The organism is Novosphingobium sp., from assembly GCF_027486195.1.
Classification (GTDB): Bacteria; Pseudomonadota; Alphaproteobacteria; order Sphingomonadales; family Sphingomonadaceae; genus Novosphingobium.
The window spans coordinates 1-55,310 of the sequence record NZ_JAIXPP010000016.1; the positions used below are offsets into that span (position 1 = coordinate 1).

The 55,310-nt window shown below is 65.7% G+C and carries 54 protein-coding genes (1 of these 54 running past the window's edge); 28 read left to right on the top strand and 26 right to left on the bottom strand.

The features are described from left to right. The first annotated feature begins 63 nt into the window (after positions 1-63). Positions 64-831: an SDR family NAD(P)-dependent oxidoreductase gene (locus Q0071_RS03115; RefSeq protein WP_298165454.1), complete on the top strand. Its 768-nt coding sequence runs from the start codon at positions 64-66 to the stop codon at positions 829-831. A 70-nt stretch (positions 832-901) separates the two neighbouring features. On the opposite strand, the gene Q0071_RS03120 is transcribed toward Q0071_RS03115, so the two are convergent. Then, the gene (locus Q0071_RS03120; RefSeq protein ID WP_298165466.1) at positions 902-1,141 is read right to left on the bottom strand and encodes a hypothetical protein; all 240 of its coding nucleotides are present in this window, start codon (positions 1,139-1,141) and stop codon (positions 902-904) included. Between Q0071_RS03120 and Q0071_RS03125 the strand changes: the two genes are divergently transcribed. Continuing rightward, positions 1,109-1,300, top strand: coding sequence for an excalibur calcium-binding domain-containing protein (locus tag Q0071_RS03125; protein WP_298165456.1), 192 nt, complete (start codon positions 1,109-1,111; stop codon positions 1,298-1,300). The genes Q0071_RS03120 and Q0071_RS03125 overlap by 33 nt on opposite strands. A 3-nt stretch (positions 1,301-1,303) precedes the next feature. On the opposite strand, the gene Q0071_RS03130 is transcribed toward Q0071_RS03125, so the two are convergent. After that, complete coding sequence (locus Q0071_RS03130) at positions 1,304-3,385, bottom strand: protein-disulfide reductase DsbD domain-containing protein (protein ID WP_298165188.1); 2,082 nt, start codon at positions 3,383-3,385, stop codon at positions 1,304-1,306. Positions 3,386-3,573: 188 nt separating this feature from the next. On the opposite strand from Q0071_RS03130, the gene Q0071_RS03135 reads away from it, so the two are divergent. Next, positions 3,574-5,283: an alkaline phosphatase family protein gene (locus Q0071_RS03135; protein WP_298165190.1), complete on the top strand. Its 1,710-nt coding sequence runs from the start codon at positions 3,574-3,576 to the stop codon at positions 5,281-5,283. Then, the gene (locus tag Q0071_RS03140) at positions 5,280-6,518 is read left to right on the top strand and encodes a UbiH/UbiF/VisC/COQ6 family ubiquinone biosynthesis hydroxylase (RefSeq protein ID WP_298165192.1); all 1,239 of its coding nucleotides are present in this window, start codon (positions 5,280-5,282) and stop codon (positions 6,516-6,518) included. Before Q0071_RS03135 ends, Q0071_RS03140 begins: the two co-directional genes overlap by 4 nt. Before the next feature lie 177 nt (positions 6,519-6,695). On the opposite strand, the gene Q0071_RS03145 is transcribed toward Q0071_RS03140, so the two are convergent. Genes Q0071_RS03145 through hemC form a run of 3 tightly spaced genes read right to left on the bottom strand, consistent with a single transcriptional unit; the run spans position 6,696 to position 9,260 of the window. After that, the gene (locus Q0071_RS03145) at positions 6,696-7,583 is read right to left on the bottom strand and encodes a hypothetical protein (RefSeq protein WP_298165194.1); all 888 of its coding nucleotides are present in this window, start codon (positions 7,581-7,583) and stop codon (positions 6,696-6,698) included. 27 nt (positions 7,584-7,610) lie between these two features. Continuing rightward, positions 7,611-8,303 (bottom strand): uroporphyrinogen-III synthase, encoded by a 693-nt coding sequence (locus tag Q0071_RS03150; protein ID WP_298165196.1) that lies wholly within the window; start codon positions 8,301-8,303, stop codon positions 7,611-7,613. Positions 8,304-8,315: 12 nt separating this feature from the next. After that, on the bottom strand, positions 8,316-9,260 hold the full coding sequence (gene hemC, locus Q0071_RS03155; RefSeq protein ID WP_298165198.1) for a hydroxymethylbilane synthase: 945 nt from the start codon (positions 9,258-9,260) through the stop codon (positions 8,316-8,318). A 45-nt stretch (positions 9,261-9,305) separates the two neighbouring features. Here hemC and tsaD point away from each other — a divergent pair, with 45 nt between their 5' ends. From tsaD to Q0071_RS03175, 4 genes are all read left to right on the top strand, one after another. After that, the gene (gene tsaD / locus Q0071_RS03160; RefSeq protein WP_298165200.1) at positions 9,306-10,355 is read left to right on the top strand and encodes a tRNA (adenosine(37)-N6)-threonylcarbamoyltransferase complex transferase subunit TsaD; all 1,050 of its coding nucleotides are present in this window, start codon (positions 9,306-9,308) and stop codon (positions 10,353-10,355) included. Further along, positions 10,352-11,365 (top strand): NAD(P)H-dependent glycerol-3-phosphate dehydrogenase, encoded by a 1,014-nt coding sequence (locus Q0071_RS03165; protein WP_298165201.1) that lies wholly within the window; start codon positions 10,352-10,354, stop codon positions 11,363-11,365. The genes tsaD and Q0071_RS03165 overlap by 4 nt, the downstream gene beginning before the upstream one ends. Then, on the top strand, positions 11,358-12,866 hold the full coding sequence (locus tag Q0071_RS03170) for a lipopolysaccharide biosynthesis protein (RefSeq protein ID WP_298165203.1): 1,509 nt from the start codon (positions 11,358-11,360) through the stop codon (positions 12,864-12,866). Before Q0071_RS03165 ends, Q0071_RS03170 begins: the two co-directional genes overlap by 8 nt. A 73-nt stretch (positions 12,867-12,939) precedes the next feature. Continuing rightward, positions 12,940-13,419 (top strand): hypothetical protein, encoded by a 480-nt coding sequence (locus Q0071_RS03175; RefSeq protein WP_298165205.1) that lies wholly within the window; start codon positions 12,940-12,942, stop codon positions 13,417-13,419. A 4-nt stretch (positions 13,420-13,423) separates the two neighbouring features. Here the strand turns inward: Q0071_RS03175 and Q0071_RS03180 are convergent, their stop codons facing one another. From Q0071_RS03180 to uvrB, 4 genes are all read right to left on the bottom strand, one after another. Continuing rightward, positions 13,424-13,951 carry a hypothetical protein gene (locus tag Q0071_RS03180; RefSeq protein ID WP_298165207.1) on the bottom strand — a complete coding sequence of 176 codons (528 nt, stop codon included), beginning with the start codon at positions 13,949-13,951 and terminating at the stop codon, positions 13,424-13,426. Between the two features lie 170 nt (positions 13,952-14,121). After that, positions 14,122-14,409, bottom strand: a complete 288-nt coding sequence (locus tag Q0071_RS03185; protein ID WP_298165209.1) for an addiction module antidote protein — start codon at positions 14,407-14,409, stop codon at positions 14,122-14,124. Next, positions 14,390-14,746, bottom strand: a complete 357-nt coding sequence (locus Q0071_RS03190; protein WP_366885974.1) for a type II toxin-antitoxin system RelE/ParE family toxin — start codon at positions 14,744-14,746, stop codon at positions 14,390-14,392. Before Q0071_RS03190 ends, Q0071_RS03185 begins: the two co-directional genes overlap by 20 nt. A gap of 316 nt (positions 14,747-15,062) precedes the next feature. Continuing rightward, complete coding sequence (gene uvrB, locus Q0071_RS03195) at positions 15,063-17,252, bottom strand: excinuclease ABC subunit UvrB (protein ID WP_298165211.1); 2,190 nt, start codon at positions 17,250-17,252, stop codon at positions 15,063-15,065. A gap of 275 nt (positions 17,253-17,527) precedes the next feature. Between uvrB and Q0071_RS03200 the strand changes: the two genes are divergently transcribed. Further along, positions 17,528-18,448, top strand: coding sequence for a YdiY family protein (locus tag Q0071_RS03200; protein ID WP_298165213.1), 921 nt, complete (start codon positions 17,528-17,530; stop codon positions 18,446-18,448). A 77-nt stretch (positions 18,449-18,525) separates the two neighbouring features. Next, positions 18,526-19,074, top strand: coding sequence for a DUF3617 domain-containing protein (locus tag Q0071_RS03205; RefSeq protein ID WP_298165216.1), 549 nt, complete (start codon positions 18,526-18,528; stop codon positions 19,072-19,074). Positions 19,075-19,078: 4 nt separating this feature from the next. Here Q0071_RS03205 and Q0071_RS03210 read toward each other — a convergent pair whose 3' ends face one another. Further along, positions 19,079-21,166, bottom strand: coding sequence for a molybdopterin oxidoreductase family protein (locus Q0071_RS03210; protein ID WP_298165219.1), 2,088 nt, complete (start codon positions 21,164-21,166; stop codon positions 19,079-19,081). Between the two features lie 182 nt (positions 21,167-21,348). Here Q0071_RS03210 and Q0071_RS03215 point away from each other — a divergent pair, with 182 nt between their 5' ends. From Q0071_RS03215 to Q0071_RS03235, 5 genes are all read left to right on the top strand, one after another. Next, complete coding sequence (locus tag Q0071_RS03215) at positions 21,349-22,782, top strand: circularly permuted type 2 ATP-grasp protein (protein WP_298165222.1); 1,434 nt, start codon at positions 21,349-21,351, stop codon at positions 22,780-22,782. A 15-nt stretch (positions 22,783-22,797) separates the two neighbouring features. After that, entirely contained in the window at positions 22,798-23,745 is a 948-nt protein-coding gene (locus Q0071_RS03220; RefSeq protein ID WP_298165224.1) for an alpha-E domain-containing protein, read from the top strand. 30 nt (positions 23,746-23,775) lie between these two features. Further along, the gene (locus Q0071_RS03225) at positions 23,776-24,588 is read left to right on the top strand and encodes a transglutaminase family protein (RefSeq protein WP_298165226.1); all 813 of its coding nucleotides are present in this window, start codon (positions 23,776-23,778) and stop codon (positions 24,586-24,588) included. A gap of 47 nt (positions 24,589-24,635) precedes the next feature. Beyond that, a complete protein-coding gene (locus tag Q0071_RS03230; RefSeq protein WP_298165229.1) occupies positions 24,636-25,388 on the top strand; it encodes a proteasome-type protease in 753 nt (250 codons plus the stop codon). Positions 25,389-25,627: 239 nt separating this feature from the next. Beyond that, on the top strand, positions 25,628-26,248 hold the full coding sequence (locus Q0071_RS03235) for a LuxR C-terminal-related transcriptional regulator (RefSeq protein WP_298165231.1): 621 nt from the start codon (positions 25,628-25,630) through the stop codon (positions 26,246-26,248). A gap of 29 nt (positions 26,249-26,277) precedes the next feature. Here Q0071_RS03235 and Q0071_RS03240 read toward each other — a convergent pair whose 3' ends face one another. The 4 genes from Q0071_RS03240 to Q0071_RS03255 all read right to left on the bottom strand — a co-directional run bounded on the left by Q0071_RS03240 (position 26,278) and on the right by Q0071_RS03255 (position 30,021). Continuing rightward, complete coding sequence (locus Q0071_RS03240; protein ID WP_298165233.1) at positions 26,278-27,387, bottom strand: energy transducer TonB; 1,110 nt, start codon at positions 27,385-27,387, stop codon at positions 26,278-26,280. A 53-nt stretch (positions 27,388-27,440) separates the two neighbouring features. Then, the gene (locus Q0071_RS03245; RefSeq protein WP_298165235.1) at positions 27,441-28,256 is read right to left on the bottom strand and encodes a PhnD/SsuA/transferrin family substrate-binding protein; all 816 of its coding nucleotides are present in this window, start codon (positions 28,254-28,256) and stop codon (positions 27,441-27,443) included. Beyond that, the gene (locus tag Q0071_RS03250; protein WP_298165238.1) at positions 28,253-29,152 is read right to left on the bottom strand and encodes a fatty acid desaturase; all 900 of its coding nucleotides are present in this window, start codon (positions 29,150-29,152) and stop codon (positions 28,253-28,255) included. Before Q0071_RS03250 ends, Q0071_RS03245 begins: the two co-directional genes overlap by 4 nt. Before the next feature lie 197 nt (positions 29,153-29,349). Continuing rightward, positions 29,350-30,021, bottom strand: a complete 672-nt coding sequence (locus Q0071_RS03255) for an extensin family protein (RefSeq protein WP_298165240.1) — start codon at positions 30,019-30,021, stop codon at positions 29,350-29,352. Between the two features lie 159 nt (positions 30,022-30,180). On the opposite strand from Q0071_RS03255, the gene Q0071_RS03260 reads away from it, so the two are divergent. The 4 genes from Q0071_RS03260 to Q0071_RS03275 all read left to right on the top strand — a co-directional run bounded on the left by Q0071_RS03260 (position 30,181) and on the right by Q0071_RS03275 (position 35,009). Then, on the top strand, positions 30,181-31,311 hold the full coding sequence (locus Q0071_RS03260) for a phosphoserine transaminase (RefSeq protein WP_298165243.1): 1,131 nt from the start codon (positions 30,181-30,183) through the stop codon (positions 31,309-31,311). 148 nt (positions 31,312-31,459) lie between these two features. Then, positions 31,460-33,043 carry a phosphoglycerate dehydrogenase gene (gene serA / locus Q0071_RS03265; protein WP_298165245.1) on the top strand — a complete coding sequence of 528 codons (1,584 nt, stop codon included), beginning with the start codon at positions 31,460-31,462 and terminating at the stop codon, positions 33,041-33,043. Positions 33,044-33,222: 179 nt separating this feature from the next. Continuing rightward, the gene (locus Q0071_RS03270) at positions 33,223-33,639 is read left to right on the top strand and encodes a nuclear transport factor 2 family protein (protein WP_298165247.1); all 417 of its coding nucleotides are present in this window, start codon (positions 33,223-33,225) and stop codon (positions 33,637-33,639) included. A gap of 59 nt (positions 33,640-33,698) precedes the next feature. Then, positions 33,699-35,009, top strand: a complete 1,311-nt coding sequence (locus tag Q0071_RS03275) for an FAD-dependent oxidoreductase (RefSeq protein ID WP_298165250.1) — start codon at positions 33,699-33,701, stop codon at positions 35,007-35,009. 52 nt (positions 35,010-35,061) lie between these two features. Here Q0071_RS03275 and Q0071_RS03280 read toward each other — a convergent pair whose 3' ends face one another. Further along, positions 35,062-36,135 (bottom strand): tyrosine-protein phosphatase, encoded by a 1,074-nt coding sequence (locus Q0071_RS03280; RefSeq protein WP_298165252.1) that lies wholly within the window; start codon positions 36,133-36,135, stop codon positions 35,062-35,064. A 115-nt stretch (positions 36,136-36,250) separates the two neighbouring features. On the opposite strand from Q0071_RS03280, the gene Q0071_RS03285 reads away from it, so the two are divergent. Together Q0071_RS03285 and Q0071_RS03290 are read left to right on the top strand one after the other, a co-directional pair. Next, positions 36,251-38,860: a TonB-dependent receptor gene (locus Q0071_RS03285; protein WP_298165254.1), complete on the top strand. Its 2,610-nt coding sequence runs from the start codon at positions 36,251-36,253 to the stop codon at positions 38,858-38,860. 430 nt (positions 38,861-39,290) lie between these two features. Then, on the top strand, positions 39,291-40,409 hold the full coding sequence (locus Q0071_RS03290; RefSeq protein ID WP_298165257.1) for an ATP phosphoribosyltransferase regulatory subunit: 1,119 nt from the start codon (positions 39,291-39,293) through the stop codon (positions 40,407-40,409). On the opposite strand, the gene arsC is transcribed toward Q0071_RS03290, so the two are convergent. From arsC to Q0071_RS03305, 3 genes are read right to left on the bottom strand one after another with little or no spacing between them, the layout of a single operon-like run. Then, positions 40,406-40,816 carry an arsenate reductase (glutaredoxin) gene (gene arsC / locus Q0071_RS03295; protein WP_298165259.1) on the bottom strand — a complete coding sequence of 137 codons (411 nt, stop codon included), beginning with the start codon at positions 40,814-40,816 and terminating at the stop codon, positions 40,406-40,408. The two genes, Q0071_RS03290 and arsC, sit on opposite strands and share 4 nt — an antisense overlap. Further along, entirely contained in the window at positions 40,813-41,475 is a 663-nt protein-coding gene (locus Q0071_RS03300; protein WP_366885980.1) for an MIP/aquaporin family protein, read from the bottom strand. Before Q0071_RS03300 ends, arsC begins: the two co-directional genes overlap by 4 nt. Continuing rightward, positions 41,472-41,825: a metalloregulator ArsR/SmtB family transcription factor gene (locus Q0071_RS03305; RefSeq protein WP_298165261.1), complete on the bottom strand. Its 354-nt coding sequence runs from the start codon at positions 41,823-41,825 to the stop codon at positions 41,472-41,474. Before Q0071_RS03305 ends, Q0071_RS03300 begins: the two co-directional genes overlap by 4 nt. Positions 41,826-41,980: 155 nt before the next feature. Between Q0071_RS03305 and Q0071_RS03310 the strand changes: the two genes are divergently transcribed. Continuing rightward, complete coding sequence (locus tag Q0071_RS03310; RefSeq protein WP_298165263.1) at positions 41,981-43,270, top strand: adenylosuccinate synthase; 1,290 nt, start codon at positions 41,981-41,983, stop codon at positions 43,268-43,270. Positions 43,271-43,537: 267 nt separating this feature from the next. Next, positions 43,538-44,587, top strand: coding sequence for a winged helix DNA-binding protein (locus tag Q0071_RS03315; protein ID WP_298165265.1), 1,050 nt, complete (start codon positions 43,538-43,540; stop codon positions 44,585-44,587). 236 nt (positions 44,588-44,823) lie between these two features. Here Q0071_RS03315 and Q0071_RS03320 read toward each other — a convergent pair whose 3' ends face one another. Both Q0071_RS03320 and folE read right to left on the bottom strand, forming a co-directional pair. Beyond that, positions 44,824-45,777, bottom strand: coding sequence for an FAD-dependent oxidoreductase (locus Q0071_RS03320; protein ID WP_298165267.1), 954 nt, complete (start codon positions 45,775-45,777; stop codon positions 44,824-44,826). Between the two features lie 14 nt (positions 45,778-45,791). Then, positions 45,792-46,406, bottom strand: a complete 615-nt coding sequence (folE, locus tag Q0071_RS03325; RefSeq protein WP_292943672.1) for a GTP cyclohydrolase I FolE — start codon at positions 46,404-46,406, stop codon at positions 45,792-45,794. A gap of 219 nt (positions 46,407-46,625) precedes the next feature. Here folE and Q0071_RS03330 point away from each other — a divergent pair, with 219 nt between their 5' ends. Next, complete coding sequence (locus Q0071_RS03330) at positions 46,626-47,216, top strand: LuxR C-terminal-related transcriptional regulator (RefSeq protein ID WP_147160301.1); 591 nt, start codon at positions 46,626-46,628, stop codon at positions 47,214-47,216. A 410-nt stretch (positions 47,217-47,626) separates the two neighbouring features. Here Q0071_RS03330 and Q0071_RS03335 read toward each other — a convergent pair whose 3' ends face one another. The 5 genes from Q0071_RS03335 to Q0071_RS03355 form a co-directional block, all read right to left on the bottom strand. Then, positions 47,627-48,478 (bottom strand): TorF family putative porin, encoded by an 852-nt coding sequence (locus Q0071_RS03335; protein WP_298165270.1) that lies wholly within the window; start codon positions 48,476-48,478, stop codon positions 47,627-47,629. 254 nt (positions 48,479-48,732) lie between these two features. Further along, positions 48,733-49,887 carry an outer membrane beta-barrel protein gene (locus tag Q0071_RS03340; RefSeq protein ID WP_298165272.1) on the bottom strand — a complete coding sequence of 385 codons (1,155 nt, stop codon included), beginning with the start codon at positions 49,885-49,887 and terminating at the stop codon, positions 48,733-48,735. Positions 49,888-50,108: 221 nt separating this feature from the next. Then, positions 50,109-51,464 carry an ATP-binding protein gene (locus tag Q0071_RS03345; protein WP_298165273.1) on the bottom strand — a complete coding sequence of 452 codons (1,356 nt, stop codon included), beginning with the start codon at positions 51,462-51,464 and terminating at the stop codon, positions 50,109-50,111. Continuing rightward, positions 51,461-52,174, bottom strand: coding sequence for a response regulator transcription factor (locus tag Q0071_RS03350; RefSeq protein WP_298165275.1), 714 nt, complete (start codon positions 52,172-52,174; stop codon positions 51,461-51,463). Before Q0071_RS03350 ends, Q0071_RS03345 begins: the two co-directional genes overlap by 4 nt. A 59-nt stretch (positions 52,175-52,233) precedes the next feature. Continuing rightward, complete coding sequence (locus tag Q0071_RS03355; protein WP_298165278.1) at positions 52,234-52,533, bottom strand: hypothetical protein; 300 nt, start codon at positions 52,531-52,533, stop codon at positions 52,234-52,236. 456 nt (positions 52,534-52,989) lie between these two features. Between Q0071_RS03355 and Q0071_RS03360 the strand changes: the two genes are divergently transcribed. Genes Q0071_RS03360 through Q0071_RS03375 form a run of 4 tightly spaced genes read left to right on the top strand, consistent with a single transcriptional unit; the run spans position 52,990 to position 54,249 of the window. Further along, positions 52,990-53,280, top strand: coding sequence for a hypothetical protein (locus tag Q0071_RS03360; RefSeq protein ID WP_298165280.1), 291 nt, complete (start codon positions 52,990-52,992; stop codon positions 53,278-53,280). Next, positions 53,277-53,456 carry a Flp family type IVb pilin gene (locus Q0071_RS03365; protein ID WP_298165282.1) on the top strand — a complete coding sequence of 60 codons (180 nt, stop codon included), beginning with the start codon at positions 53,277-53,279 and terminating at the stop codon, positions 53,454-53,456. The genes Q0071_RS03360 and Q0071_RS03365 overlap by 4 nt, the downstream gene beginning before the upstream one ends. Positions 53,457-53,474: 18 nt before the next feature. After that, entirely contained in the window at positions 53,475-53,858 is a 384-nt protein-coding gene (locus tag Q0071_RS03370) for a hypothetical protein (RefSeq protein ID WP_298165284.1), read from the top strand. A gap of 43 nt (positions 53,859-53,901) precedes the next feature. Beyond that, the gene (locus Q0071_RS03375; RefSeq protein WP_298165286.1) at positions 53,902-54,249 is read left to right on the top strand and encodes a PilZ domain-containing protein; all 348 of its coding nucleotides are present in this window, start codon (positions 53,902-53,904) and stop codon (positions 54,247-54,249) included. Positions 54,250-54,382: 133 nt separating this feature from the next. Here Q0071_RS03375 and Q0071_RS03380 read toward each other — a convergent pair whose 3' ends face one another. Beyond that, positions 54,383-55,310, bottom strand: partial view of a site-specific integrase gene (locus Q0071_RS03380; RefSeq protein WP_298165288.1) — the 3' portion only. 116 nt of this gene lie beyond the right edge of the window; 928 of the gene's 1,044 nt are visible here — the last part of the coding sequence; its start codon lies beyond the right edge, outside the window — the gene reads right to left on this strand; it ends in the stop codon at positions 54,383-54,385.

Below are 55,310 nucleotides of genomic sequence, written 5' to 3' on the forward strand. Positions count from 1 at the left end.
GGTCGCGCGCGGCGCGGCTGGGCGGCTGCCGCCCACCGGCTTTCCGAGGGACAACAAGTTCACATGACGGGTAACAGACTGGCAGGACGCATCGCGCTGATCACCGGCGCTTCTTCGGGTCTCGGCGCGCATTTCGCGCGGCTCTATGCGGGCGAGGGCGCTGCCGTCGTCATCGGCGCGCGGCGCGTGGAGCGCATTGCGGCCTTGGCGGATGAGATCAACGCGGGCGGCGGCAGGGCGCTGGCTGTCGCGCTCGATGTGAACGACGAGGCCTCGATCATCGCGGCCTTCGATGCGGCTGAGGCTGAGATCGGCGTTCCCGATGTGGTCGTCGCCAATGCCGGGATCGTCGTGCCGGGCCGCGCGATCGACGTGCCGGCAGAGGGGATCCGCAGCGTGGTCGAAACCAATTTCACCGGCGTCTACCTCACCGCGCGCGAGGGCGCCCGGCGGATGATCAAGGCGGGATCGAAGCAGAGCGAAAAGGGCCGCGTCATCCTGATCGGCTCGATCACCTCGCACATGACCGGGCAGGGCGATGCCTCCTACGCCTCCACCAAGCTCGCCGTGCAGCACCTCGGCCGCCAGTTCGCGCAGGAATGGGCGCGGCTGGGGATCAGCGTCAACACGATCCAGCCCGGCTACATCAGCACCGAAATCGCTGGCGACTGGTTCGATACCGAAGGCGGCAAGGCCCAGATCAACACCTGGCCCCGCCGCCGCCTGACCGAGATCACCGCGCTCGATGAACCGATGGTGTTCTTCGCCAGCGATGCTGCGCGGCAGGTAACGGGCTCGCACATCACGGTGGACGACGGGCAGAGTTTGTAGGGGGCGGCGGCAGCAGGCATCGGGGCAAACGGAGATTTTACCATAGCCTGCTAAACCGCATGTCATGCGATCACGGGGTAACCTGCGTCTTGTAGCGGCACGGCCAGAACGGCGTGCGCGTGCAGGCTTGCTTGGCAAGCATCGGAAGAGCCTCGGCGTGCTCACCTTGGCGGCAATTGTAGGAATCGGAACCGGAACTGCGAGCTTGGCGATCAACGATGGTGCGCTGGCGACCGCGAGAAACTGGGTAGGTTCGGCTGCGGTAAATCTCGGGTTGATGCGAAAGCGCGCGCCGCAGACGGGCGATCATTGGATCAGTTGCGATCAGGCGCGAGCCGCAGGCACCGTGCCACTGTACATCGGGGAACCCGGCTATCGTGTCAGCCTTGATGCGGATGCAGACGGGGTGGCTTGCGAGCCATACCGCTGGAGTGCGCTCTGGATGCACACGCGGCCAATCAAACCCTGAATGCTAGCTTGAGCCCCCCGGCAGCCCCGCCATGAAGTCCGCGCTCAGCACTTGCGGCAGCTTTTGCGGCTCGGCGGCCTTGGCCGGATACCACAGGTAAAGCGGCACGCCCGCTGCGCCCTGTTGCGCAAGGAAGCTGGTGATCTTGGGATCACGCCGCGTCCAATCGCCCACCAGCACGACGACGCCGGCCTTGCGGAAGGCACCGCGCGTGGTCTCGCGCTCGATCGCGGCGGCTTCGTTGACTTTGCAGGATAGGCACCAGTCTGCGGTGAAATAGGCGAACACCGGCTTGCCCTCAGCCCGCGCCGCAGCCAGCGCGGCCTCGCTGAAGGGCTTGGCATCGAGGAGGCCCGCTTCCACCGCGCCGCCGGGGCCTGCCGTGGCGAGGCGCGGCGTGGCGGCGAGGGCGAGAGCGGCCAGCGCGACGCTGCCGGGCAGGGCCCACTTCATCGTGCCGAGGCCCTGCCGCTGTGCGCGGCCGATCATGATCAGCAGCGCCACGACCAGCACGGCAAGCGCGATGGCACCTGCCGCATAAGCCGGTCCGCCCAGCCGCCACGCCAGCCAGCACAGCGCCAGCACCGTCAGCCCCATCGGCACGGCCATCGCGCGGCGAAAGCGCTCCATCCATGCGCCGGGTTTGGGCAGCAGTCGGCGCAGCGCAGGCACGAAGCCCAGCAGCAGGAACGGCAGCGCGAGGCCGAAACCGAGCGCGGCGAAGACCGCCATCGCAGCCCATGCCGGCAAGACCAGCGCGGCGCCGACCGCAGCGGCCATGAACGGGCCGGTGCAGGGCGTGGCGACGAAAGCAGCCAGCAGACCGGTGCCGAACGCGCCGACCCAGCCACCCTTGCCTGTGCCGCCGCCGCTTTCGATGGAAAGGCCGGGCAGCTCATAAAGCCCCATGAAGTTCGCCGTGATCGCGACCGCGAGGAGCAGCAGGAGCGCGACGACGCCCGGGTCCTGCAACTGGAATGCCCAGCCGACTTGCGTGCCCGCCGCGCGCAATGCCAGCATCGCCGCGCCGAGGCCCATGCACGCCAGCATCACGCCGGCGGTGTAGGCCAGGCCTTCGACATGCGCGTTATGACTGCCTGCGCGGGCCAGCGCCATCGCCTTGAGGCTGAGGATCGGGAAGACGCAGGGCATGACGTTGAGGATGAGCCCGCCCACGAGCGCGCCAAGGATGGCGAGCACCAGCGTGGCGGCGGAGAACGGTGCGGGCGCACTCCCCTTGCCGAGCGGTGTGCCGCCCGTCGGCACCGCGCCGGGTGCGGCGGTGAAGGCAATTCCGCCGAGCGATTCGCCCTTCGCGCCGGTGCCCAGCGACAGCACGCCGGAGAGCGTGGCGGGCGGCTCTGGCGAGGGGAAGGCAGCCTTGGCGAGCTCGATCACGAGAGTATCGCCCACGCGGCTGAACGCTTGCGGTTTTGCGTAGCTCGCCACGCCCTGCGCATCGATGAAGAAGTGCGGTTCGCCAATGGCGGCGCCCGCCGGGAAGGGCAGCGCAATGCGCCAGCCGGTGGGGGATGCTGCGAAGGTGCCTTGCCGGTCGAGCGGGGCAGGCAGCGCGGCGCGCCAGCCATCGAAGCGCGCATCCGCAGCACCGCTGCCCACGGTGACGGTGCCCTGCAACGTCGCGCTTTCGGGCACGCAGATCGCGTCGGTGCAGGCGAGCCAATTGGCCTTGGCGCTGATCGGCAGCGTGGTGCCGGGGGCAGCATCTTTAGGTACGGTGAAGGGCACGAGCACGGCGTAGTCATGCTCGTAGACATGGTTCATCAAGCCCTGCAGCAGCAGCGTCTGCGGCACGGGGAATTCGAGCGCGCCGGTGCCAGCGCCCGGCGGCAGGGTCCATTCGAGCGTGATCGGCAGGCCGGCATCGCCGGGATTGGTCCAATAGCCGTGCCAGCCCTTGTCCGGCTGCATCAGCACCGCGAGGGTGATCGTCTCGCCGGGCTTTGCGGGCCGCTCGGCGAGCAGCGAGGCGCGGATGTGTGGCCCTTGCGCCGCAGCGGGCGGGCCAGCCAGCGCTAGCCAGCAGGCCGCGAGCAGAAGGGCGATGTTTCGCAGGAATGCCATATGCCTCGTCTATCGCACCGCAATCGCTTTGGCCACCTGCCCGCCCGGCTCCGGCGCCCCCGGTGCCTTTGCGGGCAAGCAGCTACGCGAGGCCTCTTGCGCGCATGCGCCGCCGGGGCCATCACGCAGCGGCCCGGCCCGGAGCAGGCGACTCCGGTTCGGCCAAGTACCGAGAAAGGTTACCTCCTATGGCGCTTCGCACGTTCCGGTCCGTCACTCTGGGCGCGGCTGCGCTCGCCGCCGTGATCGTCCTGCCGCACTGCGGGCTGGCACGTCCGGCCGCGAAACGGGCACCGGCACCGGCGGCTGCTCCTGCGGTCCTGCCGGCCGCGAATGCGCCCAAGCTCATCGTCGCGATCTCCATCGACCAGTTCTCGGCAGACCTTTTCGCGCAGTACCGCTCGCACTTTACCGGCGGCCTGGCGCGGCTCGCCACAGGCGCGGTGTTTCCGGCGGGCTATCAGAGCCATGCCGCGACCGAGACCTGCCCGGGCCACTCCACGATCCTGACCGGGGTGCACCCCGCGCGCAGCGGGATCATCGCCAACACCTGGATCGACCAGTCAGTCGCGCGCGGCAAGAAGGCCGTCTACTGCGCCGAGGACGAGACTCAGGCGGCGGCGGACCCAAAGGACTATGTCGCCTCGGTCGGTCACCTCCTCGTCCCCACGCTGGGTGAGCGGGTCAAGGCGCTCTGGCCGACCAGCCGCAATGTCGCCGTTTCAGGCAAGGACCGCGCCGCGCTGATGATGGGCGGCCATGTGATCGACAGCGTCTACTGGTGGAAGGGCGCAGGCTTCACCTCGCTCGACGGGCGCGCGCTGACCCCGGCGGCGGTGAACGAGAACAAGGCGCTTGGCGAAGTGCTGAGCGCGGGCGCGCCGGAGTTTTCGCTGCCTGACTGGTGCAAGGCCAAGGACCGTGCCGTGCCGCTGAGCAGCACGTTTGCGGTTGGCACCGGCCGCTTTGCGCTGGCCCCGGGCGACAAGAACGGCTTCCGCGCCTCGCCGCGGCTCGACCGCGCGACGATCGATCTCGCGACCGAACTGGTGGACGAGAACAAGCTTGGCAAGGGCGCGACGCCCGATGTGCTGTCAGTCAGCCTTTCCGCAACGGATTATGTCGGCCACGGCTATGGCACCGAAGGCAGCGAGATGTGCATCCAGATGCAGCAGCTCGATCTGGCACTGGGCGATTTCTTCGTGGCGCTGGACCAGCGCGGGATCGACTATGCCGTGGTGCTGACGGCCGATCACGGCGGGTTCGATATGCCCGAGCGGCTGGGCGAGCAGGCGCTGCCCGCCTCACACCGGGTGAGCAAATCGCTCCTGCCCGAAGCGCTGAGCGCGGCGGTGGCGGCCAAGACCGGGCTCGATCCGAGCGGCCTCATCCTCTCCGATGGTGCTTCGGGCGATATCTGGCTGCGGCGCGAACTGGCGCCAGCAGACAAGGCCCGCGCCCTCGCAGCGCTGAAAGCCGTGCTGGTGTCCGATCCTGACGTGGCTGCGGCCTTCACGGCCGATGAAATCGAGGCAGCGCCTGCCGGAACCGGTTCGCCCGAGAACTGGCCGCTGATCGCGCGCGCCAAGGCCTCGTTCTATCGCCCGCGCTCGGGCGATCTCGTGCTGATGCTGAAGCGCGGAGTGGTGCCGATTCCGGTGCCGGGGCCGGGCTATGTCGCGACGCATGGCTCGCCATGGGATTATGATCGGCGCGTGCCGATGCTGTTCTGGCGCAAGGGGATGGCCTCCTTCGAACAGCCCAGCCCGGTCGAAACGGTGGACATCGCCCCCACGCTTGCGGCACTGATCGGCCTGCCGGTTCCGGCCGGCGCGTTCGACGGGCGCTGCCTCGATCTCGATGCGGGCACTGGCGATACTTGCGGAGCACGGCCATGAGCGAGACACCCAGAAACCAGACGATGACCTCTGACATCGTGATCATCGGCGGCGGGCTCGTCGGGATGACGCTCGCCATCGGTCTCGCCAAGGCGGGCATCCCCAGCGTGGTGATCGACAGCTCCGACCCCTCGGCGCAGACCGCCGAAGGCTTCGATGGCCGCGCCTCGGCGATTTCGACCGCGAGCTGGAATCTCTACAGCCATCTCGGCCTTGCCGAGGTGCTCGAGCCGCTGGGCTGCCCGATCGATTCGATCGCTGTGACGGACGGGATGAAGCCCGGGCGGATCGATTTCCAGCCCGCCCCCGGAGACGGCTCGCTGGGCCGCATGTTCGCCAACCGCGATCTGCGCGTGGCGATGTACGATGCGGCGGCGAAGGAGGACCTCATCACCTTCCTGCCCAATGCGCGAGTGGCGGAGCGGGAGCGCGATGCGCATGGCGTGGCGGTGACGCTCGCCGATGGCCGCGTGATCAAGGGGCGCCTCATGGTGGGCGCCGAAGGCCGCGCATCGCCAACGCGTGACGAGGCAGGCTTCACCGCTGCGCGCTGGAGCTATGGCCACCGCGCGATGATCGTGGGGCTGGCGCATGCGAAGCCGCACGGCAACGTGGCGTGGGAAATCTTCTATCCGGCGGGGCCTTTCGCGCTGCTGCCGCTGCTCGACGATGCTGACGGCAATCACCGCTCCGCGCTGGTGTGGACGGTGAGCGAGAAGGATGCGCCCGGCGCGATGGCGCTGCCCGATGGCGCATTCCAGAGCGCGGTGCAGGAACGTATGGGCGATGTGCTGGGGCAAGTGCGGCTGATGGGGCCGCGCTCTTCCTGGCCGCTCAATTTCCACCACACCGCGCGGATGGTGTCAGACCGGCTCGCGCTCGTCGGCGATGCTGCGCACGGGATGCACCCGATTGCCGGGCAGGGGCTGAACCTTGGCCTGCGCGATGTGGCGGCGCTGGTGGAAGTGCTGACCGACGGCATGCGGCTGGGGCTCGATCCGGGCGATGCGCAGCTGCTGGCGCGCTACGAACGCTGGCGCGCGGCGGATACCTTCATGGTCTCGGCGGCGACCGATGTGTTGACGCGGCTGTTTGGCGTTCCGGGGCGCTTGCCTTCGGCGATCCGGCGGCTGGGCATGGCGGGCGTGCAGCGCATTCCGGCGCTCAAGCGCTTCTTCATGGACGAGGCACGCGGCATGAGCGGCGCGCTGCCGAGCCTGCTGCAGCAAGCCTGATTGCGCGGTTTTTTACCGATTTCTCGCAGAGACGCGGAGGGAAAGAAGAGCGCAGAGATGTCGCGAACTTGGCGAAGCCGCTTTCCTGACTGAGGTTGTTCACCGCGCGGTGCGTTTACGGCGCAGGACTTCCTCCTTTGCGGTCCTCTTTTCCTCCGCGTCTCTGCGAGAAACGGCTTACTCTGTTTGCGTTGCCGCTGCGGAGGGTGCGTCGACTGGAGCCACAGCATCTGGCTTAGCCACAACCGGCGGTGTCGGCGGGAAGGAGAGCGCGGCGGTTTCGAGCTGATCAAGTGCGTGCTGCGCAGCCGCGAAATCGCGGGCGTGGGCGAGCCATTCGGTCGCGGCATCCTTGCCTGGCATCCGCTCGACTTCGGCGATGGCGACATCGATGCGGCCCCCGGCCAGCGCCTCGTGCACGCGCATCGCGCGGCTTTCGGCGGTGGGGGAGGGGCTGTCGGCATGGCGGATGACAAAGAGTTCGCTCATTTGGCGCGTCAGCCAGTCCCACGTGCCTTCGCTCTGCGCGCCGCCGGTTAGCTGCGGGCTGATCTTCTCGAAGGTTTCGTTCAGCATGGCGAGCGTCATCGGCTTCTGGGCGGCGGCGATCACGCGGTCCACGGCGGATTGCTGGGTGCTGCCGAAGCGCACGCGCAACTGGGCTTCAAGGTAACCAAGCGGCTGTCCGCGCTCGATCGCGCGGCGGGCGGCGAAGGCGACCAGCAGGGCTTCGGCCTGCGTGGCCTGACCGGCTGCGGCGACGGCCTGCTGGTTGAGTTCGGCAAGGCGCTGCTCGAGCACGGAGACCTTGGCAGCGGCGGCGGTGAGCGCGGCATCGGTCGCTGCGAGGTTGGCGGTGGTCTGCGCTGCGGCCTGCGACATCGAGGCCGAGGGCGCGGGGATTGGCGAGGCAGCAAGGCCCGAGACGTGGACTTCGAGCCAGCCGGTCTTCCAGCCGTACCAAGCGCCGCCAGCGAGCGCTGCGAGGATGAAGAGGACAGCCAGCACCGCCCGCCCGCGACCAGTCCGGTTGCGTTGCAGAGCTAGGGGCGAACCAAAGGTCATGTCCTGCATAGGATCATTTTTCAGTTGTTAGTGTCCTCTTGGTGACACTTTCTCGCACATTTGCACGGCGAGTGCCAGCACTGCTTGATCGGTACGTGTCTCTGCGATTTCAATGTGTTGCCAGCCGAGCCCCGCCATGGACCCGATTCGTGAGGCAAGGCAGGCCAGCGCGATCTGCCCGCGAGCCACGCCGATCCGGTCCGATTCTGCGGCGAAATGAGCGGCGGCTTCTCCGGAATGCAGCAGCACAACGGCGGGTTTCGCCAGCATGTGGATGAGCGCAGGCGGCATCGGCAGGCCGGCAGCGGCATAGACCACCACATCGTCGACCTCGACGCTTTCGGGCATGGCGAGCGGCACGCGCTTTTCGCCGGCAAGGCGCAGATAGCGGCCCGGCGGCAGGGCGGAAACCATCGGCTGCAGGCCGCCTTCGCCAATCGATGCCACGGTGAAACCGGCCGCGCGCCCGGCCTCTGCGGTGGCCGCGCCGACAGCGTGGACGGGCAGGCCCCTCAGCCGCGCAAGGCCCTCGCCGCCGAGGCGGAACACGTTGGCGCTGCCGACGAGCAGCGCGCGGTAAGGCTCGGGATCGGGGGCGGTCCACTGCGCGGGAGCCATGTCGAACAGCGGAAACGGCTGCGCATCAAGGCCGAGCGTCCGCGCGGCAGCCACGGTGGCGGCGTTGCCCGGTTCGGGGCGGATCACGATCACCGGGATCATCCCCGGGTGGCCTCAGCTGCCGGTGAAGTGGCGGCGAATGGCCTCGGGCGCGCTGGCCAGCAGGGTGCGGGCGAGCGCGGCGGGGCCATCGCTGTCGCCCGCCGGGAAGGTGGCGCTCGCCTCGATCCGCTCCGCTCCATCGGGGCTGAACAGCGCGGCGCGCAGCGTCAGGTCCGTGCCCTCGGCGGTGGTGAGCAGCGCGATCGGGCTGTGGCAGGTGCCGCCAAGGCCGCGCAGCAGGGCGCGTTCGGCCATCACGGCGGCGTGGCTCGGCTTGTGATCGATGGCATCGAGCAGCGCGACGAGATCGGCGCGGGCGGCGAGGCATTCGACGCCGATAGCGCCCTGCGCAGGGGCGGGGAGCCAGGTGTCGGACGGGAGCGGGCTGCCAACCGCGCTTTGGCCCAGCCGGTTGAGCCCGGCAGCGGCGAGCAGCGTGACGTCCGCCTCACCCGCTTCGAGTTTGCCGAGGCGAGTCGCGACATTGCCGCGGAAGCCGACCACGGTGAGATCGGGGCGGGCGTGGAGCATCTGCGCGGCGCGCCGCGGGGCACTGGTGCCGACCCGTGCGCCGGCGGGAATGGCCGCCACGCTCTCCGCGCCGACCAGCACATCGCGCACATCCTCACGCGGGAGCACGGCGGCGATCATCAGCGTGGCTGGGCGCTCGGTTTCCACATCCTTCATCGAATGGACCGCGAAATCGATGCTGCCATCGGCCAGCCAGGCATCGAGTTCCTTGGTCCACAGCGCCTTCCCGCCGATTTCGGCGAGCGGGCGATCAAGCACCTGATCGCCGCTGGCAACCACGGTGACAAGTTCGATCACATCCTCCTCCCAGCCATGCGCGGCGCAGAGCCGGCGGCGGGTTTCCTCGGCCTGAGCCATGGCGAGCGGAGAGCGGCGCGTACCCAGTTTGAGCGGGTTTGCAGCGGTGGGCGTTATGGGCGTGTTCATGCGTCACTTGCCGTAACGGGGAATGTCTCTAAGGGAAAGTCTCCCATGGCCTTGATCCTCGGCATCGAATCCTCCTGCGACGAAACCGCCGTCGCCGTGATCGACGGGGCGGGCACCACGCTCGCCGCGCGCATTGTCGCGCAGCGCATCGCCTCGCAGGATGAGGAACACCGCCCCTATGGCGGCGTTGTGCCAGAAATCGCCGCGCGCGCCCATGCCGAAACCCTCGCGCCCATGGTCGGCGCGGTGCTGGAAGACGCGGGGCTCACATTGGCGGACATGGATGCGATTGCAGCCACGGCGGGGCCGGGCCTGATTGGCGGGGTCATGGTCGGGCTGGTAACGGCCAAGGCGCTGGCGATGGCGGTGGATAGGCCCTTGCTGGCGGTGAACCATCTTGAGGGCCACGCCTTGTCTGCGCGGCTGGCGGAGCCGGACCTCGCGTTCCCCTATCTGCTGCTGCTCGCCTCGGGCGGGCATTGCCAAATCCTCGAAGTGCGCGGACTGGGCCAGTATCGCCGCCTCGCCACGACCATCGACGACGCGCTGGGTGAGGCGTTCGACAAGACCGCGAAGATCCTCGGGCTGGGCTTTCCGGGCGGCCCTGCGGTGGAGCGGATGGCGCGCGAAGGTAATGCCAGGGCTGTCCCGCTGCCGCGCCCGCTCTTGGGTAGTGCGGAGCCGCATTTCTCCTTCGCGGGCCTGAAAAGCGCGGTGATGCGCGCCCATGATGCCGGCATCCACCAGACGGCGGATATCGCCGCATCGTTCCAGCAGGCCGCGATCGATTGCGTGATCGATCGCACGCGCCGCGCGATGGCGGCTGCAGGGCCGGTGACGGCGCTGGTTGTCGCGGGCGGGGTTGCCGCCAATGCGGCCCTGCGCGGCGCACTGACGGCACTGGCGGAGGAGGCCGGGCTGCCCCTCGTCGCACCGCCGCCGAAGCTGTGTACCGATAACGCTGCGATGATCGGTTGGGCCGGGGCGGAGCGTCTTGCCGCCGGCCTCACCGATTCGCTCGACGTGCTGGCGCGCCCGCGCTGGCCGCTCGATCCCGATGCGGAGCCGGTGCGCGGCGCGGGGGTGAAGGCATGAGCGAGGCGGCTCAAGTCGGCGTCGTGGGCGGCGGCGCATGGGGCACTGCTCTGGCGCAAATGCTCGCGAGCGATGGCCGCGACGTGCTGCTCTGGGCGCGCGAGGCCGATGTGGTCGATGCGGTGAACGCGCAGCATCGCAATCCGCGCTTTCTGCCGGGCGCTGCGCTCCATCCGACGATCCGCGCGACTGGCAATCTCGCCGATCTCGCCGTGCTGCCGGTGCTGCTGCTGGTCACGCCGGCGCAGCATCTCGGCACGGTGCTGGGCCAGCTTGGGCCGCAGGGAACCGACATCGTGCTCTGCGCCAAAGGCATCGAGCAGGGCACAGGCCGCCTGATGAGCGAGGTGGCCGCCGCCGCTGCACCGGGTGCGGCGCTGGCCGTCCTCTCCGGGCCGACCTTTGCACATGAAGTGGCTGAAGGACTGCCAACCGCCGTGACGCTCGCCTGCGCCGGGGGGGAGGCGCAATGGGCGCGGCTTTCACCCGTCATCGCGCGGCCCTCATTCCGGCCCTACTATTCGGCGGACGTGATCGGCGCTTCGATCGGCGGCGCGGTGAAGAATGTGCTGGCGATTGCCTGCGGGGTGGTCGAAGGGCTGGGCCTTGGCGCCAACGCCCGCGCGGCGCTGATCAGCCGGGGCTTTGCCGAAATGCAGCGCCTCGGCCTTGCGATGGGCGCGGAAGGTGAAACGCTGGCGGGCCTTTCGGGCCTTGGCGATCTGGTGCTTACTTGCTCCTCCTCCGAAAGCCGCAATTTCGCGCTCGGCATGGCGCTCGGCGCGGAAGGCGACCGCACTGGCGGCGCGGCGGCTCTGCTCGCGGAGCGCAGCACCGTGGCCGAAGGCGCGTTCACCGCGCCGGTGCTCGTGCGCGTCGCCGATGAGCGCGGCATCGCCATGCCGATTGCAGCCGGAGTCGCCGCCCTTCTCGATGGCGCGATCTCGCCCCGCGCGCTGGTGGCGCAGCTGCTGGCCCGCCCGCTTCGTGCGGAGGCCCCGCTTGGCTGAAGCCGCCGCCCCCCTCTCCGCCGAACAGCAGGACATTGCCGCGCTGGCCAAGGGCGGGCGGACCAATTTCTTCGGTTTCCTGCTCCGCCTTGCCGCGCGCATCCCGTTCCTGTTCATCGCCGGGCGGCTTTACGGCGCAGAGGACTTGGGCCGCTTTGCCTCAGCCACCATCGCGGTGGAGCTGGCGGCGCAGCTGGCCACGCTCGGCCAGAAGCGCGGCCTGGCGCAGCAGCTGGCGAGCGATGACCGCGACGGCGCCGAAGTGGTTGCCGATGCGCTGCTGCTGTCGGGCTTCGTCTCAGCCGTGCTGGCGGCGCTGCTCTATATCTTCCCGGCCCCGATGTTTCCGAGCGGGCATTTCACCCCGCTCCAGCGCCTGCTGCCGCTCACCGTGCTGCCGATCGCGCTGGGCGATATCGCGCTGGCGGCGCTGGCCTATCGCTTCGATGTCGGCGCGACGGTGCGGGCCCGGTCGGTCGTCGAGCCGTGGACGCTGTCCATCGTGGCAGGGGCGGTGTGGCTGGCGGGCTTCACCTTCCTCTCGATCCGCGAATCCGGGCTGATCCTCGCCTATGTCGCCTCGATCTTTGCCGCAACGCTGACCGCCTTCGTGCCCCTGCTCAGGAGCTATGGTCTGCCGCGCCAGTGGTCGCCGCGCCCGATCGATCTCCTTCGGCTGGCGGTGAGCAACCTGCCGCTGGCCGGTGCGGATGCGATCGAATGGGGCACGCGCAAGCTCGATCTGTTCCTGCTCGGCGTGTTTCAGGCGCCGCCTGCGGTCGTGGGCATCTACTACGTGGCGCAGCAGGTCGCGACTCTGCCGCAGAAGCTCAAGACCAGCTTCGAGCCGATCCTTGGCCCGGTGATCACGCGCAATCTGCAAGGCGGAAACTTCCCCGCGGTGGCGCGGCAGGTGTGCCAGGTGGGCTTCTGGATCATCGCGGCTCAGGCCGGGGTGGCGCTGGCGCTGGGCATTCCGGGCGCGGCGGTGATGGGGCTGGTGGGGCCGGGCTTCGTGGCCGGGACCGCCGCGCTGGCGCTGCTGCTCGCGGCCGAAGTGGCCGCCGCCACCGCCGTGGTGAGTGAGGCGGCGTTGATTTACATCGCGCGGCTGCGCAACTTGTGGATCAGCCTTGCCACCATCGCGCTGCAGGCGGCGCTGACCGTGGGCTTCATGCTGGCGGCGCGGCGGGCGGGGCTCGATCCGCTGATCCAGGCGGCGGGAGCCGCCGCCGCGCTGGCGATTGCTCTCGGCTGCGCGTCGCTCGCCAAATCGTTGCTGCTCGGCAGCTTGCTGGGCGAGCGGATCAGCAATTGGCGCTGGGCGCTGATCTGGGCGGCAGCGCCAGCGGTGCTGGTGGGCTTTGCGGCAAAGCTCTTGCCTGAGTGGGTCGAGCTTGCCTTCGGCATCCCCGCGATCCTCGGCGTCTATGGCGCGGTGATCTGGCGGCGCGGCTTCGGACCGGAAGACCGCATCCTGTTCCGCAAGCAGACACTCTGAAGCTGGGGGTCTTGGCTTCAGCCGCTGCGCATGGGAAAGCGCCGGACAGGTCCGGCAAGTCTTGGGGTGATCGATGATGGAATGGATTCAGGCAAACGCGGTTCTGGTCGGCGCGATTGCCGTGCTGCTGGTGCTGGCGCTGGTCTTCCTGTTGCGGCGCGGCAAAGCGCTGCCGGAAAAGCGCGAGTACCGCGATGTCCTGTCCGAAGGTGCCGCGCCCGCCTCGCGCAATTCAGCGCTGATCGATGCGCCGCCCGCCGCCGCGATAGCGCCGCCGCCGGTGCTCGCCGAAGCACCGCCACCCGCCACGGATGAAGGCGACGACCTGACCCGGATCAAGGGCCTTGGCCCAAAGATCAGCACCGCGCTGCGGGCGCTCGGCGTCACGCGCTATGCCGAGATCGCGGCGTGGACCGAAGCGGATGTGGCGCGGATCGACGCGCAGCTGGGAGCTTTTGCGGGCCGCGCGACGCGGGACAACTGGATCGAGCAGGCCAAGCTGCTTTCGAGCGGGGATACCGGCGCCTACGAAGCGAAGTTCGGCAAGCTTTAAGCGCTCAAGATTCCTTGGCGGCGCAGCGCTTGATCAGCCCGCCGGGGACTTCGCTGGCGGGCACTGCGATATGTCCGCCGCCCGGAAGCGTGCCGACGAACTTCGCCTTGAACAGCGTCAGGCGCTTGTCATCGGCCGGGATCGCGCCCTGCCAGACATAGCCGCGCTGGCCCGCGACTGCCGTCGCATCGACCGGCAGGCGCAGGATATAACCGCTCCCCTGCAGCGCGAAGAGCGCGGCGGCCCCGATGGGAGCGGCGACATTGCGGGTGACGACAAGCGAGCCCTGGCGGCATTCAAGGCTGAGCAGCGGCGCCTCACCCGGATAGCCGAAGCGGGCGGCATCCGGCGCGGCGGCCCATGCGCCCTTGGCATCCGGCGCGCGCGTGGCGGGGCGCGCGGGGCTATCTGCCGGCATGGCGACGCGCACGCCGTCAACCGGGCCATCCTTGCCCGCCGTCGTCGTCGCCGAAGAGGACGAGCAGGCCGCCAGCAGCAGGACGAGCAGGGGAGGCATGACACGCGAAATCAAGGCTTCATCCTTTTGCGACGCGATCATCGCCGCAGCACTGAGGTCAGACCCAAGCAGCCGAATTTCAAGGCCAGCGCAAGATAGGGAAAGGCGCAGCGCGGTGGATAGATATCCGCGTGCGGTGCGAGGTGGATGCTACCGCCCCCACTTCCACCGCGTCATGTCTGCCATCATGCTGCCGAGCGCTTCTGGATGGTCAGTTCAAGGCCCAGTGCCGACAACACAGCGACGAGCGTTTCAAGTGTCGGATTGCCGCTTTCGGACAGCGCGCTGTAGAGTGCTTGCCTGCCAAGACCGGTCTTGCGGGCGATCTCGGTCATTCCCTTGGACCTAGCGACATCGCCAAGCGCACTGGCGATATGCTTGGGGTCATTCCCCTCCATCGCGGCCTCGAGATAAAACAGGATGTCCTCCTCGGTTTCGAGGTGGTTGGCGGGATCAAACGGGCGCAGTTCCATCCTCTTGCTCGATCTCTTCCTTAAGCCGTTTTGCCTGAGCAATATCGGCATCCTGCGTGCGCTTGTCACCCCCGCAAAGAAGAATGACAAGCTCCTTGCCCCGCTGGAAGAAATAGACCCGGTAGCCCGGCCCATAGTCGATCCGCATTTCGGACACGCCGCCCTTGACGGACTTGCAATCCCCGAAGTTGCCGTTCGACGCGCGCTTCAGGCGATCAAGGACTCTGGCCACTGCCCGCCGGTCCCGCAGGGAGCCGAGCCATTCCGAGAACATCGGTGCTTCCACCAGCTCGAAGGCCTGTCCTTTATGAAGGACAATTGGAGTTTTGTCAATCATGGGCGGACACCCATTCACAGTGGGATGCGACTGTGGTGCAGTAGGCAAGAAGACCAATATATGGCTTGGCTGTTCTGCTCATTTCTTGCGTCCTGCCTCGAATGCTTTCAAGGCTAAGCCGAGAATGCCGAGAACTACAAGCATAGCGGTGAGGGCCAAATTGACGGCTTCATAGTTAGACATAGGCAGCTCCTGCCACTTAGTGGCTCGTAAATGGAGTGACTTTGCCTAGTGTCTCAGCCGCCCAGTCATTTGCAGCGCGATTTCTCGCTGACAGACAACAGATATGGGTTCTGACATAAAAAATCAAGAAGCATCACTTCCCCCACTTCTTCTGGCTCTTCCCGTACCGCGTCTTGCGCGTCCCCGGCTTGCCTTCGTTGCTGCGGCCCACAATCGGCGCTTTCTTCTCCCCATCCGGCAGCCCCAACTCGTTGGCCTCCAAAGCCCGGATTTCATCGCGCAGCCGCCCGGCCGTCTCGAATTCCAGATCCGCCGCTGCAGCGCGCATCTTGCGTTCCAGCTCCTCGATATAGGCGCGCAAGTTGTGGCCGACGAGGTTGTTGGCGCCGCCTTCGGTCTCGATCTCTACCAGCACCCCGTCGCGGCTCGCGGTGTCGGCCACGATGTCGTGGATGTCGCGCTTGATCGATTCGGGGGTGATGCCGTGGAGCTCGTTGTAGGCGCGCTGCTTTTCACGGCGGCGGTCGGTCTCGGCAATCGCGCGTTCCATGCTGCCGGTCATGCGGTCGGCATAGAGGATCACGCGGCCATCGACGTTGCGCGCGGCGCGCCCGATCGTCTGGATCAGCGAGGTTTCGCTGCGCAGGAAGCCTTCCTTGTCCGCGTCCAGAATGGTCACCAGCCCGCATTCGGGGATATCAAGCCCCTCGCGCAGCAGGTTGATGCCCACCAGCACGTCATAGACGCCGAGGCGCAAGTCGCGGATCAGTTCGATGCGTTCCAGTGTCTCTACGTCCGAATGCATGTAGCGCACGCGCAGGCCCGCCTCGTGCATGAACTCGGTCAAGTCCTCGGCCATGCGCTTGGTCAGCGTGGTGACGAGCGTGCGGTAGCCTGCCTCGGCGGTCTTGCGGCATTCGTTGATGCAGTCCTGCACCTGGTCCTCGACCGGGCGGATCTCCACCGGCGGGTCGATCAGGCCGGTCGGGCGGATGACCTGTTCGGCGAACACACCGCCCGCCTGCTCCATCTCCCAGTGCCCCGGCGTTGCCGAAACCGCCACGGTCTGCGGGCGCATCGCGTCCCATTCGTTGAAGCGCAGCGGGCGGTTGTCGATGCAGCTTGGCAGGCGGAAGCCATACTCGGCCAGCGTGATCTTGCGGCGGTGGTCGCCTTTGGACATCGCGCCGATCTGCGGCACGGTCTGGTGGCTTTCGTCCACGAACAGCAGCGCGTTGTCGGGCAGATACTCGAACAGCGTCGGCGGCGGCTCGCCCGGCATGCGCCCCGTCAGGAAGCGCGAATAGTTCTCGATTCCGGCGCAGCTACCCGTCGCGTGGATCATTTCGAGGTCGAAATTGGTGCGCTGCTCCAGCCGCTGCGCCTCCAGCAGTTTGCCTTCCGCTTCCAGTTCCTTGAGCCGCTCGGTCAGCTCGAAGCGGATCGCGTCCGCCGCCTGCTTCATCGTCGGCCCCGGCGTTACATAGTGCGAATTGGCGTAGACGCGGACCTTGGAAAGCTTCGTGCCGGCCTTGCCCGTCAGCGGATCGAACTCGCTGATGGCCTCGATCTCGTCCCCAAAGAACGACACGCGCCAGGCCATGTCTTCGTAGTGCGAGGGGTAGATCTCCAGATTATCCCCCCGCACGCGGAAATTGCCCCGCTGGAAGGCCGCATCGTTGCGCTTGTACTGCAGCGCCACCAGCTTGCGGATGATCTCGTGGTTGTCGACCGTGTCACCCACCTTGAGATCGAAGATCATCGCCGAATAGGTCTCGACCGAGCCGATGCCGTAGAGGCACGAAACCGAGGCGACGATGATCACGTCGTCCCGTTCCAGCAGCGCGCGGGTGGCTGAATGGCGCATCCGGTCGATCGCCTCGTTCACCGAGCTTTCCTTCTCGATGTAGGTGTCGGACCGCGGCACATAGGCTTCGGGCTGGTAGTAGTCATAGTAGGAGACGAAATACTCGACCGCGTTTTCCGGGAAGAAGCTCTTCATCTCGCCATAGAGCTGCGCAGCGAGGATCTTGTTGGGCGCAAGGATCAGCGCGGGGCGCTGCAGTTCCTCGATCACCTTGGCCATCGTGAACGTCTTGCCGCTGCCCGTCACGCCGAGCAGCACCTGCGTCACCTCGCCCTCCTTTGCCGAGGCGACAAGATCGGCAATCGCGGTCGGCTGGTCGCCCGCCGGCTGGTATTCGGAGACAACGCGGAACGGCCGCCCGCCTTCCGATTTCTCGGGTCGCACGGGCTTGTGCGGAACGAAGTTTTCAGAGGTATCGGGCTCTTCCAAGCCCCTGCGGATCACGAGTTCGGCCATAGCGCGAATATGGGGAACAAACCGCGTCCATGCAATCGGCACGCGTTGCCCGTTATACCTTTTCCTGCACCCGGAAGCGGCCCTGAATACGTCGTCATGGCCGGCTGCCTGCGCCGCGACGGATAGGCATGGGGCGGCGTTTGCTATATCACGCCGGATGGTAGCGTGACCACCGCAAGCCTCCTTGCGGCATGTGAAGGATCAGGGAACTGCAGGTCTCTCAGCGCATCATCGCGGTCGCGGTCCTTGCCGTCCTGCTGCCCTCGGCGCCGGTGATGGCGCAGGATGCGGTACCGGAGGCGGGGCCACTGCCCGCCGAGATGGCGGACGTGCTGGCAGCGGTCGAAGCCTCGCACGATCCGCGCGCGCTCGACGCGCTGGTGCAATATCTGCAGCAGGCGCATCCCGAAGCGCAGGCGGCCATATCGGCCTGGGCCCTGCGCCGCAGCGTGCTGGCGTGGTTGGCCGAGCCTCTCCCGCTGGCGAGAAGGGACGTCAAGGTCGAACTTCCGCTTGAGGATCCCGAGCCGTTGCAGCCCGCCCTCTTCGCCATGCCCGTCAAATGGAGCGGCGAAGGCGAACTGGGGGCCTTCGTCAGCACCGGTAGCGCTCCGGGTTCGGGCTTTGTCGGGCGCCTCACCGTGGTCGCGGAGAAGGGGCGCTGGCGCGTCGCCACATCGGGCCGGATCGATTACCAGAAGACTTCGGACGAGGTGACGCGAAACCAGATCAGGCTGACGCTGGAGCCCAACTACAAGTTCGATGACCATGGCTATGTGTTCGGCCTCGGCCAGTATGAGCGTGACCGCTTTCAGGGCTTCATTGACCGGTACAGCCTGTCAGCCGGGCTCGGGTACAATCTGCTCGAGGGGGACGGCCGGAAGCTGAGCATCAAGGCAGGCCCCGCCTTGCGCGTGACGCAGCCTGTGGAGGGGCCGCAGGAGCAGACCCTTTCGGCAGTCGCGCTGGCCGATCTCAAGATCAGGCTCACCCCCACGCTGAACTACAGCCAGGAAGTCAGCACCTATTTCGATGCGGTCCGCCGGACCTACTACACGCTGGCCGCGCTGGATTCGCGCCTCAGCAGCAAGCTCAAGGCCCGGCTTTCCTACACGCTGCAGCACGAAGCCGGCTCGGGCGTCGCGCGCACATTGACGGACACCACCAGTCGGCTCACCCTGCTCTACGGCTTCTAGGCCGGTGAGGCGGATCATTGGAAAACCGCCGCGCGGGTGTTAGCCCTGTCATCACATCAGCGAGAGGACCTGAACCCATGCGCCTGCCCCTTCTGCCACTCGTGGCTCTTTCCACCGCACTGGCGCTGGCCGGCTGTGGCAGCGGGAAAACCGTCACCGCCACCAACGAAAGCGTTTCGGACGTGGCCAAGAAGGTTTCCGACGCCGGGCTGCGGTTCAATCCCGGGCGGTGGGAATCGACGATGAAGTTCGTCAAGATCGAGATGGAAGGCATGCCGCCCGAGGCCAAGGAAATGATGGGCAAGATGCTCGGCAAGGACCGCACCTTTGCCACTTGCCTCACCAAGGAAGAGGCCGAGAAGCCCGACGCCAAGTTCTTCGGCCAGGCCGATGAGCGCTGCAAGTATGACACCTTCAGCATGGGCGGCGGCAAGATCGACGCGAAGATGACGTGCAAGGCAGAGCAGGGGGTGCAGACCATGGCCATGGTCGGCAGCTACACGCCCGAGACCTACCAGATGACGATGTCGATTGGCGGCATGGGGCCGCAGGGCAAGCCGATGTCGATGCAGATGGAACTGAACGCCAAGCACAACGGCGAATGCACCGGCAAGGAAGAGAAGTAGGCGGCTATTCCGCCGCTTCCAGCGCTGCCCTTGCCACCTCCACCTGCACGCCCGAAAGCGCGGCGTTGCCCGAAAGCGGATCAAGCGCGCCGGATTCGGTGAGCGCATTGGCGCTGACCCCGGCTCGCTCACGCGCCACCTGCATCGCCACGCCGGGCAGATCATGCCCCCAGCCGTGGGGAATCGAGACCGTGCCCGGCATCATGTCCTCGGTCACTTCGGCGGGGATGATGACTTCGCCCGAGGATGAGCGAACAGCCGCCATGTCCCCGTCTTCAAGCCCCAGCGGCGCGGCATCGTGCGGATGGATCATCAGCGTGCAGCGGTTCGGCCCCTTGGTCAGGCGGTGGCTGTTGGCGAGCCAGGAATTGTTGGTGCGCAAATGCCGCCGCCCGATCAGGGTGAGCTTGCCGGTCTCGGGCACCTCCACCTCCAGCGCCGCGAGCGCTTCCATGAAGGCGGGGACGGCGCAGGCGATCGTCTGATCGTCGCTGCGCAGGCGATCGGGGAGAATGCCCGTCTTCGGCGCCCCGAAATCGAGGCCGGAGGGCGCGGCTTCGACCTCGGCGAGCGAGACCTTGTAGGGGCCAGTCTTGAGCAGATGATCGAGCGCCTCGCGCGGGGTCGGCTCCTGCACCGGCTGGCCGCTGATCGCCTGGGCAAGGCCGCGCAGGATTTCCCAGTCGTGCAAGCTGGCAGGGTCCTCGCGCTCCAGCGTGGGCTTTGAATAGACCGCAACATTGCGCACGGCCATTGGCAGCAGGAACAGGCCATAATGGTCGCGCTCCAAGGGCCCCGTCGGCGGCAGGATATAGTGCGCGCGGCGGCTGGTGGCGTTGCGGTACATATCGACCGAGACCATCAGTTCCAGCCCTGCCAGCGCCTTGTCGAGCCGGGGGCCATTGGGGGTCGAAAGCACCGGATTGCCCGCGACCACGAACAGCGCCTTGATCTGGCCCGGCCCTTCAGTCTCGATCTCCTCGGCCAGCGCGGCGGCGGGAAACTCGCCCAGCACCGACTTGTGGCCCGAAACGCGCGAGGTGAACTTGCCGAGCGAGCCGCGCGGCAGCATCGCAATCGTGTCGAGCGCGGGGATCGGGAACACGGTGCCGCCCTCGCGGTCGATCTGCCCGGCGGCGATGTTGATCAGTGCGATGAGCCAGGCGTTGAGCGTGCCGTGCCGCTGCGTGGCGATGCCGAGGCGGCCATAGAGCGCGGCGGGGCCGGCGGTGAGGCGCTCGGCAAGGAAGGCGATGTCGTCCGCCGCAACTCCCGATGCGGCAAGGCAGGCGGCGTCATCGAAGCGGGCGAGCAGGGCCGCGACTTCGTCCAGCCCCGTCACGAAGTCCTGCACCGGCTGGAAGGGCCTGCGCGCCATCACGGCCTTGAGCAGTGCGACGAGCAGGAACACGTCGCTCGCGGGGCGCACGAACACGTGGCGGTCCGCAATCTTGGCAGTCTCGGTGCGGCGCGGGTCGATCACCACCAGATGCCCGCCGCGCGCCTTCAGAGCCCGTACCCGATTGCGGAAATCCGGCACGGTCCAGACCGAGCCGTTGGATGCCATCGGATTGCCGCCGATGATGATCAGCGTCTCCGTGCGGTCGATATCCGGAATGCCGAACATGCTGGCATGGCCATAAAGCAGCAGGTTCGCCACCTGGTGCGGCATCTGGTCCACCGTGCTCGCGGAGAACTGGTTCCTGGTGCCGAGCGCCTTGGTCAGGTGATGGGCATTCAGCGCGTTGCCATAGGAGTGCGCGTTGGGATTGCCGACATAAGTCGCGGTGCTGGCAGGATCGCGGGCGAGAATGGCGCGGGCCTTTTCGCCGATCTCGCGGAAGGCCTGCTCCCAGCTGATTTCGTGCCAGTCCTCGCCCACGCGCTTTTGCGGTGCGCGCAGGCGATCGGGATCGTTCTGCAGGTCTTCCAGCGCGGTCGCCTTGGGGCAGATGTGCCCGCGCGAGAGGGGGTTATCCGGATCGCCCTTGATCGACACCACGCGCTTGGATCCCGGGGGTCCCTCGAGCTCTACCAGCACCCCGCAATTGGCTTCGCAGATATGGCAGGTGCGGTGATGGATCTCGCCCATGGCTTGCTCTCTCCCGGAAATTAGCCGTACGGTTAAACGTGTCACCTTGGCACTGCCAAGGCAAGCGCGAAGCGGCGAAACCCTTTGCCGCGCAGTTCAGTTACAAATTTGTCTCGCAAGTGCAGCATGGCGCTTGGCAAAGGCCGCGCGCTGTGCAAGCTTCGGCGCATCGGGATGATCGCATGAAAGCAGCCTCGCCCTCGTCCTATGACGAGATGTTTGCCGCCGATGGCTCGGTGCGCCCGGCCTATTGCGGGTATGAAGAATGGTATGCCAATCAGCCGGCAGACTTGCTGCGCCGCAAGGGGACGGAGGCTGAAGCGTTCTTCCGCCGTACCGGCATCACCTTCAATGTCTACGGGAGCGAGGACGCCGAGGAGCGGCTGATCCCGTTCGACATGGTGCCGCGCATTATCACCGCGCACCAGTGGCGGCGGCTTTCGCGCGGGATCGAACAACGCGTGCGGGCGCTCAATGCCTTCCTGCACGATCTTTACCACCGGCAGGAAATCGTCCGATCGGGCCGCCTGCCCGCCCGGCTGCTCGAAAAGAACCCGGCCTTCCTCCCTCAGATGGTCGGCTTCACGCCGCCGGGCGGGGTCTACACCCATATCGTCGGCATCGATCTCGTCCGCACCGGCGAGGACGACTTCATGGTGCTGGAAGACAACGCGCGCACGCCCTCTGGCGTCTCCTATATGCTGGAGAACCGCGAGACGATGATGGCGATGTTCCCGGAATTGTTCACGCGGGTCCGCGTGCGCGAGGTTTCGGACTATCCGCGCCGCCTTGCCCGCAGCCTCGCCGCCTGCCTGCCGCCCGCCGCCAAGGGCCACCAACCGGTCGTCGCGGTGCTGACGCCGGGCATCTACAACTCCGCCTATTTCGAACACGCCTTCCTCGCCGATCAGATGGGTGCTGAACTCGTCGAGGGCAGCGACCTGCGCATCGAGAACGGCCGCATCGCCATGCGCACCACGCAGGGCTACACGCCGATCGACGTGCTCTACCGCCGGGTGGACGACGATTATCTCGATCCGCTGTCGTTCAAGCCGGAAAGCCAGCTGGGCGTCTCGGGCATCATGGACGTCTACCGCGCGGGCGGGATCACCATTGCCAATGCGCCGGGCACGGGCATCGCCGATGACAAGGCGATCTACTCTTTCATGCCCGAAATCGTCGAATTCTACACCGGCGAGAAGCCCATCCTCCCCAATGTGCCGACCTGGCGCTGTTCGGAGCCGGATGCGCTGAAGTATGTGCTCGAGCATCTCTCGGAACTGGTGGTGAAGGAAGTCCATGGCTCGGGCGGCTACGGCATGCTCATCGGGCCGACCTCGACGAAGAAGGAAATCGCCGCCTTCGCCGCCAAGCTTGCCGCGCGGCCGCACAATTATATCGCGCAGCCAACGCTGTCGCTCTCTACCGTGCCGATCCTTGGCCGCGGCGGGCTCACCCCGCGCCATGTCGATCTGCGGCCCTTCGTGCTCGTCTCCCCCGGCGGGATCGACATCACGCCCGGCGGCCTCACCCGCGTCGCGCTCAAGAAGGGCTCGCTGGTGGTGAACTCGTCGCAGGGTGGGGGCACCAAGGACAGCTGGGTGCTGGATGACTGATATGCGGGCCACCCCATGCTAGGCCGGTCCGCCAACGGCATCTTCTGGCTGTTCCGCAACCTCGAACGGGCGGAAAACACCGCGCGTCTGATCGAGGCGGGCTTCCGCATGGCGCTCACCCGAGATGCGCGCGACGCCAGCGACGAATGGCGCTCGGTTATCGTCACGCTGGGGCTGCGCGCGCTCTACGAGACAAAGTTCGGCACCGATTATGCCGGACCGAACGTGATCAACTTCATCCTGCGCGACAAGGATAACCCCGGCAACGTGCTCGCCATGTGCGAACTGGCGCGCACCAATGCGCGCATGGTCCGCGCCGGGATCACGCGCGAGGTGTGGGAATCGGTCAACGACAGCTGGCTGCGCATGCGCGAGCTGCTGGCCCGGCCGGTCGCCGAAACGCGGCTCGGTGCGGTGCTCGATACGCTCCGCCGCCAATCGACGCAGGTGCGCGGCGCGATGGAAGGCACCATGCTGCGCAACGAGATCTACAATTTCGCGCGCATCGGCAGCTTCATCGAGCGGGCGGACAACACCGCGCGCATTCTCGATGTGAAGTACTATGTGCTGCTGCCCTCGATTTCCTATGTCGGCTCCAGCCTTGATAACGTGCAGTGGGAAAACGTGCTGCGCAGCCTCGCGGGGGAGCGCGCCTATCGCTGGCTCAATGCCGGCCGCATGGAAGCGCGCGGGATTGCGGAGTTCCTCATCCTCGATAGCCGGTTCCCGCGCAGCCTGGCGTTCTGCTACGGCAAGCTGCGCTCGAACCTCGCCCACCTCGCGCGCGAATATGGCTGCGAGACCGAGGCGCATGCCATCCTGCAGGAAGCGGACTGCGATCTTCACACGATCACGATCGACGCGATCTTCGAGCAGGGCCTGCACGAATACATCGCGAAGTTCATCAGCCGGAACACGCGGCTCGCCAACCAGATCCAGTACGACTATCGGTTCATCGATTAGGCGCTTCATCGATTAAGGGAAAACGGCCGCTTGCGACTCTGGGTCGATCATACCACGCACTATACGTTCTCCGCCCCGGCGGCGCGGGGGCAGCAACGTCTGCGCCTGACACCCAAGACCAGCGCGGGGCAATCGATCGTAGCGTGGAAGATCGGGCTCGAAGGCGCGCGGCAGGAAGTCGAGTATGATGACGAGAACGCCAACCACGTCACCCTGATCGCGTTCGAACCGGGCGTGACCGAAGTGACGATCCGCTGCGAAGGCGTCGTCGATACCAACGACAAGGCCGGCATCGTCGGTCATCACGCGGGCTATCTGCCATTGTGGCACTTCCGCCAGCCGACCGAACTGACGAGCGGCGGCCCGCGTCTGCGGTCGCTGATTGCGGGCCTTTCGGGCAAGCAGGATACGCTGGAAAAGCTCCACTCGCTCTCCGCCCTCGTGCGTGGATCGGTGGAATATGGCTCGGGCCATACCGATACCGCGAGCAACGCCGAGGCTGTGCTCGCCGCCGGGCATGGGGTGTGCCAGGACCATGCCCACGTCTTCATCGCGGCGGCGCGCGCGCTGGGCGTGCCGGCGCGCTATGTCAGCGGCTACCTGATGATGAAGGACCGCGTCGAGCAGGATGCCGGCCACGCCTGGGCTGAAGCCATGGTTGATGGGCTCGGCTGGGTTGGCTTTGACATATCCAACGGAATCTCGCCCGATCCGCATTACGTCCGTGTCGCGACGGGCCGGGATTATCGCGATGCTGCCCCCGTCACCGGCATCCGCTACGGTGCCTATGACGAAACATTGCACGTGAAGCTTGCCGTCGCGCAGCAGCGTGTGGAACAGTGACCTCGCACGCGAGTCCGGGCGACGCCAGACAACGAGGGGCAGGACCAATGACGTATTGCGTGGGGATGGTGCTCGACAAGGGCCTCGTGCTGATGAGCGATACCCGCACGAACTCGGGCGTCGACAACATTTCCACGTTCCGCAAGATGTTCACCTGGTCCGTTCCGGGCGAGCGGATCATCTCGATCATGACCGCAGGCAATCTGGCGACCACGCAGGCCGTGATCAGCCAGCTGGAAGAACGCAACAAGACGCCGGGCGAGCGCCGCCCATCGATCCTCGATGCGCCGACGATGTTCCAGATCGCGACGATTGTCGGCCGCCTGCTGCGCGATGTGATCGAGGGGCGGCAGGATGATACCGGGATGCAGGGTGAAGGCCCGCGCTTCACCGCCTCGATGATCGTCGCCGGCCAGATCAAGGACATGGAGCCACGCCTGTTCCTGATCTATCCTGAAGGCAATTTCATCGAAGCCTCGTTCGATACGCCCTTCTTCCAGATCGGCGAGACCAAGTATGGCCGGCCCATCCTCGTGCGCGGCTATGACAAGACGATGAGCTTCGAGGACGCGGTCAAGCTGCTCATGGTCTCGTTCGATTCGACGCTGGCGGCGAATCTCTCGGTCGGCCTGCCGTTCGATCTCATGGTGATCGAGCGCGACCGGTTCGAGCCGCTGCACCACAAGCGGATCACGGCGGAGGACCCGTTCTTCAAGCTGATATCCTCAAGCTGGGGCGAGGCGCTGCGTTCGGCGTTCTATTCGCTGCCGGACTACAGCTTTGATGATCCGGTGACCTGATCCGCATCCGGTTTCGTTAACGCAGCCGTGTATACGGGTAAATGCTTATCCAAATCGGTTCGTTCTCCGGGCTGCGCCGAAGGGGCGCTACTAAGCACCAATTCGGGGCTATTGGGTCCATTCCCGAGTATGATTCCCTTAGGTACTTAGGTAGGTATCGCCGCTTGGCGGCGCTTGTGGGTTCAGAACGAAACTAACCCCGTTGGCGTGGTGGCCGGTGTTCATGGTTTGGTTAACCCATGATCGAACGCGTCACCCTCCATGTCCTCGATAGCGACACAGCCCGCCGGGCCCAGCTCGCTCGTCTCGCATTTGCCGCAGGGCATCATGCGGAAATCTATGCCCACGCGGATGAGCTGCTCAGCCATGCGCCGGCGGGCGGTCTTGTCCTTGCGCAGGATGAGCCGGTGGGCGAGGGGATAACCAGCCTCGTCGCTGCCATGATGCGTGCCGGGCAGTGGCTGCCGATCATCGCGATCGCCGAAGCGCCGACGATCGACGCGGTGGTCGCCGCGATCAAGGCCGGCGCGCTCGACTATCTCACCGTGCCTGAACAGATCGCCCCGCTCAACGAAGCGGTGGCCCGCTGCGCCCGCGAAGCCGATGCCCAGCGCCAGCAGCGCGCCCGCGCAGCAGAAGCCCGCCAGCGCATTGCCCGCCTCTCGATGCGCGAACGGGAAGTGCTTGATCGCCTCGCCGAAGGGTGCAGCAACAAGGCCATCGCGCGTGATCTCGAAATCAGCCCGCGCACGGTCGAGATCCACCGCATGAAGATGATGGGCAAGCTCGGTGCCCGCCATGCGGCCGAAGCTGTGCGCCTGCGGATCGAGGCCACCGGTCTGGGCAATATGGCTGCCTGAAGCTTGCTTTCCGGCTCCGGCGCCTGCCTCTACTCCTCCGGGATCACCCAGCGGAAATCCTTGGTTTCGTATCGCAGGCCCGAAAAGTCCGAGATTCTGTTGCTGAAGGCAAAGTGCAGGCGGCGCATCGCGACCTTGCAGGTCATGTTGTCGAGATAGGCCGTGCCTGATGATCCGATCGGCCGGCAGCTCGCCGGTTCGCCATCGCGGCGAAAGCCCACCAGGATCTTCACTTTGCCCTCGATCTCCTCCCGCAGCGCAAGGCTGGGATAGTCATTCTCGGAAACCTTTGATTCCAGCGATCCGTTGCCGGTTCCGATCGGCGGGCGTTCGTCGAAGGGCACCTGGGGATAGGCTATATCGACATCGCGCCAGATCAGCCGCTGGCCGACCGTGATCTCGCTGCGGTTCGGCCCCAGCCGGATCGCGATATAGGCGATCTGGACGCGGGCCGATGCCGCAGCCGGACGTACGGACCGGGCAGCGGCACGCGCCGGTCGGCCCACCGATTTGCGCGGCGCGCCCCTGCGCGCATCCGGGCGAACCGGGGCAGGAGGCGGCACCGCGGCCGCCGACGGCAGCGGCGCGAAGCCCGGCCGTCCGGCGCGGGTCCAGGCCGCGCAGATTTCGGCCTCTTGCCACTCGGAAAACGGATTGGCCTCGATCTGGCAGCGCCCGTCGATCATCACCATGGTGAGATCGTAGCCCTTCCCTGCCGGCAGGATCGCAATCGGATCCTGCGGGGTGAGCAAGGTGCTGCCCCAGAACGCAACCGCCAGCTGTCCGGTATCATAGGGCAGATCAAAGCCGAAGTTGCGCCGGAACTCCCCCTTTGCCTTGATCTGCTCGCACAGCGCTGCCACCCCGCGCGCCGTGCTGCCGGTTTCGCCGGGAACGCAGGCAACCGCGCGGCCCTGACGGTTGAACGTGATCCGGGCGGTCCCGAGCTCGCTGTCGCCCGGCTCAAACGTGGTGACGCCCATGGCCGCCAGCACCGGATCGGATTCCGGATAGAACTGCAGATCGCCCGCGCCGGCCAGATCGACATTGTCGCTGTCGATCATCACCTGTTCGTGCGGCGAGGGTAGCGGTGGTGGTGGCGGGGTGGCTGCAGCCAGCGCCAGTGCGGAAAGGATCATCGGCATCGCAGCATGCTAACCGGCGGCAAATGTGATGGGAAGGCCGCGCGCGCTCAGCCCTGCGGGCGCGCGATGCCGGCGGCATCCGCGGTGCGCTCCAGTTCCAGCACCTCGTCGTAGGCCGCAGCATCGATCGGCTCGGCACCTAGCAGAAGGAGGTCCGCGCGGGCCTCCGCCAGTTCCGGCGCATGCATCGCCGCCAGCAGCGCCTCCTGCACCAGCTGCGCGACCGGTTCCGGCGTTGCCCGCGCGGTCACGAAGGGCAGGGCGGGGACCTTGCGCGAAACCGCAATGACCTTCAGCCCTTCGCGCAGGCCGGGATAACTCGCCTCGGCGGCGGCAAAGGTCACCGCGTCAATCGCGGCAAGCTCCGCCTCGCCCGCCGCGACTGCGCGCATGCTGGCGACATGGCCGCCGGTGCGGACAAAGCCGGAGAGGAAGGGGCCGGGTCCGCACTGGTCGGCAACGGTGTGGCGCAGCAGGTTCACGCCGGTGTTCGAGGCAGGCTCATTGATCGCCGCGACCGCGCCGCGATAGTCCGCCAGCGCCGTGCGGGCATCCCCGGCGCGGGCGACGATCACGCTGCTGTGGCGCGTCCCTTCGCAATGCGGGGCGCCGTAGCGGGGCACTGCCAGCACGCGCAGGTGGTCCTTGTGAAAGCGCGCGAAAGGATAGCCGCAGGCCTGTCCGAACAGCAGCGCCGGATCCGGCCAGAGCACATCCGGGGTGCGGGTCCGCTCAAGACTCGCGGGCACGTCACGCACGCCTTGCGCCGCGAGGCGGGCCGCGATCCAATGCCAGAGCGAATCGTTGGCAGCGCGCTGGGCAGGGTGATCGTACATGCCCAGCGAGGCGACCGGGCGGTTCATCCCCCGGTTGGCTTGTAATCAGGATGAACGAGTTCGTCGTGCGGACGCAGTGCGAACCGGCGCAGCAAGGCACCGTAGGAGCGATAGACCGGGCCGGCAGGCACCTTGCCGCGCCGCGCGGCGTGGAAGCGCGGCAAGCGGTACCAAGCAAGATCCGGCCGGGCGTGGTGCGCCGCATGGAGATTGTTGTTGAGATAGAGCAGCGCGAGCAGCCCGCCGCGCTCGACAGTTGCCGCGCGGCGCGCCGGATCGGGATCGGCGCGGTGCTCGGCATGGCTGCGCAGCATCGAAAGCGCGGTGCCGGGATAGACGAAACACAGCAGATAGGTGCCAAGGCCCAGGCCGCACCAGTTCAGCCAGAGCAGGATCACGGCCACGCCCGCGCCGTGTGGCAGCCAATCGCGCAGGAAAGCCACGGGTTCCTTAGGCAGCCGGGCCAGTTCTTCCACCAGCGTCCGCACCACCATGATCGGCGGGCCGAGCACGAGCCGGCCGATGAGCGTCTGCTGCACGCGCTCGCTCCACCACAGCAGGCTGCCTTCGCTGGCGACGTATTTCGATTCCGGATCGTCGAACGGATCGGTCGTCAGCCTCGTGGAATGGTGCGCCACGTGGCTGCGGTAGTAGATTTCGTAGGGAAGCCAGATGTTGATCGGCGGCCAGCCAATCAGTGTGTTGATGAGCGGATTGCGTGTCGGGTGGCCGTGGATGGTCTCGTGCTGCAGCGAATTGTGCCAGGCGCTGATCCAGCCGCCAGCCACGAACAGCACGGCAACGGGCAGCGCTTCATGCCACCAGGTGAGGGCCAGCCAACCGCCATAGATGGCCGCAGCAAGCAGCAGAGTTGGCAGTTCGACCCATCCCTGCGGACGGCGCGGCGAGCCTCGCATGCGCATCAGGCTACGCTCCCCGTGGCCGCTTCCTGCGGCAGGCAAATGACAACCCCCGGCAAACCGAACGCGTAAACGTAACGAATCATTGCAACCCCACCTGGCCCGATACGCAACTCAACAAACTTGGTTGAGAACGGCAAGCGAAGAGATGTTTATAACGCCGCAGCGTGGATTTCAGCGACCCTGCAGTCGGCCCGCATTTACTGGCAGAACGGCCTGCCGCCGCCGACCTCGAGGTGGAAATGATCGCGGTGCGCGGCGTTGTACTCAGGGCTCAGCACCGTGCCGAAACGCTTGCACGCGCTGGTCCGGATCGTGGCAATGAACGCGCGGATCTGCGGGTTCTCGCTGTTCCAATCGCGCAGGACGGTGATGCGCCGCCCGTCCGCCAGCACAAAGCCGCTGACGTCGACGGCATTGGCGCTGGCGTGGGCGGAAAGGCGCGATGTGCCGGCAACGGTGCGGCAGGCATAGCTGCCCATCGTCTCGATCCGCGCCAGCGGACTGCCGAGAATCGCCCGCGCCGCGCGGTCCACGCCAAAGCGCGCCCAGCCAGAGAGGGTGTTGGCCAGCGGGCAGGTCACCGGGCCGAGGTTCGAGATCTGGAGCATGCCGCCATCGCTGCGGAGCGAGGCGATTCGCACCGCGCCCACCGCCGAACAGCCCGCGCCATAGTACTGGTCTGGCAGCGGGGTGAAGTTCGCATACTTCTGGCTGAGATTGGCAAGGCACATGCGGCTGTCCGGCGCAGCGGGCGGGTTCCAGGTGGTCGCCGTGCGCACGGGGCGCGGGGCCGGCGGTGATCCGCCGACGCAGCCGGCGAGCAGCACCGGCAGGGTGAGCGCAAGCGTGAGGGCGAGCGGACGGGCCATGCTGCCATTCTGCCGCGCCGATGGTTAATTTGCGATTAGGAACAAGCTTAAGGGAAGCCCCGCCCCTAACGCAGGTTGACAGGATCACCCCTGCCACTATGCACGGCGCCGGGCCACGCGGTCCCAACGCCGCGCGTGCTCTCTGCAAGGAGAGACTACATGACTGCACCTACCCCTGCGCGCAAGCCTGCGCGCCCTCACTTCTCGTCCGGCCCCTGCGCCAAGCCGCCCGGATACGATCCCGCCAAACTCGCCACCGAAGTGCTCGGGCGTTCGCATCGCTCGAAGATCGGCAAGACGCGTCTGCAGCTCTGCATCGATCTGATGCGCGAAGTACTGCAACTGCCTGATACGCACCGCATTGGCGTGGTTCCGGGGTCTGACACCGGCGCCTTCGAAATGGCGATGTGGACGATGCTGGGCGCCCGCGGCGTGACCGCGATGGCCTGGGAAAGCTTTGGTGAGGGCTGGGTCACCGATGCGGTCAAGCAGCTCAAGATCGATCCCACGATCATCCGCGCCGATTACGGCCAGCTGCCCGATCTTTCCGTCGTCGATTTCTCGACCGACGTGCTCTTTACCTGGAACGGCACCACCTCGGGCGTGCGCGTCCCCAATGGCGACTGGATCCCCGACGACCGCGAGGGCCTGACTTTCGCCGACGCTACCAGCGCGGTCTTCGCCTACGACATTCCGTGGGACAAGATCGATGTCGCCACCTTCTCCTGGCAGAAGGTGCTGGGCGGCGAGGGCGGCCACGGCGTCCTGATCCTCGGCCCCCGCGCGGTCGAACGCCTCGAGACCTACACCCCTGCCTGGCCGCTGCCCAAGGTGTTCCGCCTCGTTTCCAAGGGCAAGCTCACCGAGGGCGTGTTCAAGGGCGAGACGATCAACACCCCCTCGATGCTCGCGGTCGAAGACGCGATCTTCGCGCTCGAATGGGCAAAGTCGGTCGGCGGGCTTGAAGGCCTCAAGGCCCGCTGCGCCGCCAATTCCGCCGCGCTCGACAAGCTGGTGCAGGAACGCAGCTGGCTCGGCCACCTCGCCGCCGATCCCGCCTCGCGCTCAATGACCTCGGTGTGCCTCACCGTCGAAGGTGCGGACGAAGCGCTGATCAAGGCCTTCGCCGGCCTCCTCGAAAAAGCGGGCGCTGCCTACGACATCGCCGGATACCGCGACGCCCCCCCGGGCCTGCGCATCTGGTGCGGCGCCACCGTTGATGCGGCGGATATCGCCGATCTCGGCCCCTGGCTCGATTGGGCCTGGGCCGAAGTCCATCAGGCCGCCTGATCCCTGCTAGCCCTCTCCCCTTCAGGGGAGAGGGTTGGGAGAGGGGCACAAGCGCCACCTTTCCGACTTTTTCCAACCATCACAGGGCCGGACGAGACCAGTTCCCCTCTCCCCGGCCCTCTCCCGTGAAGGGGAGAGGGAGACAATCATGACCAAGCCACGCGTTCTCATTTCCGACAAGATGGACCCCAACGCCGCGCGCATTTTCGCCGAAAGCGGCTGCGACGTAGACGTCATCACCGGCGAAACCCCCGAGCAGCTGATCGCCCGCATTGGCGAGTATGATGGCCTCGCCATCCGCTCCTCGACCAAGGTGACCAAGGCGATCCTCGATGCCGCGACGAACCTCAAGGTCATCGGCCGCGCCGGCATCGGCGTCGACAACGTCGATATCCCCTATGCCTCGACCAAGGGCGTGGTGGTGATGAACACCCCGTTCGGTAACTCGATCACCACCGCCGAACACGCCATCGCGCTGATGTTCGCGCTCGCCCGCCAGATCCCGGAAGCCAATGCGCAGACGCAAGCGGGCCTGTGGCCGAAGAACGGCTTCATGGGCGTCGAAGTCACCGGCAAGACGCTCGGCCTGATCGGTGCGGGCAATATCGGCTCGATCGTCGCCAGCCGCGCGCTCGGCCTCAAGATGAAGGTCGTCGCCTACGATCCCTTCCTCACTCCCGAACGCGCGATCGAGATCGGCGTCGAAAAGGCCGACCTCGATACACTGCTCGCCAAGGCTGATTTCATCACGCTGCACACGCCCCTCACCAGCGAGACGAAGAACATCCTCAGCCGCGAAAACCTCGGCAAGACGAGGAAGGGCGTGCGCATCATCAACTGCGCGCGCGGCGGCCTGATCGATGAAGCTGCGCTCAAGGACCTGATGGATGCCGGCCACGTCGCCGGCGCCGCGCTCGACGTGTTCGAGACCGAGCCCGCCAAGGAATCGCCGCTGTTCGGCACGCCGAACTTCATCTGCACCCCGCATCTGGGCGCAAGCACCACCGAAGCGCAGGTCAACGTCGCGCTGCAGGTGGCCGAACAGATGGCCGAATTCCTTGTGACCGGCGGCGTCACCAATGCGCTCAATATGCCCTCGCTCTCGGCGGAGGAAGCGCCCAAGCTCAAGCCCTACATGGCGCTTGCCGAACGCCTCGGCAGCCTTGTGGGCCAGCTCGCGCACGACAACCTCACCAAGATCGCCATCGAAGTGGAAGGCGCCGCTGCGCAGCTCAACCAGAAGCCGATCACCGGCGCGGTGCTGGCGGGTCTGATGAAGCAGTATTCGCAGACCGTGAACATGGTCAACGCGCCCTTCCTCGCCAAGGAGCGCGGGCTCGATGTGCGCGAGGTGCGGCACGACCGCGAAGGCTATTACCACACGCTGGTGCGCGTCACCGTCGGCACCGCGCAGGGTGATCGCTCGGTTGCGGGCACGCTGTTCGCCAACGGCCAGCCGCGTCTGGTCGAGATCTTCGGCATCAGCATCGAAGCCGATCTGGCGGGCGACATGCTCTATATCGTGAACTCGGACGCGCCGGGCTTCATCGGCTCGATCGGGACGCTGCTCGGCAAGGCAGGCATCAACATCGGCACCTTCCACCTCGGCCGCCGCGAGGCCGGCGGTGAGGCGGTGCTGCTGCTCTCGGTCGATAGCCCCGTCACCGAGGCGGTGCTCGCCGAAGCCCGCACCGTCCCCGGCGTCCGCACGGTGCGCGCGCTGAAGTTCTGATCACGGCGTAGCGCTGACATCCTTCGACAGGCTCAGGATGAGCGAGGTTGGTTCTACCCCAGCCAAACCGCTCATGCCGAGCTTGTCGAAGCACCGCGCGCAACGCTTGCGATTTGACCTGCCCGCCATTCGCCCATAGCCTCCGACCCTTGGGGACCAATCCCAAGGGGGCTTACTTGATGCGCAAGACACTACTCGCGGCGGCCATGCTCACACTTTCGGCCACACCCGCACTCGCCAACGACAACGCGATGATTCAGGCGGCCGATGACGCGCTCGCCGCTGCGTTCAACAAGGGCGACACCGCCGCCGTCGGCGCGATGTACGCCGCCGACGCCACCATGCTCCCGGGCGATAACAAGCTCTACAAGGGCGCCGATATCACCGCATGGTGGACCGGCGCGGCAACCGCGATCACCAACCTCAAGCTCACCGTCCTCGAAACCGAGCGCCTTTCGCCCACCTACATCCGCGAAATCTCCCGCGTCGAATACGACACCAAGGGCGCCAACTCGGTCCACGCCAACGTCACCGCTGTCGTCGTCTACAAGCTGGTGAACGGCAAGTGGATGCTCTGGACCGATATCTTCCATTGATATCCTGAGAGCCCTCTCCCCTTCAGGGGAGAGGGTTGGGAGAGGGGAATCAGCCTCGAATGACCGAAAGAAGCGCATACGACGCCGTGATCATCGGTGCCGGCGTCATCGGCTGCGCCATCGCGCTCGATCTGGCGCGGCGCGGCTACCGCACCTTGAATGTCGACCGCGGCCCCGCACCGGGGCACGGCTCCACATCCTGGTCTGCCGCGATCATCCGGCCCTACTATTCGACCATCGACGGCACCGCGCTCGCCTATGAAGCGCACTTCGCCTGGCAGAACTGGGAGGAGTACCTCGGCTACCGCCCCGATTCCGCGCTGCGCTACAACGAATGCGGCTGCCTCGTCCTTGAAGCGGTGGACAATCGCCAGCTGGCAGGCACGCGCGCCATCATGCGCGAGGTCGGCGTTCCCTTCACCGATGTCGCGGCCAGCGAGCTCCCCGAATGGCTCCCCGGCGCGGACCTCCGCCAGTTCAGCCCCGCGCGCCGGATCGATGATCCCCGGTTCGGCGAAACCGCGGGTGATGCCATCACCGGCGCGATGTTCTGCCCAACCGGCGGCTATATCAGCGATCCCCAGCTGGCGACCGCCCAGATCGCCGGGGCCGTGGAGCGCGCCGGTGGCCATTTCCGCTTCAATGACACCGTGCTCGCCATCCACCAGTCCGCCGGCAAGATCACCGGCCTGACTGCGGACAAGAGCGGCCTGATCCACACCCCCATCGTCATCAACGCCGCCGGCCCCGCCTCGCGCTGGGTGAACAGCCTCATCCCCGGCGCGCACCAGCCGGAGCATATCAGCACCCGCCCGCTGCGGCAGGAAGTCGCTTTCGTCCCCATGCCGCAGGCGCCATCCGGCCCCAGCCTGCGCTTCGTCCTCACCGACGCCGACGCCGGCATCTACATGCGCCCGGAGCAATCCGATCACCTGCTGATCGGCTCGCTCGAACCCGCCTGCGATATCCTCGAATACCTCGATAGCGAGGACTACGAGACGAGCCTCACCGACCAATGGACCAACCAGGTCTGGCGCGCCGCCCTGCGTTTCCCGCACCTCGGCATTCCCAACACCGCCCAAGGCTTCGCCGCGCTCTATGACGTCAGCGAGGACTGGATCCCGGTTTACGACAGGAGCGACATCGATGGCTATTTCACCGCCGTCGGCACCAGCGGCAACCAGTTCAAGAACGCGCCGCTTGTCGGTGGCCTGATGGGCCACCTGATCGAGAGCGTGATGAACGGCGCCGACCACGACCGCTCACCCCTGCAGTTCCGCTTGCCCGCAACGGGCCGGGACGTGGGCCTCGCCGCGTTCTCCCGCCTCCGTCCCATAAACCGCGCGAGCAGCTTTTCGGTGCTGGGGTGAGTGGGGTTACGGCGACGCCTCGCTTTCTGGCCGCACTCGTCATCCGCCAGCGTTACTCCAGGTAGCTCCGGCGCAGCGCCGCGATGTCCTGCGCGGTGAGGCCGATTTCGTCCCTGAGGTAATTGTCGACCGATCCCCATTTGGTCTCGATCTCGGCAAAGGCCCCGGCGAGATAGGGGGTGCCGTCTGCCTCCAGCAACGGCTGCGGCTTGTCTGCGCCGGGCGCGCCTTGATAGCGCGCAAACATGAGCGCGACGGGGTTGTCCTTGTAAAGCTCGGGGTTGATGCGCGGTAGTTCAAACTGCGGCCGGCGATATTCGGTTGAGAGCAGATAGTCGCGCACGATCACATCGCGCGGCACGCCCAGCGCCGACATCACCATGGCCGATGCAAACCCGGTGCGATCCTGCCCGGCCGAGCAATTGAAGGCCAGCGGACCTTCGTTGCGCTTGAGCTTGTCGAAGATGACCTTCAATTGCGGCGCGAAGAACTTGGGGAAATTGTGATAGAGCGCCGCACCATTGCGCATCGCAGCGCCCGTATTCATCATCGAACCCATCTGGTAGCCGATGGCGGAATAGGCCACGCCGTCAATTCTGGAGGGGGCGAGGACGCGCTCTTCGTCAGACCGCAGATCGATCATGTTGCGCAGGCCCAGCGCGCGAATGCGGGCCTGATCCTGCACGGTCAGCAGCGGGGTTGCGCCCGACCGATAGATCGTGCCCCACCTGATCGTCTTGCCCCCTGCCGCCGGGTAACCGCCAATGTCGCGGAAGTTCGAGCCCTGCTCCAAGGGTAGCACTCTTTCGGCCACATGCACCGCGCTGCCGTCTTGGCGATCCCGGATCGTGAAAAAGCGGCGCGCCTCGGTGCTTCCCTCCTTGTCGATAAAGCTGCCGTCAAGATCGGCTGCCGAGACGACTTGCGCCTCTTTCACCGATGCCTGGGGGTCGCTGGCCACGAGCACGTCGACCGGCCCCGTCGCTTGCCACCGCACGGTCAGCGTCCCGTCCGCCGCGCGAATGACTTCCGCCCCGGTTACCTTGGCCGCCACCGGTTGTGCGGAGAGGAGGGCCATGATTGCCAGGGGCACCATACCATGGCCGAGAAGTGCGCCGGTTTTCATGATAAATCCTTTACGAGGTGTGCCGCAAATAGAGAATTCGCTCTCATTGGCGAACATTTTGACGACCGCGTAAAGATGATTTATGACATTTCTATAGCAGTCACATCGGTTCTATTTGTATCCGATTCAGTGTCTTCGTTTGGCCTTCTATCAGCCGCTGAAGTGTCACTGTCAGTCCTTAGATGCGCCGCCTGAGGGGCAGGGCGGTCTAGCGAAATGCTACGATCTGAAACCCCTGTTTATTGCTTGTTTCAGGGGGCACACGATGAAACCAACATTGAAAACACTTGCCGCGCAGATTCTGACTGTGTTGCTCGCAGGCGTTTCTACACAGGCGATTGCCGCAGAGGCGGCTCCCGCCACGTCAGATGATGCAGCAGCTGCCGATGCGGGCGAGCAAGGTGGGCTCACTGAAATCATCGTCACGGCGCAAAAGCGGCCGGAGAACTTGCAGCAGACCCCGATTGCCATCTCGGTGCTCGACAGCGCCGCGCTGGTCAATCGTCACGTCCAGTCGCTGGTGGATCTCAGCGATGGCGCAATCCCCAGCTTGCGCGTGGCCCCGTTCTTCTCGCGGCCGGGCGCATTGATCATCAACGTACGCGGCGTGGGCGTGCTGTCCGACAGCAACCAGCCCGCGCGCGATCAGGGTGTCGGGGTCTACATCGACGGGGTCTACCTCGGCCGACCGCAGGCGCTTGGCGCGGCCATGTTCGATGTCGAGAACATCGAAGTGCTGAAGGGGCCGCAAGGCACCCTGTTTGGTCGCAACACGGAAGGCGGCGCGGTCAGCATCACCACCAAGCGGCCCAGCGGCGAATTCAAGCTCAATACCACGGTCGGGGTCGGTAACTATGGCAGCTATAACGGGGTGGTTCACCTCGACCTGCCCAGCTTCAGCAACTTCAGCCTCAAGCTGGATGGCATCGTCACACGTCGCGGCGGTTTTGTGAAGAATCCGCTCGCAGGCCAATCAGATTTCAACAGCTACGATCGCCGCGGCGGCCATGTCGAACTGTTGTGGAAGCCGACCGATACGGTGACCGCCGACCTTTCGTTCGACTCCTCCTATGATGCAACCAGCACGCTGTACCAGCAGCTCGTCAGTGCCCCGTTCTCAGTACCGGCCTCGGGCCCTGACAACCCTGCCATTGCGGCCTATGTCACCGCAGCGGCCACTCCCTTGCAGCCGAAGCGCGCCAGCGTTGCGACTGTGGGGGCGATTCAGCAGCCAAGCGTCGGCAAGACGACCGGGGGCCGGTTCAACCTTGAATGGCAGGTGATGCCCAAGCTGCTGCTCAAGTCGATCACTGCCTATCGCGAAATGACCCAGACCCAATTCGACAACGCTGCCGCTGCATCGTCGTTCGTGACCCGGCCCGCGGCCAATTTCACCGGTGCCTTGTTCCAGCGCTACAGCCTCGCGGCATTCCGCCAGAATCAGCTAAGCGAAGAAATTCAGGCGATTGGCGAGTTTGGTCGGATCAAATTTGCCACTGGCGCGCTCTATTATCAGGAGCGCGTTCAGGATGATGCGCAGGCGCCGTTCGTGGCACGTTTTTCGGACGCGGCGGGCAGCACTTTCACGGTCGATCAGGCCGGCTATCCCACATCGGCGCTTTCGCCATATGTGGTGCAGCGTGCCAGCCATGTCACCACCACCAGCATCGGGGCCTATGGACAGGGCACCTACACGCCGCCGATTGCCGCTGACATGCTGCATCTGACACTTGGCGCACGCTGGACGCGCGACAAGAAAGAGGGACGGTTGTTCACGGTCAATGGCGCGCTTCCGGCTGGAATCAATGGCAATCCGCCGGCAGAGATCCCGCTCGATTATTCGAATTCGCGGGTCGACCCGTTGGTCAATCTCAGCGTCGATGCATCGCGCGATATCCATCTCTACGGGAAGTGGAGCACCAGCTATCGTTCGGGAGGCGCGAACTCTCGCTCTCTAAACTACGCTACGTTCAATCCAGAGACTGTCTCGATGTTCGAGATCGGCGCGAAGACCGAGTTCTGGGATCACCGCGCGCGCTTCAATATCGCGGCGTACACGGGTTCCTACAAGAACATCCAGCTCGACTTCAGCGGCCAATATGAAGATTTCGTCAATGGCGTGCGGGTTGTGACCACGCGCACCACGACCGACACCGTCAATGCCCCCGGCACCGGGCGGCTCAAGGGGATTGAGGCCGAATTGACCGTCATGCCGCTGGACGGCCTGACGCTCTCGGGCAGCTTTGCTTATACCAGCGTGAATATCCCCGACACGGTGAACCCGTTCCAGCAGCGGATCAACGGGCAGATTGTCTCGGTCACGGCCGCCCAGAAGATCTATCAGGTTTACACGCCAGAATACGCGGCCAGCGGGTCGATCGATTACGAGTTCCCCCTGAATGGTTTCACGGTCAGGGCGCATCTCGATGGGAACTATGACTCAGGCTTCTACTCCAACTACACCGACTCGCTGCTCGATACCCGCACCCGGGCGGTGCGCTTTGCGCAGCCGAAGGGTGAGAGCGCGTTTGTCGTGAACGGCCGGATTGCTATCGCGGACATCGACATGGGCAATGATAGCGCACGACTGACAGTTTCGGCCTGGGCGCGCAACTTGTTCAACGAACAGCATCTGTTCTACAAATCAGGCTCTCCGACTGCCGGTATCACCGGCTTCTTCAACGATCCGCGCACGTTTGGTGTGGAAGTGAACATCAAGATGTAAAGCTCGGCTGATCAGCCTGCCGAACAAGAGAATCCCATGCGGCTCATCCGCATGGGATTTTCGTTTCAGGGTAAAGGTTCTTCAGGCCTAAGCCGCACCGGCGAAAGGGTTGGCCGCTGCAGCATCTTGCCTGTCCGGCGCGCCCCACGAACTTTCCTACATCCCCCAAATCTGCAAGGCTCTGCGTGTCCGACCCACAGTGCCGAGCCACCTAACCCATGCTGCAATCCCACCCGCCAACACGGCCGTCATTGATCGTCTTGGTCGATCGAAATTACCCAACTGATCGATTGCAGTTATTCCTCAGGACTGTGTCAACTGTGTCAACCGTAAGGAATTCCGACAGGTCGGCGTGGGGCAGCACATGCTGCGCGCGCCCCGCGCAATTGGGGTTCGATTCTCGCGCGCCGTGGGCTAGGGCGCCTTTGCCATGACCGAACCGAATTCCGATCTCCTGCCCGAGGGCCTCGAAGACCGTCTCCCGCGCGAAGCCGCCGCGACCACGCGCGTCATGCGCAGCTTGCAGGACGTGATGCACGGCCACGGCTATGACCGCGTGCTGCCGCCGATGATCGAGTTCGAGCGCAGCCTGGCCGCGCGGATGGACGGGATCAACCAGCGGCGCATGTTCCGCTTTGTCGATCCGGCCTCCCTGCGCATGATGGGCCTGCGCAGCGACCATACGCCGCAGATCGGCCGCATTGCCGGCACGCGCCTCGCCGCCGCCGCGCGCCCGCTGCGACTGTGCTATGCGGGGCAGGTGCTCACCATCAAGGGCGACGCGCTCGATCCGGCGCGCGAGCGGCTGCAGTGCGGCGCCGAGCTGATCGGGACGGACAATGTCGCAGCGGCCACCGAGGTCGTGTCCATCGCCATCGAGGCATTGCAGGCCGCCGGCGCGCAAGGCGTCAGCGTCGATTTCACGCTGCCCGATCTGGTCGATACCCTTGCTGCCAAGGCCTTCCCGCTGGCGCCCCAGCAGATTGAGGCGGTGCGGCGCGAGCTTGATACCAAGGATGCGGGCGGGCTCGTCGATGCGGGCGGCGAGGCCTATGTCCCGCTGCTATACGCCACCGGCGATTTCGATACGGCGATTGAAAAGCTTTCGGCCATCGACGCAGGCGGCGCGCTCGCCAGCCGCATCGCCGCGCTGCGCGAGATTGCCGCAACGCTGGGCGGCACCGCGCGGCTCACGCTCGATCCTTCGGAGCGGCATGGCTTCGAGTATCAGTCCTGGCTGGGCTTTACGCTCTACGCCGATGGGGTGCGCGGCGCGCTGGGGCGGGGTGGCACCTACCGGATCGCAGGCTCCGGAGAGGGCGAAGTTGCGACGGGCTTCTCGCTCTATCCCGATGCCCTGATCGCGCAAGTGGCCGAAGCCGAACCGGCGCCTGAGAGCGTGTTCTTGCCCCTCGGGCACGACCGCGATGTCGCTGCCCGCCTGCGCAGCATCGGCTGGCGCACGGTCGCCGCACTAAGCGAGGCGGACAGCGCCGCCACGCTCGGCTGCACGCACGAGCTGCGCGGCGGCGAGCCGGTGAAGCTTTAGAGCTTCACGACCTCGCCATCTTCCTTGGTGAAGCTCTCGGGCTTCCGGTCCAGCAGGCCCAGCACCAGTTCCGAAGGCCGGCACAGCTTGGTGCCCTTCGGCGTTACCACGATGGGCCGGTTCACCAGGATCGGGTGCTCCACCATCGCGGCGAGGATGGCCTCGTCGCTGGCAGCGGGATCGGTCAGGCCGAGTTCCTCCGCCGGGGTGCCCTTGGTGCGCATGATCTCGCGCGGTGCCGCGCCCATGTCGGCAAGGATCTGGTCAAGCTGCGGCCGCGTCCAGCCGGCCTTGACGTATTCGACGACCGTGGGCGCGTAACCGGCCGCCTCGATCATCGCCAGCGTATTGCGCGAGGTGCCGCACTTGGGGTTGTGGTAGATGGTGATCGGGAAGCTGTCAGTCATGCGTGGTCCTCTGCCAGAAGCCAGCCGAACACGGCAAGGGCGGCGAGCGCCCCGCCCAGCTGTCCGGCGATGAACATGGGGATCGATGCGGGCGCGATGCCCGCAAACGTATCGGTGAGCCCGCGCGCCAGCGTCACCGCCGGATTGGCGAACGACGTTGAGGCGGTGAACCAGTAGGCCGATGTGATGTAGAGCCCCACCGCCACAGCCGTGAACTCGCGGCGGTGCTTCGAGACGGCGAGGATCGTGCCGAGCAGTCCGAATGTGGCGACCAGTTCCGCAAGGCCCTGCGCCCAACCGCCGCGCGTGTGGGCAGAGATCTGCAGCATCGGCAGTGCAAACATCGCATGCGCCAGCCACACGCCCAGCACCGCGCCGATTATTTGCGCCGCGATATAGCCGAACGCGTCCACCGGACCGAGCTCACGGCGCAGCACGGTCGCCAGGGTCACCGCGGGATTGAAGTGTGCGCCGGAAATCGGGCCGAACATGTGGATCAGGACCACGAGCCCCGCACCGGTCGAGAGCGTGTTGCCCAGGAGCGCGATGGCATCGTTGCCGCCCGCCAGCCGCGCGCCCATCACGCCGGAGCCGACCACCACGGCGAGCAGGAGCAGGGTGCCGAGCCCTTCCGCCACGATCCGCCGCGCCAGGCTCATGCGCAGGCTCCGCAATCGGGTGCGAGTTCAGCGAGCGGCGCGCAGATTTCCGGCCTTCCGCCGCAGCAATCCTCCGCGAGGAAGCTCATCAGCGTGCGCATCGCGGCATAGTCTGCCGAGTAGATCAGCGAGCGGCCCTCGCGCCGGGCATGGACCAATCCGGCATGATCAAGGATCGCGAGGTGAGTCGAGAGCGTATTGGGCCGCACGCCCACTTCGCGCGCGATCACGCCGGCGGGCAGGCCTTCAGGTCCAGCCTTCACCAGCAGGCGGAACACGGCGAGCCGGTGCCCTTGTGCCAGCGCCGATAGCAGATCCACCGCGCGGGGCAGGGCAAGAGATACAGTCAAGATCGGCTCCTGATTCGATAATTCGGCGATAATCGAAATGAATTCGCATGGCCATCCCCCATAAGCTGGTGGCGCCCCCTTTTCCTTGCCCTCAGCGCCACACTCCCCTAGGGCGCCAGCCGACTTTGAACTGCAACAGAATGAAAGCGTGAGCCGTGGCCAACGTGACCGTGATCGGCGCCCAGTGGGGCGATGAGGGCAAGGGCAAGATCGTCGATTGGCTGGCAAGCCGCGCCGATGCCGTGGTGCGCTTCCAGGGCGGTCACAACGCAGGCCATACGCTGGTGGTGGACGGTTCGGTCTACAAGCTTTCGCTGCTGCCGTCCGGCATTGTGCGGGGCACGCTTTCGATCATCGGCAATGGCGTGGTGCTCGATCCGTGGGCGCTCAAGGCGGAGATTGAGAAGCTGACCGGGCAGGGCGTGAGCATCCATGCCGAAAACTTCGCGATTGCCGACAATTGCCCGCTGATCCTGCCGCTGCACCGGGATCTCGATGGCCTGCGCGAAACGGCGGCGGGTTCCGGCAAGATCGGCACCACGGGGCGCGGCATCGGCCCGGCCTATGAGGACAAGGTCGGCCGCCGCGCGATCCGGGTGTGCGATCTGGCGCACCTCGATGCACTCGATTCGCAGCTCGACCGGCTCTGCGCCCATCACGATGCGCTGCGCGCCGGTTTCGGCCAGCCGCCGGTGGACCGCGCCGCGCTGCTGGCAGAGCTGCGCGAGATTGCGCCCTTCGTGCTGCAATATGCCCAGCCGGTGTGGAAGCGTCTGAAAAAGGTGCGCAAGGCCGGCGCACGCATCCTGTTCGAAGGCGCGCAGGGCGTGCTGCTCGATGTCGATCACGGGACCTATCCCTTCGTCACCTCGTCCAACACCGTTTCGGGCACGGCGGCATCGGGTTCGGGCCTTGGCCCCAATTCGACCGGCTTCGTGCTCGGCATCGTCAAGGCCTATACCACCCGCGTTGGTTCGGGCCCGTTCCCGACCGAACTGGAAGACGAAGTTGGCCAGCAACTGGGTGAACGCGGCCACGAATTCGGCACCGTGACGGGGCGCAAGCGCCGCTGCGGCTGGTTCGATGCGGTGCTGGTGCGCCAGTCATGCTCGATCTCGGGCGTCACCGGCATCGCGCTGACCAAGCTCGACGTGCTCGACGGGTTCGACAAGGTGAAAATCTGCACCGGCTACCGCCTGCGCGGGAAGGTGCTGGACTATTTCCCGAGCCATGCCGCAGACCAGGCTGCGGTGGAACCGATCTACGAGGAAATGGACGGCTGGCAGGGCACGACCGCCGGCGCGCGTTCGTGGGCGGACCTGCCGGCGCAGGCGATCAAGTACATCCAGCGCGTGCAGGAGCTGATCGAAACCCCGGTCGCGCTTGTCTCGACCAGCCCGGAACGCGAGGACACGATCCTCGTGCGCGATCCTTTCATCGACTGACGACGGCCACGCCGAATCGGAGTTGACCACTGTCCCAGCCGGTCCTGTGAGGGTGAAAGTGCGTGTCTCGGGCATTTGCAGGACTTTTGCCGCAATGGGGAATGCATCCGCGGCGCGCAGAACAAACTGTTGGATTTGTAGGGATTGCGATGCTCCTGCGAGAGGCAGTCCGATGATCTCTCTCCAGTTTGGAGCATTATGATCTTGACCTGAGCCTGTTTTGTTCCACTCTTGTTCGCATACGGACATTTACGGAGTGCGCTTTCAATGGGACAGGCTGCCAGGCAGTTCGACTACGGCAACGGCGATGCAGGAGCACCGCCCGTGGTGGAGATGCGCGATCGGGTGGAGGGCAGGCTTCAGGGCCGCGTGCAGGATCGCGGCACATCGGCTCTGGCTGTCTCCATCTTCGCGGACCGCAGCTATCTGCGGGCCGAGATGGAGGAAGACGCAGTGGCGGCCGGCCTGCGCATCGCGCTGACGGCTGATCTGGGCAATCTGCTCGGATCGGAAAACGGCCCGGCGCTGGGCGATCTCGTGCTGGTCGATTGCCCGGTGATCGACGGCGCCGAACTCGCCGCGCTCGCCCGGCTCGATCTGCGTGCGGCGAAGAGCGGATCGCAGCTGGTTGTCTCGACCAGCATTGGCTCGCTCGACGATGTGTTCGGCTGCCTTGATCAGAGCGAAGCGCAGATCCTCGTCACCCCCAGCCGTGCAGACCGCGTGATCGCCTTGGGCCGCACGCTGGCCCGCGCCGGAAACCGCGTGCGTGAGCTTTCGGAGGAAGACCGGCTCGCCCTGCTGCGCCTTACCGAACAGGTCGGCCAGATTGCCCAGAAGCTTGAGGCGCTCTCGTCCGGTTCAGGTGCTGCGGCGGCGCAGGCTTCGGCGTTCCGCTTCGATGACTCCGGTGACGAGGCGCGACTTGACGATGGCACGGACCGGCTGGTTCGCGCCGCCCGTCCGCCGCTTCCCGATCCGCGGCTCGTCCGCAAGATCATACGCCAGCGCCAGCTGCGCGCGCGCTTCTTCGAAGGTGATCTGTTCGCCGATCCGGCGTGGGACATGCTGCTCGATCTCACCGCTGCGCGCGCTGAACACGTGCGCGTCTCGGTCACCTCGCTCTGCATCGCCTCGGGCGTGCCGCCGACGACCGCGCTGCGCTGGATTGGCCAGATGACCGACGCGGGTCTGCTCCAGCGCGTTGACGACGAGACCGATCGCCGCCGCGCCTTCATCACGCTGACCGACAAGGCCGCCGATGCGATGGCGCGCTATTTCGCCGAACTCGGCTCGGCATCAGCGATGCTGGTCTGAGCCCGGCCTAGCGGCGATCACCCGACCAGCAGGGAGGGTTGGGCGCGATTGTGCCCGCCCGCCCGCCCAGCACCAGACGCCTCCCGGCGCCCGATTGGCCATGGTGCCGTGTACCCATACGAAGCTGGCAACTTTGCTATCCGGAGCTTGGGCGAATTGGGCCAGTAGCGATGGCGCCTCGCAGGGGCACTTTGCGGAGCTCGTCGATCTCCGCCTCCAGCCGCCGAACCACCAGCTCAGGCGGCTTCGCGCGCTGCACCCAGAATGCGTTCGCCCAGCATCCGGCCGGAGATCCAGGCGCATTCCACGCGCGGGCCAAGCAGCCAGTCCCCGCAGGCGCCGATGCGCTGCTGCTCGTTCCACAGGCAACCAAGCCCGGTGCCGGCTGACAAGGCGTAGCGCCAGCGATGCGCGGAATGAGCGAGCGGCATGTGGGCATGCGCTCCGGTCGCCTCATGCAAGGCAGCGAGCAGCAGGGGCGCGATTTCGTCGGGGCTGCGCTCGAGATGCGCAGTCGACCATTGCGGGGTGGCTTGGACTACCCAGCTCTCCGGTCCGCGCCGACCGGGCTTGGCGCTGTCGCGCGAGGCCCAGGCGAGGATGCCGTGGTTGCGCAGGATGTCCTCGCCGTGGGGCAGGGGGCTGTCGAAGGCGAACATCCCGGTCCAGCACGGCTGCGAACGCGCGAACAATGCGGTGCGGGCCAGATCGAAATCGTGGAGCGTCAGAATCGGTGCGGCCTGCTCGGCAGGAAGCGCAAGGACGGCAGCATCGAATTGTTCGGTCGGCATGCCCTCACCAAGGAGGCGCCAGGACATGCCCTCTCGGGCAAGGCCGCTAACGTGGTGCGAAAAGCGCACTTCGTGCCGCGCCGCCATCTCGCGCACCACGACATTCATGGCGGGAACGCCGATCCACGCGTCAGCGCCCGCATCGGGCCAGCGGACTGCCAGCCCGGCATCGGCCCAGCGAGCGACTTCAGCCGCGAAACCATCATGGCGAACAGTAAAGTACTGTGCGCCGAAGTCGAAGCTCGCCTCGCCGTGGGGGGTCTCGACCCGCCTCGACGACATCCGGCCGCCAGCCTTGCGGCCCTTGTCGAACAAAGTGACCTGCCAGCCGTCCTTTGCCAGAACATCTGCACATGAGAGGCCCGCAATCCCGGCCCCGATGATGGCAACGCTACGCATGGATCTGATCGCCGTTACTTGCGGCCCATCAGCGACAGCACTTCCTTGCGGCTGCTGTCATCCTCGAGGAAGCAGCCGAGCATGCGGCTGGTGACCATGCCAACACCTGGCGTGCGAACGCCGCGACCGGTCATGCAGCCATGCTGCGCCTCGATAACCACGGCAACGCCATGTGGCTGAAGATTGTCCCAGATGCAGTTGGCGACTTCGCTGGTCAGCCGTTCCTGAATCTGCAGGCGGCGAGCGAAGCCGTGCAGCACGCGCGCCAGCTTGGAGATGCCGACGACGCGGTTCCGGGGAAGGTAGGCGATCGATGCCGTGCCAGTGATCGGCGCGAGGTGGTGTTCGCAGTGCGACTGGAACGGAATGTCGCGCAGCAGGACGACTTCGTCATAGCCTGCAACTTCGCTGAAGGTGCGGCGCAGGTGGATGCCGGGGTCTTCCTCATAGCCGGCGCAGTATTCGCGCCATGCACGGCCGACGCGTGCGGGCGTGTCGGTAAGGCCTTCGCGCTCCGGGTCATCGCCCGCCCAGCGCAGCAGCGTGCGGATTGCTTCCTGAACAGGTTCAGGAACAATCAGTTTTCCGTCTTCGTCGCGCGCTTCGAACTCGTGATTTACGTAATTCATGCGTGCGCTCCGTGGACGAGAGGAAGTTGCGCGCCGGAATGGACCACGCACTCGCTGCAGAAAAAGGGCAGAAATCCGCGCGGCACATATTGCAGCACCGTCGCAAATGGGTTTACCCACGCAGCAATCTTGGCTCTAAGGATCGGGACGGGGCCGGTTTTTGGGAACATGGACCTAAGGGCAATTGCGCGCGGCGCTCCGGAGCCGAAGGGAAAGAATATGGCAATTGGCGCAATGATCGAGAACAGCCTGGTGGCCGCGGTGGTGAGCAACCCGCGTTTGCCGGACAATCCCATCGTGGATTGCAACGCGGCTTTCATGGAACTCACCGGCTATGGGCGCGATGAAATCATAGGGCGCAATTGCCGTTTCCTGCGCGGCCCGGGCACCGAACCGGAACTGACCGCACAGCTGCGCGACGGCATCGCGGCACGCGTGCCGGTGATGGTCGAGTTGCTCAACTACAAACGCGATGGGACCCCGTTCCGCAACGCAGTTATGATCGCGCCGATCTTCGATGCTGCGGGGGAGCTTGAATGGTTCCTCGGCAGCCAGGTGGAAATCGCCGGGGCAGCCGATGCCGTGCCGAGCGCCCGCGCGGTGGAAGCGCGCGAGAAGGTCGCCTCGCTTTCGCGCCGGCAACGCGAGATCCTCGAATGCATCGCAGCCGGGCGGCTCAACAAGCAGATCGCCTACGAGCTTGGGCTGAGCGAGCGGACGGTCAAGCTCCACCGGGCGGCGGTGCTGCGCGCGCTGGGTGTTCGCACGAGCGCGGACGCCATCCGCATGGCGATCGAAGCGGGGCTCTGACACCCGACCTGGCGGCAATGAACCCGAGTCGCCCTAAGGGGCCGCGAACCCTGCCCAAGTGGCGTGATTTGCCCTCCGGGACAGGTTGAGGGCGCGGGGGTCGAAGCCCACCTCTGAGCTATCGGGTCGATGGAGCAAAGCTCCTCTTCGCGGTCGCAAATGGGTGCGAGCCTTCTGGTCCCCCCCGCTTCACCGGGAGGTTCGCACCTGTTTCCCTGTCATAGTGAGTTTGCCAGCCGGCGCCTTGCGATAAAGCGCGAGCCGTGTCTGCAGAGCGTTCGTTTGCAGTCCGCCCGTCTAGCTCGTGATCGTAGCTGGTGCAGCCGCTTGGCCGCATTGCTTGAGGGGAGGCAAAAAGGTCCCCCCGGCCATCAGGCCGAGGGGACAGGCTGCGTACCTCGTGAAAGCGATCAGAATGCAGCGGTAATCGAGGCCACGAACTTCGAACCGGCGATCGTCTTGCCGTTCTTGGTCGAGGAGAAGTTGGGCTGCAGGTAGGCTGCCTCGGCATCGCTGATGTCGGTATCGACATAGGCGAGGCCGAGCGTGAGCTTGCCGAGTGCGATATCCGCGCCCAGCAGCCAATCGACGTATTCACCGGTCGGCGCGACGCTGGTGCCGTTGGGACCCAGGCCCGAGTTGCCCTTCGAGTAACCGATGTGGCCCTTGAGGGTAATCGGAGTCGACGGGATGCCAGCAGCGGCGTCGGTCCAGATATAGAGGTTGTCCTTCTTGTCGCCCGGGTTGTCATAGACCCCGGCAACCGCAGAGGCGCCCGAGTTGTACCATCTGCCAAGCGCTTGCTGCTTGGGCGCATAGGCGACGCCGGCGGTCAGGCTGGCTGGCCCCACCGTCCCCGAAAGCTTGACGTAGGGTTCGGCGAAGGCGGTTTTGCTGGCGCCGCCGGGATAGGTGTACCAGGTCAGGCCGACGTCGAGCGCTACGGATTTGGCGACGGGGACCTTGTAGCCGGCGATGAGGTCGAGTTCGAGGTTCGGACCGCCGAAGGTGCCCCAACCGGCGAGGTTCGACGACCAGAAGCCCGCATAGGCGCCGCTCTCATGGCTGACGGTGATCCCGCCCTGCACCGCCACGCCGCCGTTCGATTGCGAGACGCCGCGGAACCGGTAGTCAGAGACGAGTGCAATGTTGCCCGAGATGGTTATGGCCGGGGGAGGCGCGGTATCGTCGGCGTGAGCCGCAGTGGTGACCAGCGCGGAAACAGCGGTCATAAGTGCCATGGTGGCAAGACGGAACTTCATGTGGAACGACCTCCCTGGGGCCGAAGCCCGAGTTGCCCTTCGAGTAGCCGATGTGGCCCTTGAGGGTAACCGGGATCGACGGGATGCCCACCGCCGCATTGGTGTGGATGTAGAAGTTGTCTATCTTTGCGCCCGGGCTGCCATAGACCCCGGCGACTGCGTGGAAGCGTAGGCGACGCCGGTGGTGACGCTGGCCGGGCCGATCTGCCGGGCGGGTGGATAGCGCCGCGCGCTATCCGCCCGCCCGGCGGCGATCAGAACATCACGCCCATCTCGAGGCGCCCGCGCACCTGTTCCCTGTTCAGGCCTGCAGCACCAAAAGCGGCGCCCGGGACGATGTCGTCGGCGCGAACATAGGAGAATTCCGGCCGGATGAAGAACCGGTCCCACGTGTAGGTGGGTGTGACGGTGAAGGAGTAGGCTTTGGAGCCCGGGCCGTATAGGAAGTTCGCGGCCGTGGCGCTGGGGCGGTTGCTGTCGATGTATTCGAAGCGCACCGGCAGGGCCCAGTGATCGTCGACCTTGTACTTGGCGAGCAGGCCGACGGCGAAATTCTGCGCCTTGGTGGTGCCCGCCTGGGGCAGGTCCGGCACCCAAGCATACTGGAAGTAGGGCTGCACCAGCCACTTGCTGCCGGAGTAGCTGTAGATCACGTTGAGGATGGTGCTGTTGTTCTGCACCATCGGCGTGTTGAAGGTGGAGCGGTAGTTTTTGCTGAGCGCGCCGCCCAGCACCACCGAGAGGGTGTGCGGTCCGTCAACATAGCTGACTACGCCCGACAACCAGTTGAACTTGCCGGAGAAAAATCCATCGGTGTAGGCGAGGCTGAAGCTCAGCTTGCCGGCCGTCAGATTGGCCTGCACACCGCGGGTCATCACATTTTCCTGGCCCCACAGGATGCCACGTTCGATGTTGGTGTTCTGGAAGGTGAAGGGCGCTTCCAGCCCGATCAGCGTGGGCAGGATACCGGCCTGCACGTTGAACGTGGACGAGGGCGCGATCTTCACCCAGGCCTGGGGCACCACGCCATAGCTGTTGCTGGTGTAGTCGGTGGACTTCACGAAGGCAGCGCCCAGCGTTTCCTGATTGTAGAGGCCGGCCTGCACGAGGAATTGGAACAGGCCTTCCGGCTTCTGCACGATAACCTGCGCGTTCGACAGATCGGCAAAGCTGTCGGCCACACCCGGCGTGGTGTTGGACTGCGTGCCGAAATAACCGCTGCCAATGGCGGTTACATAGAGTTTGGAGCCCGCAACATCGACGCTGATCGGATCGGGATTATAGCTCAACGGGCCGGAAAGGGCCGGGAGAAGCGCCGGGGGAGGTGCGGCTTCCTCGGCGTGCGCGGACGTAGCGGCGAACGCGGAAACAGCGGACATAAGTGCCATGGTGGCAAGACGGAACTTCATGTGGAACAACCTCCCTGGGACCGAGCCCGAGATTAAGGATACCGTTCCTGCCTGCGATCGCTGGTGCGTGGCATCTCACTGCCTGGTGTCACGTCATGCGCGATAGAGTAATACTTGCCGTAAATATCTTGCTGCTTGATTGCTGGATGGTGTCGTAATGTTGCTAATCGTGCTGCAGTGCAAAAAAACCGGGCTGCGATGTTTTTGCAACAGCGAGGGAGTCAGGTGGGATTCGCCGCTGCCGGCAGGGGCAGGCTAATCACGGCCGCCAGCCCCGTGCCCTCGCCATCGAGCTGGCGCTTGTTGATCAGCGAGAGGGTGCCGCCTTCCAGCTTGACCGCTGCCTGCACGATGGCAAGGCCCAGCCCCATGCCCGGCGTATCCCGCGTGCGGGCGGTGTCGAGCCGGAAAAAGGGCTGGAACACGTCTTCCATGCGATCTTCGGGAATGCCGGGGCCATCATCCTCTATGCGGATGACAACGGCATAGGGCTCGCTCGCCAGTGAGACGCGGACATTGCCAGCATAGTGCAGCGCGTTGTCTATAAGGTTTGCCAGCGCCCGGCGGATCGAGACCGCGCGCGCCATGATCTCGCAGCTCTCGGGGCCATCGTAATGCGCATCGAGGCCCTGATCGGCGGCACTATCGACCAGGGTGGCAGCCATGATCGCGATATCGATGCGCTGCGGCGGGATCTGGGTGCCGCCAGCCTCGACAAAGGCCTGCAGCGATTCGAGCAACTGGCGCATCTCGCCGATATCGTGTTCCAGCTCGGCGCGCGTTTCGTCATCGAGCCCGGCGCCATCAAGCCGCAGTTGGAGCCGCGCCAGCGGTGTGCGCAAGTCGTGCCCGATGGCAAGCATGGACTGGGTGCGCTCGGCCTGCTGGCGCTGAATGCGGCGCTGCATCTGGTTGAAAGCGCGGATCAAGCGGCGCACTTCATCAGGGCCCTGTTCTGGCAGGCCGCCAAGACTCGGCGTTTCGATGTGCCGAAGCGCGCTGACAAGGTGTTGCAACGATCGCATCGTCGCGCGGAACATGAACCATGCCAGCGCGCCGAGCACCAGCGTGGGCAGCAGCATCGGCAGGATCTGCCAGAGTGAAAGCTGAAGCCGCACTTCGCCGGCATAAGTCTCGAAACCAAGCGCACTGCCATCTGCCATGACGAGCGTGCCGGCGACATCGCGGCTGCCGCGCGCGTGCTCAACGAAGAGGTGCTGGCCATTTTCCGCCAGCGCGGGTCCAGCCGCGAGAATGCGAGCCGTCAGGGCCGTATCCTGCGATGTCGCTGCCACCCGCGGAGCGCGGGGATACCATTCGAGCGTGAAGCGCCGCGAGGAAAGTGCGCGGACCGCCTCGGGACGCCGCTCGGGCGCTTCGCGGGAAATCGCGCGGGCGGCCAGGGCCAGATGCTCGCCGATGCGCGCGGCATCGTCGCGCTGCACCGCCGTGGTCGTTGCGGAATCGAACAGGAAGGTATTGGCGAGGAAATCGACCGCGGCGACCAGCAGCAGGATCGCCAGCAACCGTTCGGTCAGGCCAAGGCGGCGAAATCCCAGGCGATACTGGCGTTTCAACCCCGCCGGACTTCCGCCTTGAACATGTAGCCAACCCCGCGCACCGTCACGATCGGCGGTTCGCTGCCACTGGCGGAAAGCTTGCGGCGCAGGCGGCTGACCAGCACGTCGATGCTGCGGTCCGAACTGTCACCCAGCCGTGTGCGCGAAAGTTCGATCAGCCGTTCGCGCCCGAGCACGCGCTGGCGGTGGCTGACGAAGGTGGCGAGCAGATCGAATTCGGCGCCGGTGAGATCGACCATCGCGCCGCTGGGCGAGCGCAGCTCGCGGCGCGACAGCGAGAGGATCCAGCCTTCGAAGTGGACTTCGCTGGTACGTTCGTCACCCTTGGCGACGCCCTCGCCGCCGCCGCGCCGCAGGACCGCGCCGATCCGCGCGATGAGCTCGCGCGCACTATAGGGCTTGGCGATGTAGTCATCCGCCCCGAGTTCGAGCCCGAGCACGCGGTCTTCTTCGCTGCCGCGCGCCGAGGCGAAGATGATCGGCACATCGCTCTGGCGGCGCAGCTTGCGGAACAGTTCGATCCCGCTGGCGCCGGGGAGCATGATATCGAGGACCACGAGTTCGGCAGGCTCGGCTTCGAGCATGACCCACATTTCGGCACCAGTCGCCGCCGTGCGGACGGCATAGCCGTTCTCCCGCAAGGCGCGTGCGGTCAGCATGCGGAGCGAAACGTCGTCTTCAACCAGCAGAATGGAAGGTGCAGTCATGGCCGTGTTCCGAGCCTAGAGGGGGGCAGGGGAGGCGGCAAGCCCCCCGCATGAGCAGTTCAATCCACTGCGGCGAGTTCATCACCGCGCGCGGTGTTGCTGCGGGTTTCGGCGCGGGCCTGTGCGACGTAGGCATGGCAGGCCGCGCCCTTGAGCGGATCGGGATTGCAGGCGATCGGCACAGATGCCGCCGCGCGCGGCGAGGGGGTGTGGCGCTGCGCGGTGCAGGCAATGCTCTTCATCGCATCGGGATTGCAGGGCGCCGGGGCAGCGTGAGCGATTGCGGGGGCAAGCGCGGACGGGGGAGCAGGCGGGGAAGCGAGCAGGGCGGCGGACAGAGCAAGCGAGGCAAGCAGCATGGGCGACTCCGTTGCAAATGGGGCTGCTGCTCCGATGGTGTCATTTGATTGCCTGCCGTCGTCTGATTTGTGACGAATTGTGTCTCCTGCAGAATCATGCGCGCTCGCGCGCCCATGGCCGGCGCGTCGCGGGAGGATTGATCGCAAGCGCGGTCAGGTTCGGAGGCTGCGACCGAGTGTTAATACGTACATTTCGCAGGATTCACGATTGCGCAGGGCGATGGCGCTGCGGAGAAGCGCTGCCTTTGTGCGCGCGCGCCAATCATGGCAGTGCCGAAAATTCCTCATAAAGCATTGTTTAATATAAATAAATAGTAGGGTGAAGCGCCATCTTCAGTTTGGCGGCGGGCCTTTCACGGTATCCTCGATCATCGGTCCATTTGGTGATGGTCGTTAAAGCGCACGGTTAAGGCGCGGCTCCTACACAATGTCTCCATCAGCGGGGGAGGCGTCGCAATGGAAGAAGTGCGCGAAAGCTACGGGGCGATTTATCGGGTGATCCGGGAAGCCAATGGCTTCGGCTATGTCACGCCCGGTCTGCGAGGCCGGATGTATCAGGCCATCGATACGCTGAAGACCTTCAAGGCGCCGGCCGACCACATCGGCATTGCCGAGCGGATTTCGGTGACCTTGCACGCGCTGGAGTGGGCCACGCTGCGGCGCGACGATTCGCGCCGGGCGGTAGACTGGCAGGCGCTCGGCGCGCTGGAGGAGCAGTGGCTGTCCGCCCCTGTTCCGAGATCATGATCAAGCGGTTGCTGCACCGGTTGCTGGTGGAAGACCGGAGCGGCGCCACCGCAATCGAGATGGGTTTCCTCGTCGCGCTGATCTCGGTGGCCATCATCGGTTCGCTGCACACTTTCAGCAACCAACTGAACAACACGCTCAACATCACGACCACGAATATTGCTCTAACACCTTGAAGATAAATGAGGATCGCAATGCAGTTCGCAATGGAAATGCTTCAGCGACGGATCCGGCAGCACGCCGACCGCTATGAGAGGGTGCTGGCCGCGCTGGAGGATGCCTTCGGCAAATACGAAGCGGGCCAGATCTCGATCAATGCCTATCTGGAGGCCGTCTGCGCGATCGAACAAAGCTTCCGCAATGAGCGCGCGCTTTGGCTCAAGCTGTGTGATTGGTCGCTGGCGCTGCGCTGGATCAATCGCAGCGAGCGGCGGGCGTTCGTCGAGACCTGCGATGCGCTTGACTGGTGCCGGAACTGGGCGATCCGCCAACGCGGCGTCGATGTGGCATCGTGCCTGCAGAGCGTGAGTGCGGGCGTAGACCTTGGATTCGGCCAGTCGCTGGGGATCGCCGCATGACCGACCGCTTCGCCGCCGCCTGCTTGTCGGAGGAGCGAGGGCGATGACGCCAATGAAGGACCGGAGTGACCGATTTGGCAATCGCCGCCGCTATGCGCGAGTCGCTGCCGGCCAACGGATGATCCTGATCTCCGTTGCGAGCCGCATGGATGGCGAACTGCGCGACCTTTCGCAAACAGGCGCGCGCGTGAGCCTGCGCACCATCCCACCGCGTCAGGGCCGCGATGTGCTGCTGCGCTGGGGGGCGCAGGAGATTTTCGGTCAGGTGGTGTGGAGCAACGGGCATGAAGCCGGCGTTGCCTTCCACAAACCCATTTCGCCCGAAGAACTGGTCGAAACCGTAGGCGGCGAGGTGCCGGAACAGCAGCCGTCCGGGCGCAGGGTGCTCTAGCGCCGATTGACGAAGTACCCAAAACCTAGCAATAGCGCCTCTTCCGGCATGCCGGGGCGGTTAGCTCAGTTGGTAGAGCATCTCGTTTACACTGTGACGTGCAAGGTGCCCCAAACCCGCAGAACTCTGCGGGTTACGCGACATTCGCCCCTGACACTTCGGGACTATTTCGGGACTCGCTCTCATCAAGAGCTTTGCGGGTGTCTTCGTCAAGCACATGTGCATAACGCTGCGTTGTCGTGATGCTGCGGTGCGCGAGCGCCGCCTTGGCCGAGAGAAGCGACCCTGTGTTGCGCACGATCCGCGTAGCGCGAGTGTGGCGGAGGTCGTGGAGACGGAAACCGTCGATCTTTGCCTTCTCCAGCGCCGCCTCGAACGGCTTCCGCAATGCCGTCGCAGAGAGGTGGTAGCGCTTGCCCTTCGTTCGTGTCTTGCTCGTGCGTTGGCATACATAGGTGAAGACACGCTCGCCGACCTGAGGTTGGCGCCTGATCAGGGCGACGAGCGTGTCGTTGAGCGGTCGCCGCACAATGTCTCCCCCCTTGATCCGTGTCGTGGCCACGCGGTGCGTCAGGTCGCAGTCTGCCCTCCGCAGGTTCAGCACCTCGTTCCGGCGCCAGCCTGACTTCAGCAGGAAGTCCACCGCGTCGCGCACATCAGTGCGCAGCTCTGCGAAGAGTCGGCACTCCTCGTCTTCGCTGAGTTCCCGATCCGGTCGCGCGCCTTCCTTCAGTTTGAGGCTGCGCCAGTCGGGTCTTTCGCCAACATCGAAGCATGTCTTGTCAGCGTATGCCCAGACTGCCCGCGCCACGTCGATCTCGCGGTTGATCGTTGACGGCTTGCGCCCTTTGCGCCGCAAGGCAACGTAGACCTGAAGGTCACGCTGGCTGATGTCAGCCAGGAGCCGGTTGGCGCCCAGCCCCTTGACCATCGCCGAGAGGATGTAGCGGGTCGTGGGCCACGAGGGCTGATCTTCAACCCTCTCACGATAGAGCCCGCACGCTTCGTCGACAGTGATAGAGGGACGCTGCTTGGAAGGGATGGCGGCGTCCTCCCGCGTG

Bases quoted from the DNA above. Each gene is read 5' to 3' on its own strand.
- Q0071_RS03275 (WP_298165250.1), top strand. From the start codon at position 33,699: ATGACCGAAAGAAGCGCATACGACGCCGTGATCATCGGTGCCGGCGTC.
- Q0071_RS03365 (WP_298165282.1), top strand. From the start codon at position 53,277: ATGATCAAGCGGTTGCTGCACCGGTTGCTGGTGGAAGACCGGAGCGGC.
- Q0071_RS03210 (WP_298165219.1), bottom strand. From the start codon at position 21,166: ATGGGCGAGATCCATCACCGCACCTGCCATATCTGCGAAGCCAATTGC.
- Q0071_RS03280 (WP_298165252.1), bottom strand. From the start codon at position 36,135: ATGAAAACCGGCGCACTTCTCGGCCATGGTATGGTGCCCCTGGCAATC.
- Q0071_RS03190 (WP_366885974.1), bottom strand. From the start codon at position 14,746: ATGATTGACAAAACTCCAATTGTCCTTCATAAAGGACAGGCCTTCGAG.
- Q0071_RS03315 (WP_298165265.1), top strand. From the start codon at position 43,538: ATGGGACAGGCTGCCAGGCAGTTCGACTACGGCAACGGCGATGCAGGA.
- Q0071_RS03145 (WP_298165194.1), bottom strand. From the start codon at position 7,583: ATGACCTTTGGTTCGCCCCTAGCTCTGCAACGCAACCGGACTGGTCGC.
- Q0071_RS03270 (WP_298165247.1), top strand. From the start codon at position 33,223: ATGCGCAAGACACTACTCGCGGCGGCCATGCTCACACTTTCGGCCACA.
- Q0071_RS03245 (WP_298165235.1), bottom strand. From the start codon at position 28,256: ATGAACCGCCCGGTCGCCTCGCTGGGCATGTACGATCACCCTGCCCAG.
- Q0071_RS03230 (WP_298165229.1), top strand. From the start codon at position 24,636: ATGACGTATTGCGTGGGGATGGTGCTCGACAAGGGCCTCGTGCTGATG.
- Q0071_RS03120 (WP_298165466.1), bottom strand. From the start codon at position 1,141: ATGATCGCCCGTCTGCGGCGCGCGCTTTCGCATCAACCCGAGATTTAC.
- Q0071_RS03360 (WP_298165280.1), top strand. From the start codon at position 52,990: ATGGAAGAAGTGCGCGAAAGCTACGGGGCGATTTATCGGGTGATCCGG.
- Q0071_RS03375 (WP_298165286.1), top strand. From the start codon at position 53,902: ATGACGCCAATGAAGGACCGGAGTGACCGATTTGGCAATCGCCGCCGC.
- Q0071_RS03300 (WP_366885980.1), bottom strand. From the start codon at position 41,475: ATGAGCCTGGCGCGGCGGATCGTGGCGGAAGGGCTCGGCACCCTGCTC.
- Q0071_RS03185 (WP_298165209.1), bottom strand. From the start codon at position 14,409: ATGGAACTGCGCCCGTTTGATCCCGCCAACCACCTCGAAACCGAGGAG.
- serA (WP_298165245.1), top strand. From the start codon at position 31,460: ATGACCAAGCCACGCGTTCTCATTTCCGACAAGATGGACCCCAACGCC.
- Q0071_RS03135 (WP_298165190.1), top strand. From the start codon at position 3,574: ATGGCGCTTCGCACGTTCCGGTCCGTCACTCTGGGCGCGGCTGCGCTC.
- folE (WP_292943672.1), bottom strand. From the start codon at position 46,406: ATGAATTACGTAAATCACGAGTTCGAAGCGCGCGACGAAGACGGAAAA.
- Q0071_RS03290 (WP_298165257.1), top strand. From the start codon at position 39,291: ATGACCGAACCGAATTCCGATCTCCTGCCCGAGGGCCTCGAAGACCGT.
- Q0071_RS03320 (WP_298165267.1), bottom strand. From the start codon at position 45,777: ATGCGTAGCGTTGCCATCATCGGGGCCGGGATTGCGGGCCTCTCATGT.
- tsaD (WP_298165200.1), top strand. From the start codon at position 9,306: ATGGCCTTGATCCTCGGCATCGAATCCTCCTGCGACGAAACCGCCGTC.
- Q0071_RS03350 (WP_298165275.1), bottom strand. From the start codon at position 52,174: ATGACTGCACCTTCCATTCTGCTGGTTGAAGACGACGTTTCGCTCCGC.
- hemC (WP_298165198.1), bottom strand. From the start codon at position 9,260: ATGAACACGCCCATAACGCCCACCGCTGCAAACCCGCTCAAACTGGGT.
- Q0071_RS03235 (WP_298165231.1), top strand. From the start codon at position 25,628: ATGATCGAACGCGTCACCCTCCATGTCCTCGATAGCGACACAGCCCGC.
- Q0071_RS03260 (WP_298165243.1), top strand. From the start codon at position 30,181: ATGACTGCACCTACCCCTGCGCGCAAGCCTGCGCGCCCTCACTTCTCG.
- uvrB (WP_298165211.1), bottom strand. From the start codon at position 17,252: ATGGCCGAACTCGTGATCCGCAGGGGCTTGGAAGAGCCCGATACCTCT.
- Q0071_RS03355 (WP_298165278.1), bottom strand. From the start codon at position 52,533: ATGCTGCTTGCCTCGCTTGCTCTGTCCGCCGCCCTGCTCGCTTCCCCG.
- arsC (WP_298165259.1), bottom strand. From the start codon at position 40,816: ATGACTGACAGCTTCCCGATCACCATCTACCACAACCCCAAGTGCGGC.
- Q0071_RS03250 (WP_298165238.1), bottom strand. From the start codon at position 29,152: ATGCGCATGCGAGGCTCGCCGCGCCGTCCGCAGGGATGGGTCGAACTG.
- Q0071_RS03255 (WP_298165240.1), bottom strand. From the start codon at position 30,021: ATGGCCCGTCCGCTCGCCCTCACGCTTGCGCTCACCCTGCCGGTGCTG.
- Q0071_RS03220 (WP_298165224.1), top strand. From the start codon at position 22,798: ATGCTAGGCCGGTCCGCCAACGGCATCTTCTGGCTGTTCCGCAACCTC.
- Q0071_RS03130 (WP_298165188.1), bottom strand. From the start codon at position 3,385: ATGGCATTCCTGCGAAACATCGCCCTTCTGCTCGCGGCCTGCTGGCTA.
- Q0071_RS03140 (WP_298165192.1), top strand. From the start codon at position 5,280: ATGAGCGAGACACCCAGAAACCAGACGATGACCTCTGACATCGTGATC.
- Q0071_RS03330 (WP_147160301.1), top strand. From the start codon at position 46,626: ATGGCAATTGGCGCAATGATCGAGAACAGCCTGGTGGCCGCGGTGGTG.
- Q0071_RS03215 (WP_298165222.1), top strand. From the start codon at position 21,349: ATGAAAGCAGCCTCGCCCTCGTCCTATGACGAGATGTTTGCCGCCGAT.
- Q0071_RS03200 (WP_298165213.1), top strand. From the start codon at position 17,528: ATGGCGCAGGATGCGGTACCGGAGGCGGGGCCACTGCCCGCCGAGATG.
- Q0071_RS03175 (WP_298165205.1), top strand. From the start codon at position 12,940: ATGATGGAATGGATTCAGGCAAACGCGGTTCTGGTCGGCGCGATTGCC.
- Q0071_RS03115 (WP_298165454.1), top strand. From the start codon at position 64: ATGACGGGTAACAGACTGGCAGGACGCATCGCGCTGATCACCGGCGCT.
- Q0071_RS03150 (WP_298165196.1), bottom strand. From the start codon at position 8,303: ATGATCCCGGTGATCGTGATCCGCCCCGAACCGGGCAACGCCGCCACC.
- Q0071_RS03370 (WP_298165284.1), top strand. From the start codon at position 53,475: ATGCAGTTCGCAATGGAAATGCTTCAGCGACGGATCCGGCAGCACGCC.
- Q0071_RS03340 (WP_298165272.1), bottom strand. From the start codon at position 49,887: ATGAAGTTCCGTCTTGCCACCATGGCACTTATGTCCGCTGTTTCCGCG.
- Q0071_RS03125 (WP_298165456.1), top strand. From the start codon at position 1,109: ATGCGAAAGCGCGCGCCGCAGACGGGCGATCATTGGATCAGTTGCGAT.
- Q0071_RS03240 (WP_298165233.1), bottom strand. From the start codon at position 27,387: ATGATCCTTTCCGCACTGGCGCTGGCTGCAGCCACCCCGCCACCACCA.
- Q0071_RS03335 (WP_298165270.1), bottom strand. From the start codon at position 48,478: ATGAAGTTCCGTCTTGCCACCATGGCACTTATGACCGCTGTTTCCGCG.
- Q0071_RS03165 (WP_298165201.1), top strand. From the start codon at position 10,352: ATGAGCGAGGCGGCTCAAGTCGGCGTCGTGGGCGGCGGCGCATGGGGC.
- Q0071_RS03205 (WP_298165216.1), top strand. From the start codon at position 18,526: ATGCGCCTGCCCCTTCTGCCACTCGTGGCTCTTTCCACCGCACTGGCG.